A 56586-nucleotide genomic window follows, 5' to 3' on the forward strand; every position below is an offset into this window, starting at 1 on the left:
GTCGCGAGCGTGTGGGCCCCGTAGCGGCTTGCGGTGAGCAGGTAGAAGCGGGGCTTTTTTGGCACTGGTCGGTGGGTCGGGTGCTGGGCCTCCGTGCCCTTGGAGGCGAAATAAAGGAGGAGGCCGCCCTGCGGCCGGGGGCGTCGCCGGAAAGGGCAGGGAGGCCCGGCGCCCGATCCACCGACCACCGCTTTGAAGAGGATCAAAGGACGCTTCTACTTGCCACGCATAGCGGCGAAGAACTCTTTTCTCAGGCGATCGACCGGCCAAGCGCATGGGCCGTGTCCAGGTGCGGTGCCGGATCGTTGGTGTCCACCTCCAGCAGCAGCGTGGAGGACACCACCGGCGCGCCGCAGTAGTCGAAGATGCCGGTGTCGATCTGGGTTTTCATCGCGCCGGTATAGCCGCGCTTGGTCCAGGTGCGCTCGTCGGCACCGCCGAGCCCCACCAGGTGCACCTTCAGATGGCCGAGCTTCTTGACCACCCGGCCGCCGGCGTCGTCGTAGGCCCAGCCATTGGAGAATACCCGGTCGATCCAGCCCTTCAGCTGTGCCGGCATCGCCCACCAATAGACCGGGAACACCAGCACCAGCGCATCGGCTCGGTCCAGGCGGGCCTGTTCGGCGAGTACATCCTGCGGAAAGGGCCGCAGGCGATGGTGGCCGTCAAGATCGGCCTGGGTGAAGCGGGGGTCGAACCCTTCGGCGCTCAGGTCGGCGCGTTCGACCGTGGCGTCGGGGGTGGCGTCGGGGGTGGCGTCGGGGGTGGCGGCGGGGGTGGCGGCGGTGATGCCGCTGGCGATCCGGGCGGCAACGGCGTGGGTCAGCGAATCCGGGTTGGGGTGTGAGGCGACAATCAGGGTGTGCATGGGGGGCGATCCGGGGAGGCGGGCAGGTGTGTATACTTTCAGTAAGTTACGACTCGTAAGTTACGATTGGTATATAGCCATGTCAAGTGCCGTTGCTGATTCGTCCCTGGGCGCCCCGCGTCGCAGGTTGACCCGCGCCGACCGCCACACGCAGCTGCTGGCCGAAGCCTGGAGGCTGGTGCGCGAAGAGGGCACCGAGGCGCTGACGCTGGGGCGCCTGGCCGAACAGGCCGGGGTGACCAAGCCGGTGGTCTACGACCACTTCGGCACCCGGGCTGGGTTGTTGGCCGCGCTGTACCGGGATTTCGACCAGCGTCAGGGCGCGGTGATGGACGCGGCGTTGGCAGCCAGTGGGCCGGCCCTGCAAGACAAGGCGCGGGTCATCGCGCAGTCCTACGTGGCCTGTGTGCAAACCCAGGGCCGCGAGATACCCGGGGTGATCGCCGCGCTCGCCGGTTCGCCGGAACTGGCGCGGATCAAGCGCGAGTACGAGGCGCTCTTCATCGAGCAATGCCGCAACCTGCTCGCACCGTTCGCGCGCGGTGGCGTGCTGCCATCGGCCGGCTTGTGGGGCATGCTCGGTGCGGCGGAAGGATTGTCGGTTGCGGCGATCACTGGCGACATTACGCCGCTGCAGGCACAGCAGGAGTTGGCGGCGACGATCATGTCGATGGTGGAGCGCGCGTGATGGAGACTGCAGCGGGTGGGCGTTGGTAGCGCGTTCCCGCGTCATGACCAATGCATCTTTGCTTATTGCCTGGACGCGCTCACAGCGCTCGAAACAGCCCTGTTTCGGGTAATGAATGAGACAGCGGCATGGCAGCTGCGTGCCGTGTCATGAATTGTTTAGCCACATGTCGATGGCGTCTACGCATCTGCGCCCCGCACGCACGCGACGGTAACCTTGGCGCGGCTACGGTGCATCCACCGGCATCATTTCGTTGCCGAATTCCGGAGATGCACAGATGGGTACCAACCAGAACCCGCAGCAGAACCAGCAGAATCCGCAGGAACAAAAGAACAATCCGCCGGGCCAGCAGGGCCAGCAACAGCAGCAGCGCGATCCGCAGCGTCAGGGCCAGCAGCAACAGCAGGACCAGGACCAGGACCAGAAGCGCGAGCGCAATGCCCAGCAGGGTAGCCAGGACGAAGAAGAATAAGCCGTCCGCTGTACCGCATTCCGCAAAGGCCCGGCCCTCTGGTCGGGCCTTTGCATGTGTGGGGAGCTGAAGGTCGCTCGCGTATCATGCACGGCCATTCCGCATCGACGTCGTCGGTGCCTCTGCACAGGATTGTCTGCATGTCTGTTGTCTTCCCGCGGTGCACGTTGCTCGCGCTTGCCGTTATCGCTGGCGGCACCGCCAATGCGTCCCCTGCTGGCCGCGCGGCCATCGAGCCCCTGCTCGAACAGAGCCCGGGGGTGACCTTCAGTCAAGGCGTGCAGGAGGGCAAAGCGCAGTTCCGTGGTCGGCTGCAGCAGTTTGCCAACGGCGACACCCTGCTGCGCGTGGGGGACGGCGAGGGCGAACCGGTGATGCTGATCGTGTGCTCGCAATCGGGCTGGATCAATCCGGTTGGCGAGACCGGCAGCGCCACGCCGTTGAGCGGTGAGCAGCTCAAGGCGGTGCGGATGATGCAGTACATGGGCACGCTGACCGGCGTGGCGATGGTGCAGGGCGTGATCGGCGAGGGCTGGCAGCTGCCGGCGTCCGCCGCGCCGGTGTCCTCGACCGGCAGCAACGCCTGGGCCTATGGCCGCGAACAGTTCGACATCACCACCCGTCAGGTGGCGGGACAGGGGCTGCAGGTGCGGACGGTCAAAACCTCGAACGGTGCCACGCCGCACACCCCGGACCCGGCGGCAACCTTCAGCACCGACGACGATCGCGCGGCGCGCCTGGCCGAGCTCGAACCGGTGGGCGCCTGGCGTGAACTGGTGATCGCCGACGGCGAGCGCCCGGCGTCCTTGCCGGCGGACATGTCGCTGAAGGGCTGGTTTTCCAGTAGTGCGCAGGGCGCGGTGGCGACGGTCGGCGACGCGCGGCGCAACTGCAAGGAATGAAGCGGCCTCGACGGCGCCTGCCCATTGATCTATGTGATAAGCATTCGCATTTAGGGTAGACTGCGTCGTCCCCCTGTGAAGCGGGCTGTGCGGCGCCACGCCGCTGCCCCTGAGTACCCATGACGTTGTCCTTCGCGGCCCGCCGCCGATCGTCCGCCCTGCTGCCGCTGGCCGGCCTGATGCTCAGCCTGGCCTGCGCGATGCCGAGTGCGTCGGCGCAGCAGCGCAATCCGCAGCAGCGGGTAGGCGAGACGATCTTCGTGCAGAAGGCCGAGCGCTACCGCTTCGAGCGATTTACCCTGGACAGCCCGGACGGGCAGCGCCGCTGGCAGGTCAACGTCGGTATTCCCGTGCGAAGCGGCAAGGTGCCGGCACCGGTGCTGTACATGCTCGATGGCAACGCGGCGGCGATGGTGATGGACCAGCCGCTGCTTGCCGAACTCGCGGCCAAGGCCGCGCCGGTGCTGGTGTTCATCGGTTATGACAACGACCTGCGCATCGATTCGCCGGCGCGCACCACCGATTACACCGCATGGATCGACCGCGCCGACGATGAGGATGGCACGCCGACGGTGGTCGGCGGGGGCGCGTTCGCGTTCCAGGACCTGATCGAACGGCGGATCAAGCCGGAGGTGGAGAGGCGCGCCAACATCGACCGCCAGCAGCAGGCGCTGTGGGGCCATTCGTTGGGTGGGCTGTTCGTGCTGAGCAGCCTGTACACCCGGCCCGCCGCGTTCCAGTACTACCTCTCGGCGAGCCCGTCGCTGTGGTGGAACCGGGGCGCGCCGCTGGGCGACATGGAGCAGCAGTTCCTGGAGAACCAGCACGGCCAGCCTGCGAAGGTGTGGGTGATGCTGGGCGGCGCAGAGCGCATCGGTGACCGCGGCAACCGCGATATGAACAACCCGCGTGTGGTCGCGCATCTGCGCCGCATTGGCGGCGCCACGCCGGATGCGGCGATGCAGTTGTCGCAGCGCCTGGCCAAGGTGCCCGGGCTGGACGTGCACTACCGCGAGTTCGATGGCCTGGGCCACGGCCCGATGCTGTCCGCGTCGTTGCAGGCGACGTTGAGCGTGCTGTACGGCGTGACCGACCGCAGCCTGACCGCTGCTGCTGCGCAGCCCTGATCGTTTCTCGACATTCCGCACGCCACGCGCGTGCAACCCGCTACCCAGGCTTCTTGTGCGGCATCGCACCGGCCCAGGCAACCGATGATCCACCGCGCACCGCGCGGTACCCGTGCAAGGAGCCTGTCATGTCGTTCCGTTCTTCATTCCGTCTCACCACCCTGGCCGCTGGTCTGCTGCTGGCCGTCGCCGGCCACGCGCAGCCGGTGTTCGACCAGCCCGCCAGTGTGTTCAAGGGTAGCGTCGTCTCGCGGGGTGAGAATGTCGTCCCCGGCAGCACGGCCGAGGTGGTCGGCCGCGGCTTCGTGCCGGGCCAGCAGGTCAGCCTGGTGCGCGGTGAAACCGTGCTCAACGGCCAGCCGTTGATTGTCGATGCGGACGGCAACTTCACCACCCGGTTGCAGATCCCCGCCGACGCGGTGCCGGGCACGCATCCGGTGGTGGTACGCGCCAGCCAGCCGGCGGCCGCTGCGGTGCTCAATCTGCGCGTGTCGCCACAGCTGCCGCTGTCGGGGCAGGAGCGTTTCTCCACCCAGTCCAACAAGCTCGTGCAGGGCCTCTATCAGTCGGCTTACAGCCCCAAGAGCAACGCGGTATTTGTGACTTCTGCAGTGGGCCGCCCACCGGTGACCCAGTCGCAGCTGCTCAAGGTCGACCCGAAGACGCTGAAGGTAATCCAGGCGATCACGCCGGCGCCGGTGCCCGATGCCAAGGGGGGCAGTGTGTTCGCGGTGTACGGCGTGGGTGTGGACGATGCCAACGGCAACGTGTGGGTGAGCAACACCCGCCAGGACACGCTGGCGGTGTATCGCCAGTCGGATCTGTCGCTGGTGCACCAGTTCCCGGTCGGCGCCGTGCCGCACGCGCGTGACGTGGTGGTGGATGCCAGACACGGCAAGGTGTTTGCCTCGGCCACGGGTGAGGACCATCTGTCGGTGTTCGACGCGAAGACGCTCAAGCCGCTCGAACCGATCGCGCTGGCCTCGGGCGTGGACGACGAAAAATTCGTCCCGATGAGCCTGGTGCTGGATGACGCCAGCGGCAAGCTGTTCACGGTGAGCATTGGCACCCCGGAAGCGGCGGTGATCGATGTGGCCACGGGCAAGGTGGACAAGGTCATCGACCTGGGCAATTCGATCAGTGCCTCGGGCGTGGCCTTCGATGCGCAGCAGAACCAGTTGTATGTGGCCTCGCAGGGCACCGACAACCTGTTGATCGTGGATGTCGCCAGCGGCAAGGTGCTGCACGATGTGCCTGTCGGGGCCGGTGCGCTCAACGTCGCGTTCGATCCGAAGGCGGGGCTGGCGTATGTCACCAGCCGCGGTGCCGGCACTGTCTCCGTGGTCGACCGCAGCGGCAAGGTGGTGGGCAATCTGGACGGCGGCACGTTCCCCAACCATGTGCGCGCCGATGGCAAGGGCAACGTGTTCGCGGTGAACAAGTCGCGCGGCACCGACGATGCCAAGGGCGACCGGATCACCCGTATCGCGCCGCGCCAGCCGTAATCCACCGGGCAGGGCGGCCGCCGGTCGTCCTGCCGAAGGAGCAATGAATGAAAACGAGGGTATCCCTGCGGCTCTTGCCGCTCGCGATGACAATGGCCTTGGCAGCGTGCAGTGGCCCGGCTACCCCGCCGGCCGGTGAAGCGAACGCACCGACGGCGGCAACGGACGCTGCAACGCCGTCGGTCGGTACGCTGCCGGCCGGGTGGACCCGCGTGGATGGCGGCGCACTGCCGCGCCTGGTCGGGCAGTCCGCTGTGTTGCCGGCGACCGTGCGCTCCGATGACGGTGCCGAGGTCGAGGTGGACGACACCGGTCGCATCATCGTCGGTGGCGATGACGTGATCGCGGTGATCGATGCGTTGGGGCTGGGCAGGCAGGTGTTCGCCGCGCCCAAGAACACCACCACCGATTCCGGCCGCGCCGCACCACATCAGTTCCTGTTCAACCGCACCACCGGCGTGGAAGGCGTACTGAGCCTGCAGGGCTCGCTGTTCCTGGGCAACAGCCTGCGCCGGCATACCGAACTGGCGCAGAAACTGCGCGCGGTGGGCGAGCCGGCGGTGGTGGTCGATGACCTGCAACCGGCCCCGGACAAGGTGCGCAAGATCGCTGCCGCACTCGGCCTGGCCGCCGCCGGCGAGCAACTGGGCACGCAGGTGCAGCAGCAGCTGGATGAGGCTGCCGCGATCGGCAAGAGCATCGGTCGTGCGCCGCGCGTGATCCATGTGTCGGCCACCGGCGCTGGCGGCGCGCCGACCGTGGCCGGCGCGGACAGTGCATCCGCCAAGCTGATCGCCCTGGCGGGTGGTCTGAACATCGGCACCGAAGCCGGCGTGGCGAACTATTCGGCGCTGAGCAACGAGGGCGTGGTGGCGGCGGCACCGGAGGTGATCCTGGTGACCGAGCACGACCTGGCGCTGTTTGGCGGCGCCGAGGGCCTGTGGAAGGCCTATCCCACCCTGAAGCAGACCCCGGCCGGCCAGGCCAACCGGGTCTGGGTGATGCCGGACGTGCAGCTCAAGTACGCCAGCGTCGGCTCCGGCGTGGGCGCGCTGGCGCTGGCCAAGGCGTTGGCGGCGCTGCCGCCGGCATGAGTCCGGCCGATCGCCGCCGTCGACGTGGTCGCGGGATGCTGCTGCTGGCTGCCGCAGTGCTGCTGCTGGCGGTGCTGGCCTCGTTCGCGGTCGGGCCGTTGCGGCTGCCACCGTTGGAGGTGCTGCAGGCCATCGGAGTGAAGCTGGGACTGGTGGAGCCGCATGCAGTCAGCCGCCGTGATCTGGCGGTGGTCTGGCAGCTGCGCATTCCGCGCGCGTTGCTGGGAGCGATGGTGGGTGCGGCGCTGGCGATGGCCGGCGCCAGCCTGCAGGGGTTGTTCGGCAATCCGCTGGCCGATCCGGGCATCGTTGGCGTCAGCCAGGGCGCAGCACTGGGTGCAGTGGCGGCGATCGTCTTGGGCGCGGCCGGTGCCGCCGGCTGGATCGTGCCGGTGGCGGCCTTCGCAGGGGCAACGCTGGCGATCAGCCTGACCTACGCGTTGGCCAGGCCTGGCAAGGGCAGTGGCAATGCCACCCTGCTGCTGGTCGGCATCGCGATGGCGGCGTTCTGCTCGGCGTTGATCGGCTTTCTTACCTATATCGCCAGCGAGAGTGAACTGCAGTCGCTGGTGTTCTGGCAGATGGGCTCGCTGGCACGCGCGAGCTGGTCGGATGTGATCGCGGTGGCGCCGCTGTTCGCGATCGGGGTATTCGCGTTGCGGCGGCTGGCCACGCCGCTGGACATGCTGGCGCTGGGCGAGCGCCAGGCGCAGCACCTGGGCCTGGACGTGGCGCGCACGCGGCGCCGGCTGGTCGCCTTCAGCGCGCTGCTGGTGGGTGCGGCGGTGGCGTTCGCAGGTTCGGTGAGCTTTGTCGGGTTGGTGGTGCCGCACGTGGCACGCATGCTGGTCGGCCCCGGGCACCGCTGGCTGCTGCCGGTGTCGGGGGTGCTGGGGGCGGTGCTTATCGTGATCGCCGATACCGCCGCACGTACGCTGGATCCGCCTGCGGAAATCCCGCTGGGTCTGTTCTCGGCGGCGCTGGGGGCGCCGTTCTTCCTGTGGCTGGTGCTGCAGCAGCGCCGCAAGGACACGCCATGAGCGTGTTGCTGCGCCTGCGCGGGGTAGTCGTGCGCCGCCAGCAGCGCGAGATCCTGCATGGCATCGCGCTGGATTTCGTGCCGGGCACGGTCACCGCGCTGGTCGGCCCGAACGGGGCGGGCAAGTCGACCCTGTTGGCGGTGGCGGCGGGCGACCTGCCTGCCGATGAAGGCGAGGTGCTGCTGCAGGGCAAGCCGTTGGCTGGCTACCGGGCCGGGCCGCTGGCACGCGAACGCGCGGTGATGCCGCAGGAACACGGCGTGCGCTTTGCCTTCAGCGTGGAAGAGGTGGTGGCGATGGGGCGGCTGCCGCATCCGCCGGATCCGGTGCTGGATGATCTCCAGGTGGAGCGCGCGATCGATGCGGCAGAACTGCAGGCGCTGCGTCAGCGCGAGGTGCAGCAGCTGTCCGGCGGTGAGTCGGCGCGTACCACGTTCGCGCGCGTGCTCGCCCAGCAGACGCCACTTGTGTTGTTGGACGAACCCACCGCCGCGCTGGACCTGCGCCACCAGGAACGCACGCTGCGCAGCGTGCGCGCCCTGGCAGATGCCGGTGCCTGCGTGATCGTGGTGCTGCACGATCTGAATCTGGCGGCCGGGCATGCCGACCGCATCGTGCTGCTGGAACAGGGCAGGGTAGCGGCGGACGGCACCCCGGCGCAGGTGCTGACCGAAGCCCACTTGGGTCGCGTCTACCAGCAGCCGGTGATCGTGCTGCAGCACCCGCAGCGCGGCGTGCCGTTGGTAGTGGTCGCCGACCCACCGTAGAGCCGACCGTTGGTCGGCTGCGCGGCATCCCCGATCAACGCCACCGTCCGGCGATGGACTGTTTCGCCGGGCGTTGGCCCGCACCCCCGGCGACCCGCCGACGCCTCATTACCAGCCGAACGTCGCCGTCGCCATGACCGTGCGGCCGCTGCCGTAGTAGCACGAGGACACGCCGGTGCAGGTGGACACAAAACGCTTGTCGGCCAGGTTGCTGGCGTTGAGCGCGAGCTGCACATGGGTGCTGCCGATCTGGCCGAGGTCATAGCGCAGCGCCGCATCGAACAGCGTGTAGGACCGAATGCGGTACAGGTTGGCGCTGTCGCCATAACTGACGCCGTTGTAGCGCGCACCCGCCGCCAGGCTCAGCCCGCGCAGCGCACCGTCCTGGAAGGTGTAGTCCGCCCAGAACGAGGCGCTGTAGTCGGGCACCATCGCCAGCGCTTTGCCTGCGTATGCGGCCGAGCGGGTCATCTCCGAGTCCATGCGCGAGGCCGCGCCGATCAGGCTGAAGCCGTCGATCGGGGTGATCCGGGCTTCCAGTTCGATGCCGCGCACGCGGCCTTCGTCACCCTGGATCGAACAGGTGGCGGTGCCGGTCGCGCCGCAGTTGCGATGGCTGGCCACCGGGTCGTCGACGATCATGTTCTGCTGGCGCAGGTCGTACACGGCCAGGGTGACCAACCCATCCACCGAGGCCGGCTGGTACTTCAGGCCCGCTTCCCACTGCGACCCGGTAACCGGTTCGAGGGCGGTGAGGGTGAAGCTGTCCAGCGGCGACTTGGTCGACGGCTGGAACGATTCGGCGTAGCTCACATACGGGGTGAGGCCGTTGTCGAACACATACAACAGTCCGGCACGGCCGGTGAAGGCTTCGCTCTTGATCACGCTGTGGCCGCCGGGGGTGGAGATGCCGGTGGCGATGTTGCGGTTGGCGCTGGTGCTGTCGTCCTTGGTCCAGTCGTAGCGGCCGCCCAGGGTCAGCCGCCAGTTGGCCAGTGCGATCTGATCCTGCAGGTACACGCCGCTCTGGCGGTTGACCCCGGCCGTCGGCGTTTCAGTGCTGACCGTGGGTGCGTAGGTGGAATACACCGGGTTGAAGATGTCGATCGGGCGCGGACTGCTCATCGCGCTGCGTACCCCTTCCCAGTCGGCGCGCTGCCAGTCCCAGCCGAGCAGCACGGTGTGCTCGGCCGCACCGATGGCAAAGCGTGCCTGCAGCCGGGTGTCGAAGGTGTCCCCCTCCGAATCGCCGGTGCCCATGACGCCGCGACGGTTCTGCGTGCGGCCATCGGCGTTGAGTGCACCGAAGGTCACCACGCCGCGGTACAGCGAATCCACGTGGGTGCGGCGCGCGTTCTGCGTGAGCGTGAGGTGGTCGTTGAACTGGTGTTCGAACATCCAGCCGGCCGTCCACAGGGTGCGGTCGAAGGTGTTCCAGCCGGGCTCGCCGATGAAGGTGCTGTTTTTCATGTAGCCGTAGCGCGTCGGGGTGAGCGTGCCCGCTGCCGGCAGGAACTGGTAAGTGGAGCCGCCGTCGTCCTTCTGGTACATGCCCAGCAGGGTCATTCGGGTGCGCTCGGCGATCTGCCAGGTGTAGCTGGGCGCCAGGAACCCGTGCTTCTGTTGCGTGTGCTGAATCTGGGTATCGCCATCGCGGTACAGGCCGACCAGGCGAAACAGGTGGTCGTTTCCAGAGGTGCCCGCACCCACATCGACGGCGGCGCTGTATTGACCATGGGCGTCCAGACCCAAACGCAGCTGTTGCCGCTGGTCAGGCGTGGGCGTCTTGCTGACCTGGTTGACCATGCCGCCCGGGGCGATCTGGCCGTACAGCACCGCAGACGGCCCCTTGAGCACTTCCACCCGCTCCAGGTTCCAGCTGTCGAACATGCTGCGGTTCCACTGGCTGCCCTGCGGTGCGCGCATGCCATCGAGGGTCACGTTGTTGGACCAGCTGCCGGCATCGAAACCGCGGATACGGAAGTCGTCCACGCGGTTGTCGATGCCGCTGCTCTCCAGGCTCACCCCGGCCACGTAGCGCATCGCATCATTGAGCGACTGCACGCCGCGCGCATCCAGTTCGGCGCGCTCGATCACCGACACGGACTGCGGCGTCTCGGTAATGCTGGTGCTGGTCTTGGTTGCACCGCTGGCGCTGTTGGCCGCACGGTAGGCGTTGACCCGTACCGCATCCAGATCGGTGGCGGTCTGCGCGTGTACGGGGAGCGCGCCTGCGGCAGACAGTGCGCAGGCGAGGGCGAGCAGGTTGGGGCGCAACCGGCGGGAGGTTTCAGTGGGGAAGGGCATGACGGAACGCTCGAAGACACGGAAGGTGTGCGCGCGCTGGCCTTTCGCACGCGGCCCGTAGCCGCCACCAGCGCCGTTGCGTCGCCGGCGGCGACGTTGCCCGCTGCATTCTAGGGAATCTGGCAATTTATGCAATTGCGACACATTCGCATATGGGGTGCGAAGCCCACGATGTTGGATGCCGTTGGCGCGTTGAATGTTGCGCAGAGCCATTCATCGTTCTACCGGTGCCGCCAATAACCGCTTGCGCATCCCGCCGCGAGGTCTAGAATGCGCCCATCACCTGACCACCGCCGCCATGACTTCGATGCCGCTCCTGACGTTTTTTACCCAGACCCGCGAAAGCGCGGGACGGGCGCGTCTGCCCTGCGGCTCATCAGGCGGCTGACCGGTATCCGGTCACCCTGGAAGACCCCAGACAGAGCGCCCCACCGGGCGCTCTTTTCGTTTCAGCGCTTCACAAACCCACGCAAAGGAGAACGTGCCATGCACCAGATCGCCGAGCCCCAAGCCTGGCCGCACGCCCGTTAGCCAACGGCGGCGTGCGGCTCCTCGATGTTGGCGACGAGAGCAATCACCATGAACACCACAACCCACACCCTTTCGCACTGGCGCAACCTGGGCATCATCGCCCACATCGACGCCGGCAAAACCACCCTCACCGAACGCCTGCTGTGGAAAACCGGCGAGATCCGCCGCGTCGGCGAAGTCCATGATGGCGCGGCCACCACCGACTTCTCGGCGATCGAGCGCGAGCGCGGCATCACCATCGGCGCGGCGGCCGTGCAGGCGCATTGGGCGCCGCGCGGTGGCGACGACCATCGGCTGACCCTGATCGACACCCCCGGCCACATCGATTTCGCCATCGAAGTGGAGCGCTCCCTGCGCGTGCTCGACGGCGCGGTCGCGGTGTTCTCCGCGGTCGATGGCGTGCAGCCGCAGTCCGAGACCGTCTGGCACCAGGCCCGTCGGCACGGCGTGCCGTTGATCGCCTACGTCAACAAAATGGACCGCGTCGGCGCGTCGTTCGAGCGCGTGCTGGGCCAACTGGAGGACAAGCTGCAGGCGCGTCCGTGGGCAATCGGCTGGCCGCTTGGCGACGAAAACCATTTCCATGGCTGGGTCGATTTCATCGCCCGCCAGACGGTGGAATGGGACGACGCCGGCAACCCGACCCGCAGCGACTGGAGCACCGATGAGCAGGCGCAGTGGCAGCCGTATCGCCYGCGCCTGATCGAGGCGGTGGCCAACCACGACGACACGCTGGCCGAAACCTGGCTGGCGGGCGACAACGTGGACGATGCGCTGCTGCGCGCTGCGCTGCGCCGGGCCACGCTGGCCGGCGCGGGCGTACCGGTGCTGGCCGGTGCTGCGTTCAAGAGCAAGGGCATCGACACGTTGCTGGATGCGATCGTCGACTTCCTGCCGTCGCCGTTGGACCGACCTGCCGTGGTTGCGATGCGGGGTGAGAGCGAGGTGTTGTTGCCGCCGGACCCGAAAGGGCCGCTGGCCGCGCTGCTGTTCAAGATCACCCACCAGGCCCATGCCGCCCTCAGTTTCGTGCGGGTGTACTCGGGCACGTTGAAGGTGGGCGACCAGGTGGCCAGCTCGCAGCACGCACAGGGCCGACGCATCAGCCGGCTGGTGCGGGTGCAGGCCGACCAGACCCACGAGATCACCGAGGCGGTTGCCGGTGACATCGTGGCGGTGATCGGCTGGAAGGATGCGGTGAGYGGTGAAACCCTCAGCGCGCCCTCCGCGCCGCTGCTGCTGGACACCATCCATGCCCAGCACGCGGTGCTGGCGTGGCGGTTGAACGCCGACAAGGCGTCCGACCTGATCCGGATGAGCCAGGGCCTGTCGAGCCTGGCGCAGGAAGATCCCTCGTTCCGCGTCGCCACCGATGCGGTCACCGGGGAGACCCTGATCTGGGGCATGGGCGAACTGCACCTGGAAGTGATGGTCGAGCGCCTGCGCAGCGAGTGGAACGTGCCGGTCAAGGTGGGCGCGCCCCGTGTCGCCTATCAGGAGACGCCGTCGCGGGCGGTGCAGGACGTGGAGGGCAAGGTCGTCAAGCAGACCGGTGGCCAGGGCCAGTTCGCCCGGGTGCTGATCGAGGTGGTGCCCACCGGTGACGAGGCGGTGCGTTTCGTCGACCGCACGGTCGGCGGCGTGATCCCGAAGTCGTTCGTGGCGGCCGTGGAAAAGGGCGTACGCGCGGCGCTGGAAGAAGGGCCGCGTGGACATCCGGTGGTCGGGATCGAGGTGACCCTGACCGATGGGCAGACCCATGCCAAGGACTCCTCGGAGATGGCCTTCCACCGCGCTGGTAGCGAAGCGGTCAAGGCGGCACTGGCCACGACCGGTACACGCCTGCTGGAGCCGGTGATGGAAGTGGCCATCCACGCGCCGTCGGCCAATGTTGGCGACGTGGTGGGCGACCTCAACCGCCGCAGCGGGCGGGTGGCCTCGATCGAGGATCACGGCGCGCAGGTGGAAGTGGTGGGCTATGCGCCGCTGGCGCGGCTGGTCGGCTACACCACCTCGCTGCGCTCGTTGACCCAGGGAAGGGCGACCAGCGACATGCGCTTCAATGGCTATGAGGAAGTGCAGGCGGCTTGATGGGGCGGGTCGGTACGCCTGCCAGCGCGGACATCGTCGTCCGCTGATGAAGAAGCGAAGGGGGCCGGGAAACCGGCCCCCTTTTCCGTGGGCCGTTGCGCAAAGAGAACCACGCGGCCCAGGTCATGTCAGCCGTATGGGGCGTGGTTGCGGACAATGCACCGCACGAGAGGTCGGGCGCGACATGCCACCGCACCGGTTTCCGGTCATCGCCACGCGAAGGCGTCGCTGGGGCTTGCGCGCCAACTGCTGAAGCGTCGGTCCTTGGCTGTACCGCCTCGGCAAAGCGGCGCCGGACGCACCGCTATAGAATAAGCCGCTAGACCGTCGCCCTGCCGCTTTCACGGCGCGGCGACCACCGCATTTCGACCTCTGGAGCCRCTTCATGACCACTGCGCATTTCTACCCGATCGGCACCCCCGGCCAGCCCTGGGGCGACGCCGAGCGCGCGCAGTGGCGGGCCGCCCAGCAGCGCCAGCGCAGCTATCACGATGACGTGGTGGCCGCGCTTGAACGCCTGGGCGAACGCTTCGAGGTGGTCCAGTACGGCCAGCTCGACTACGCGCCGGATCATTACCCGCTGTTTGCCGTGGTCAACCAGGATTGGGATGCCGGGCTGCCGACCGCGCTGATCACCGGCGGCGTGCACGGCTATGAAACCAGCGGCGTGCATGGCGCGCTGCAGTTTCTCGACGAAAACGCTGAAGCCTACGCGGGCCGCATCAACCTGATCGTGGCGCCGTGCGTGAGCCCGTGGGGCTATGAGCGCATCCAGCGCTGGAATCCCGATGCGATCGATCCCAATCGAAGCTTCCGCGACGGTGGTCAGATCGAAGAGGCGCGCGCGCTGATGCAGTGGGTGGCCGCGCGCGGCGACACCCTGCTGGTGCACCTGGACCTGCATGAAACCACCGACAGTGACCTGCAGGAGTTCGACCCGGCACGCTGCGCGCGCGACGGCAAGGCCCTGGTGCCGGACATCATCCCCGATGGCTTCTACGTGATCGGCAACAGCGAAGATCCGCAGCCAGCGTTCCAGCAAGCGCTGATCGCAGCGGTGGAGAAGGTCACCCATATCGCCCCGGCCGATGCCAAGGGCGAACTGATCGGCATGCCGCTGCAATCCAATGGCGTGGTCTGGGGCGAGTCGCGTTCGATTGGCGCCTGCGCCGGCTTCACCGACGCGCGCTTTGCCACCACCACCGAGGTCTACCCGGACAGCCCGCGTACCAGCCCGCAGGAATGCAACGACGCGCAGGTGGCGGCGGTGCGTGCGGGGCTGGATTTCGCACTGGCCCAGCGTTGAGCGGTATCTGACGCGTTAGCCATTCGGGCCGGGCCGCCGCGGTGACACGCGGCGCTTCCGCCGGTCCGATGCGATCTCGATGCATCGGAACCTGTGGCCAGGTGCGGCGTTTACGCGTTGGCTGTGGCGGATTTCGGTGGATTCCTAGTGCATTTCCGGTCGCAGATCGCATCGGCGGTGGCGCCGGCATGGGTAACCTGCCCGGGCAGCAATGTCGCTGCCAGAGGAGCCACCGCATGCGCACCTGCATCGCAACGTTGTTGCTGGCATTGGGTCTGGCATCGCCAGCATCGGCTGACGACGCCACCATCGTGCTTCGCGATTTCATGCCGCTGGAGTTGGCGGCGGGGCGACTGGATCGAAACACAGCGGGTGCCCTGGTGGCCCAGGCGCTGACCGCGCCGCGCGCGCCGGCACCCCCGATCAGCCAGGTCGCAGTCCTCGCCGTGGGCTCTACGCAGGCGGGAGGCTGGGAATACATGACATCACCCGGGCAGTTGAGCACCACGCTTGATCATGGCGGCAGCGAGTTACGGGTTGTCGTTCGTCAGATCGGTTACGGCGGGGCCCCCATCGGCAGCCTCTGGGGCTCAGCGCTCCCACGCGGCGCGCAGTACATGACCGAGCGGCTGTGCGTCGACGGCAGCGGCTACACGCAACAGTGCCAACCGGGCCAGACCATCGTCGGCTGGTTGTACTACTTCAGCCTGGACGGTGCCCAGGATGGCGAATTCGGCTTCCAGAACACCTCGCTCAATGCCCCCTTCAACACCGCGTATACCGCAATCCATATCCGCTGACGAAAGCGCGGCGCCGTGGGGAAGGGGGCGCACGGTACGCGAGCGGCGGCCAGGGGCGGCCGCCGCATGTCGTCACTGCGCGAGGCAGGTGCTTACTGGATATCGCCGTACGAGCAGCCCACCGTCACCCAGCCGGGCGAATAGCTCAGGTCCACCAGCACGCGCACGTTGCGGTTGTCGCTGAGCACCTTGCGGTAATCCATGCCCTTCCAGCCGTACGTTTCTTCCATGGCGGCCTGGTCCGGGCGCGGCGACATGCCGCCGATGCGATCGACGATGGCCTTGCCACGGGTCAGTTCCTGGCCGGGTGCCACCTTGAAGGCCAGGTGCATTTCGGTGGTGCTGGACAGGTTGACCAGGTTGGAGGTCTCACCCCAGGCGGTGATCGGTGCATCGCTCTTCCACAGGCTCAGGGCCGCATCGCCGGACGCGTCTGATCCGGCATGGGCGAAGTCCTGCACTTCCTCGGCATTGATGCGGCCGGTGAACGCGGCAACCTCGGCGGCGGTGAGCTTGCATTCGAGCAGCCGCGACAGCGTGGATGCGGTGCTGTCCTGGGCCATTGCCGCGGCAGGAGCGAGCAGGCCGAGCAGGGCGCACAGGGTGGTGGACTTGATGGACATGGAGCCTCGATGGGTTGGGTATTCGTGCTGGGTGGGGCCGGGCGCACGTTCCGTGTGAGCACGTCGCCGCGGCGAACGAATTCTGCCCGATTCCTCATGGCGTTTGCATGCGTGCGCGCACGCCGGCTTGAAGATGTGAAGATGTAGCAAAGATCACATTTTCGATGTGTAGTATCATGCCGCGCTTGATCATTGCCTCGGGCCATTGCCCGTCTCTCGGTCATCCTTCCTGCAGTACCGTGGAATTCCACGCGGCCGTCCGGGATCGCCTGTTGCCACCCCTCTTCGCGCATCTTGCCGCGTTCTTCCGGAGGCGGTTTTTTCCTGTGCCGTGCGCGGGACCTCGGGCGTGGTGATGGCCATGCTTCCAGGAGAAAGCACCCATGCAGGACCGCCACGCCGCACATGCCCATTTCGGCTGGTTCAAACGCCGTCGCCAGGTACAGGTGGACGAAGTCACCGTGGTCGATTGACCGATGCTGAAAAAGGCCGTCGGTGCCGCCGCACTCGGCAACGCGATGGAGTGGTTCGACTTCGGGGTCTACGGCTATATTGCGGTCACCCTGGGGCAGGTGTTTTTTCCCTCCAGCAATCCCACCGCACAACTGATCGCCACCTTCGCCACGTTCACCGTCGCCTTTCTGGTGCGTCCGCTGGGCGGCTTGGTATTCGGTCCGTTGGGCGACAAGTACGGGCGGCAGAAAGTACTGGCGTTCACCATGATCCTGATGGCGCTGGGCACCTTCAGCATCGGCCTGATTCCGTCCTATGACCGCATCGGGTTGTGGGCGCCGGCGTTGCTGCTGCTGGCGCGGCTGGTGCAGGGTTTCTCCACCGTTGGCGAGTACGGCGGTGCGGCGACCTTCATCGCCGAATACGCCACCGACCGCAACCGCGGGCTGATGGGCAGCTGGCTGGAGTTCGGCACGCTCGGCGGCTGCATCGCCGGCGCGGGCACCGTGACGGCGCTGCACATGGCCTTGAGCAGCGCGCAGATGCTGGACTGGGGCTGGCGCATTCCGTTCCTCGTGGCCGGCCCGCTCGGCCTGCTGGGGTTGTACATGCGGATGAAGCTCGAAGAAACCCCGGCCTTCCGTGCCTATGCTGAAGATGCCGAGAAGCGTGACCACGAACGCCCCGGTCTGGGTGCGCTGTTCCGCGTGCATTGGCCGCAGCTGCTCAAGTGCGTGGGCCTGGTGCTGGTGTTCAACGTCACCGACTACATGCTGCTGACCTACATGCCCAGCTACCTGAGCGTCACGATGGGGTATGCCGAAAGCAAGGGCCTGCTGCTGATCATCATCGTGATGCTGGTGATGATGCCGCTCAACGTGGTCGGCGGGCTTTTCAGCGACAAGCTGGGCCGCCGTCCGATGATCATCGGCGCCTGTATCGCTCTGTTCGCGCTCGCCATCCCGTGCCTGAAGCTGATCGGCACCGGCAACGACTGGCTGATCTTCCTGGGGCTGATGCTGCTGGGGCTGGCGCTGGTGTGTTTCACCAGCTCGATGCCCTCCACGCTGCCGGCGCTGTTCTACACCCCGGTGCGTTACAGCGCGCTGTCCATCGCCTTCAACGTATCGGTGTCGTTGTTCGGCGGCACCACGCCGCTGGTCACCGCCTGGCTGGTGGAGCGCACCGGCGACCCGCTGGTACCGGCGTACTACCTGATGGGTGCGGCGGTGATCGGGGTGATCACCATGCTGTTCGTCAACGAGACCGCGCGCATGCCGCTGCGTGGCTCGCCACCTGCGGTGGCCAGCGAGGCCGAGGCGCGTGCGCTGCTGCGCAGCGATGCACCGATGACCGTGGACAGTGCCCAGCCGACGCTGCCCGAGGCAGTGGCGCCGGACGAGGCGCGGCCGGCGTAAACAGGGGCCGGGACGACAGGATGACGGCGGTCGCCTGCGCGCGCCCGCCGCTGCGGCATACTGGGCCCAGTTCATAAGGAGCTGGACCATGACACGGACGATGATGGGGCGGGTTCTGCTGCTGTTGGCGGTCTTTACCGCGATGGGGGCTGTGATGGCCGGTGATCGGCTGACGTTGGACGCGGCACGGCGTGCCGTCGCGGCGACACTCGATATGCTACCGCCCGACGACATCGTTTTCGATTATCGACCGGTCGACATTCGCGTGGCCGACATCGACGGCGCGGGCACGCGCGGCATCGTGTACACCTACACCGCCACTACCTCCGGCTCGACCGGCAATCGACCCAACGAACTGGTGGTGATGACCGCGCTGCGGCCGGGGGATCGGCGGGGACAGTCGGCGTATCCCGGCAACGTGTCGTCCGATGACGTGGCGTTCGCGATCCTCCGCGAGGTGGGGTACGCCAACGAGGTGTCGGTCCACATCCCGGGCGAACTCACGGGTCTTGAGGTGGTGGGTGGGGAAATCCAGGTGCGCTTCGAAAGTCGGCTTGAATCGCCCACCTGCCAACGCGCAGCCGTCACCGCCGGTGGTGAGGCGCGCGCCAACGACTGCCCGCCACCGGGGCCGCACCGCTGGCGCTATCGCTGGACGCCGGGGCATCTGACCCGCGTTGCAGGCGATTAGTCCGTCCGGCATGGCGCCACCCCAGGTGCGGACGAGGGTGACGATGCGGCAGGCCTTGCACCGGTCGCACTCGCACCGTCCTCACGATGATTCCACGCGTTGCTGCTTGCCTGGCCCCTAAGCTGGAACTCCCGTCGCGACGTTCTCTTCCCATGACCACAGCACTGCGTGATCTCGACGCGCTTGAACCCATCGATATCGATGGGCTGAAAGCGCAGGGCGTGCCACCGGTCGCCCAGTATCTGGTGGACCAGGAAAAATTCGTTCTGCTCGGTGGTAAACGCGGTATCTACCGCCTGGCCGGTGCGGACACGGCGTGCTACTTCACCAGCCTGGATCAGATCCGCCTGCACCTGCTGGGACAGGCGATGACCCGGTTGACCGTGGAGCTGGCCTAGCGGTTCAGAGCCCGCCGTGCCGCGGCAGCGGTGCAGGCACGTTCAACTGACCGCCTGCGGCCACGTACGCCGCCAACGCCTTGCCCTGGCTGAGCAGATGCCGGTTCATCATCTGCTCGGCCGCTTCCGGCTCGCGGTTGCGGATGCATTCCATCAGGGCGCGATGCTCGGCCAAGGACTGCGCCATGCGGCCGGGGGTCAGCAACTGCCGGCCGCGATGCATCTTCAGGATGCGGTGCAGGTCGTGGGTGACGCGTATCAGCCACGGGTTCCCGGCATGGGTCTGCAGGCTCTCGTGAATCAGGTAGTTGTTGCGGTAATACTCGGCCAGGTCGCCCGCAGCGGCGGCGGCCTCCATCGCGTCATGCAGCGCTTGCAGCTGGACCACGCCCTCCTCATCGATGCGCTTGACCGCCTCGTGCACGCAGCGGCCTTCCAGCATCGCCATCACCGGGAACAGCTGGTTGAGGTCTTCCAGGGTGAGCCGGGTAACGCGGCTGCCGCGACCGGCATCGAGCTGCACCAACCCTTCGGCGGCCAGCAGCTTCAGACTCTCGCGCAGCGGGGTGCGGCTGATGCCCAGTTCCTCGGCGAGCATCGGCTCGTCGATCCATTCGCCCGGTGGCAACGCATAGTCGTAGATCTTCTGGCGCAGCCGCTCGGCCACTTCTTCATACAGCGGCACGCGTTTCTTCGACAGGCGGGGACCAGGGGCCAACGGCATGGCAGCGCTTCATGGAGGGGTGTGCAGCATTCTACCGGGTCATGGCGGGCCTGACGGGCAGGCCCGCCGTGGGCTCACATCCAGCCCGGCACGACGAACAGCAGCCATGCCAGCAGCGGGCCGAAGGCCACCACCAGGCCGCTGTAGACCAGGAAGCGGCGGAACAGGGCTTCGCGCTCTTCCTTCGCGGCCGAGGCCACCACCAGTGCGCCGTTGGTCGAGAACGGGCTGACATCCACCACGGTGGAGGAGATTGCCAACGCGCAGATGACGCCGGCGGCGCTCAGATGCCCCTGCATCAGGAACGGCACCGCCAGCGGAATCGTGGCGCCGAGCACGGCCGCCGACGACGCGAACGCCGAAACGATGCCACCGACATAGCAGACCAGCAGCGCGCCCAGCAGCGGAATGCCGATCGCACCCACGCCATGCCCGATGTAATCCACCGCGCCGGCTTGCTGCAGGACGGCCACGTAGGTGACCACGCCGCTGATCAGCAGCACGGTCGACCAGCTGATGCCATCCACCGCGCCCTTCTGCGAGTTGGGCGAGAGCAGCGCCAACACCACCGCGACGGTGATCGAGACCAGACCGACGTTGAGGTTGTAGAACAGGGCGGCGATGCCCAGGCCCAGCAGGCCGATCAGGGTGAACACGCGCTCGCGGTTGATGCGCACGTCATCCAGTGCGTCCGGATCATTGGAGAGCGTGCCGCCACCGGCCGACACCAGCGCGCCATGGCCTTCGATCGCGAACTGACGCGAGGAAGCCTGGCTGCCCGCCACCAGCGGCGCGGTCGCCGTGGGCGCGCGGCGCATCAACGCCAGCCCACCGAAGGCGAAGAAGCAGATGATGCCCATCAGCAGGTTGAAGCCCAGACTGGTCAGGAACACGGCCATTTCCGTGACTTCCAGCCCCGCCTTCTGCACGACCTGGTTGGTGATGCCGCCATACACGCTGATCGGCGAGAAGCCGCCGGCCTGCGCGCCATGGATCACCAGCAGGCCCATCATCAGCGGGTTGATCCGGTACTGCTTGGCAAAGCGCAGCGCCACCGGGCCGATGATCGCCACGGCCGCAGGGCCGAGCGCACCGAAGGCGGTCAGCACCGCAGTGACCACGAACATCACCCACGGAATGGCGACGATGTGGCCGCGTACGGCCTTGACCGCCCAATGCACGAGCAGATCGATGGTGCCGTTCTTCTGCGCGATGGCGAACAGGTAGGTGATGCCGACCAGGGTCAGGAACAGGTCACCCGGGAAGCCGGCCAGGACCTCCTTGCCCTCCATCCCGACGAACAGGCCGCCGATGATGAAGGCCAGCGCGAAGGCGACGGCACCCATGTTGATGGGCAGGGCCGTGGCCACGATGAACATGATCACCAAGCCGATGATCGTTGCGATTTGCGGACTCATGCGCCCTCCCGAGACACTTGATACGCGTGCAGCATGATGGCGACCCGCCACCTGGGAACTGCCGGTGTTACACCTTCGGGTGGCCGCTCATGCGCGTGCGCATGCGGCGCCCACCCATTCCCGCACGCCCTCCAGCGTGCGGAAATCCTCCACCGAGCGTGCCTGCAGCTGCGGATGCAGCTCGCGCACCCGGCGGCTCAGCGCCGAGCCCGGGCCCAGCTCGAGAAATACCTTGCCGCCGCGTTCGACCGCCTGTTCCAGCACCTGCTGCCACTGCACGGTCTGTCCGATCTGCGCGGCCAGCGTGTGCACCACGCGCGCGACATCGCCCACGCTGCGTCCGTCGATGCCCGCCAGCAGGCGCAGTCGCGGTGCCTGCAGGGGGGTGTCACGCAGCACCCCCTCGAACGCCTGCGCGGCGCTTGCCAGCAGCGGCGTATGTGCAGCGACATCCACCGGCAGAGACACCGTGCGCGCGCCTTGACGGGCGGCAGCGGCGGCGACGGCCTCCAGTCCGGTGCGCAGGCCGCCCAGCACCACGTGGTCCGGGCCGTTGACGATGGCAACATGCACCGCTTGCCCGGCGCACAGTGCTGTGATCTGGGGGGCGTCCAGGCCGATCACCGCGATCAGGCCGGCATCGGCCGGCGAGGCGGCGTCCATCAGTGCGGCGCGGCGTGCGGCCAGGTGCAGGCAGGTCGCGCTGTCGATGCTGCCGACCACCGCATGCGCGGCCAGCTCACCGGCGCTGTAACCGGCAACCGCGGTAATCGTCGGCAACCGGTCACGCAACGCGGCCCAGTGCGCCAGCGCTGCGGCGCAGACCAAGGGTTGGGCGAACGTGTTGCGGAAGCGCACGTCCTCGGCGGCAAGTGCTTCCACCGGCGTGCCCAGTACGTCGCTGGCCTGCGCGAGGATGGGGCGTACCCGCGCGTCGTCCCGAACGCGCGCGAACATCGCCGGGTGTTGGCCGCCCTGGCCCGGGCAGAGCAGGACCAGGCTCATGCGCGCGCCTGCAGGTGCAGGAACCAGGTGCAGGCCAGCAGGTCGGCGCTGCCGCCCGGGCTGAGCCGACGTTGCTCGAAGGCGTGGCCGATGGCGCTGACGCGGTCGCGCCAAGCCGGGTGCTGGACACCGCCCTCCGCGAGAAAGCTGCGCGCCTGGTGCTGCGCGTACGCCAGCCCGGCTTCACCGCCACGGTGCAGCAGGTTCAGATCGACCACGTGGGCGATCAACGTCATCAGGGTTTCCACCTGCGCCGCCTCGGCGTCCCGGGTGGTGCGCAGCACACGCTGCAGGGTCGGCAGGGCCAGTTCCCGCAGCAGCGGGTAACCGGCGGCGGCCTGTTCGCGGACACCGGGTACGGCATGCCGGCGGCGGGCACGCTGGCCGGGACTCTCGGGGTTCAGCGGGGCGTCCAGCAGCGCCGATCGCCATTGGGCAACACCGCGACACACCGCATCGCCCGAGGGCGCGCGCACGCCGTTGGCGTGCAGGCGGGCAGACTTGGCGTGCAGGCGGGCAGACTGCGCGACCAGCAGCCCGAGGCTGAAGATCGCCCCGCGATGCGTGTTGATGCCGCCGGTGGCGCGCAGCATCGTGGCTTCGGCGGCGATGCCGAGCGAACGCAGGGCCTCGAACGGCGCATCGTTGCCGCCGGCCTGCGCGATGGCGACGAAGTAACCGCGCAGCGCGAACAGACTGCGCAGGAACGTGCCGGCATCCATGTCACTGTGGCTGCCGCGACTGAAGGGGGTGACCAGGCCGGGCTTGGGCGCGCAGGCGAGCTCGGCGTGCAGGCTCGCGATGGCCAAGCGGCCGAGACGACGCGCGTCGGCGGAGCAGGGTGCTGCGGTAGCAGGCACGGGCTGGCGAACGGCGTTCATGCGGCGACCTTCCAGGCGGCCAGCGCCTCGCGCGGCACCAGCCAGCACGCATCGTCACCCTTCACCATCAGGCGCCTTGCGCCGCTGGCGTACTCGCGCCAGTTGACCGCGCGATCGCCCGGGAAGCGCAGCTCACCGTCCAGGCGCGTGGGATGCTGCCGCTCACGCGGGTGCAGCACGGCGACGATCTCATCGGCCTGCCGGGTGTCGGCTACCTCCCAGAGCAGATCCAGATCGGATCCGTCGTGCAGGTAGGGCAGGCCGGTCAGGTGCTGCCATGCCGCGCTGCCGAACACGCGGGGGGCTGCGGGCAGGGTGGCCGTATCGGAGACAAGGCCGTGGAGTCGTTCACGCCATGCCGGGCCGATATCCGCGGCAACCTCGGCCAGCAGCGGCGGGGGTGCGCTGCGCAGGACGGCGGACGGATCAACGCGCAGCGACAGCCGCTGGCGCTGCTCGGCCAGTGGCAGCGGCACGCCCAGCCGCAGCTGGTCACCCTCACTGGCCGGGTCGCGCCGCGCCACCACGAACGGCAGTCGCGCCTGGGCCCACGCCCGCAGGCGCACCTCCGCGCCCGCGGTCAGCACCTGCCACGGTGCCTGCGGATCGAGCCAGACCAGGTCGTGCCGGCGCATGGTTCAGGCCTCGCCTGCGGCCACGGCAGCGGCGACATCGTCAGCCAACCGGCGGCCGCCGCGCTCGGCGCCACGTGCGCGGCGTTGATCGCCGGTGATGGGTGCCTTGAGCGCGTCCACCAGCGCCTGCGCGAGGTCGCCCTCCCAGACGGCCTCCACCGCGCCCATGCTGACGTAGTTCTCCACGCCCGGTGCGAACACCGGGGAGCTTTGGCTCAGTGCCTGCAATTTCTCCAGCGGTTGTTTGGTGACGCGGGCCATCGCGCGCAGGTCCATCACGCGCACCTGCGCTTCGGGCAGGGCGAAAATGCGGTCGGCCATCAACCCGAACGACAGGAAGCCGCCGCTCACGGACTCGCCATAGACCAGGCTGACCAGGGGAGCGCCGCGGCGGCGGGCCAGATCCAGCGTGCGGGCCAGATGCGCGAAGTAGCTGTTGATGCCGAGCATTTCATCGCGTCGCGCCAGCCGCTGGCCAGCGGTATCGACCAGCATCACGATCGGCCGTTGCGGATGCTCGCGGGTACTGGCGAGCACGGTAGCGGCCAGCGTCAGTGCGTGATCGACACCGACTTCCAGCTTGTTGGCGGTACCGATCACGGTGACCTCGCCCGCTGCAGTGGTGGCGGTGCCGCCCAGCACATCGTCGTTGCGGGTGATCGCGTGGCCGAGCGGGAACAGCGCGTCGAGCAGGGGGGTCAGTTCCATGGCAGGCTCCGGTCCTTGACCGCATCGAGGAAATCAGCGGTCTCCAGCAACGGCAGCTGTTCGGGATCGGCGATGCCCTGCAGGCGCCAGACGTCCAGGCCATCGCGGCAACTGCCGTAGGCGTCGATCCGCGCACCAAGCCGGGCGTGCGCCTGCTCGAGGGCCTGCAACGGGTCGTCGGCCTCGGTGTGGGCAGCCATCAGTGACGTTGCAGCGTCGCCGAACGCCTCGATGCGATCCGGCACCAGCTGCACGGCATCGCCGATCAGGTAGCGGTGTTTGCCACCGGTCACGCGCCACACCAGGGCGCGGTCGCGCGCATCGAACTCCTCCACCCCGCGCACGGTCTCGATCACTTCCGGGCCGGACAGCGACAGCCGGCCTTCCTCGGACATCACCACCGCCGTGCAGCACCGGGCGACGATGCCCATGCCACCGAACGCGCCGTTGCCGCTGCCGATCAGCGCGAACACCGGAATCCCGGCCGCGCGCGTGGCCAACACCGCGCGCATGATCTCGGAGATCGCGATCAGGCCGGCGTTGGCCTCATGCAGGCGCACGCCACCACTGTCGAGCAGCAGCAGCACCGCGTCCGGGCGCACCGCAACGGCACGTTCGAGCAGGCCGGTGAGCTTGGCGCCGTGCACTTCGCCCACGCCGCCGCCCATGAACTGGCCTTGCTGCGCGGCAATCAGGACACTGCGGCCGTTCAAACTGCCCGCGCCGACCACGATGCCGTCATCGAACGCGCCGGGCTGGTCGAGCTGGGCCAGGTGCGGACTGATGATGCGCCGGCCGGGGCCGACGAATTCGGTGAAGCTGCCGGTATCCAGCAAGCCGTGGATGCGCTCGCGGGCATCGGCCTCGTAGAAACTGTGACTGCTCACGACGGGTCTCCCTCCTGCAGCGTTTCCAGTGCCTGCTGCAGACGCAGGCTGACCACCGCCGGGGTGGCGCCGGCATCGTTGATCGACAGCCGCACGTTGCGCAGCGGATGGCGCGCGGCAAAATCGGCCAGCACGGCCTGCCAGATGGTGTCGAACCCGGTGGCCGAGGTGATCACCTCGATCTCCATCGCACCGTCCAGCGGGGTGGGTTCGATCAGCACTTCCAGATTGCCCGAGGCGACCACGCCGACCAGCGCGTGGTGATCGCGCTCGGAGAGATCATGCTGCCCGGGGAAGCGATAACGCAGGGTTTCCATGGCGTGCCCCTTACCAGTTGCGGAAGCGTTTGGGCGGGTTGTACAACCCGCCGGACCAGCGCACGAGATCCTTGACCGAGCGCGCCGCCAGCAGGTCGCGGCTGGCATCGCGGGTGCGGATGCCGAGGTCTTCGGGGCGGCGGATGATGCCGCGGTCGCGCAGGTTCTCGACCATGGCACGGTCGCGCCCCAGGCCGACCGCCGTGTAGCCGGCCACGCCGCGGATCGCCTGCTCGCGTTCCTCCGGGCTGCGGCACAGCAGCAGATTGGCGATGCCTTCTTCGGTCAGCACGTGGGTGACGTCATCGCCGTAGATCATCACCGGCGGCAGCGGCATGTTCGCGCGCTCGGCCAGGTCCCAGGCATCCAGACGGTCGACGAAGGCCGGCGCCATGTGCTCGCGGAAGGTCTCTACCATCTGCACCACCAGCTTGCGCCCGCGCGGCATCTGCCCGGGCAGGGCCGCTTCCTGGCCGGCCTTGAGCCAGGCCGGGCTGGCATGGCGACGGCCACGTGCATCCGAGCCCATGTTGGGCGCCCCACCGAAGCCGGCGATGCGGTCGCGGGTGGCGGTGGAACTGTTGCCCTGCAGATCGATCTGCAGCGTGGAGCCGATGAACATGTCGCACGCGTACAGGCCGGCGGTCTGCGAGAACGCGCGGTTGGAGCGCATGCTGCCGTCGCTGCCGGTGAAGAACACATCCGAGCGCGCCTGGATGTAGCGCTCCATGCCCAGCTCGGAGCCGAACGAATGCACCGACTGCACGAAGCCGGACTCGATCGCCGGGATCAGCGCCGGGTGCGGGTTGAGCGCCCAGTGCGTACCGATCTTGCCTTTCAACCCCAGCGATTCGGCATACGTGGGGAGCAACAGCTCGATCGCGGCGGTATCGAAGCCGATGCCGTGGTTGAGGCGCTGCACGCCGTACTCGGCGTAGATGCCCTTGATGGCCATCATCGCCATCAGCACCTGGATCTCGGAAATCTGGGCCGGGTCGCGGGTGAACAGCGGCTCGATGTAATTCGGGCGCGGCGCCTCGGTGACGAAGTTGACCCAATCGGCCGGGATATCCACGCGGGGGAGGGTGTCGACGATCTCGTTGACCTGGGCGATCACGATGCCCCCACGGAATGCGGTGGCTTCGACGATCACGGGGGTGTCTTCGGTGTTGGGGCCGGTGTAGAGGTTGCCGTGGCGGTCAGCGGCCTGGGCGGCGATCAACGCGACCTGCGGGGTGAGGTCGATGAAGTAGCGGCCGAAAAGTTCCAGATAGGTGTGGATCGCCCCGATCTCGATCCGGCCCTCGGCGACCAGGTTGGCCAGTCGTCCGCTCTGCGGACCGGAGAAGGAGAAGTCCAGGCGCTGTGCGATGCCGCGCTCGAAGACATCCAGATGCGAGGGCAGGGACAACACGGACTGGACCATGTGCAGGCCGTGGATCTCGGCCGGGTCGAGCTGGGCCAGGCACTCGGCGAGGAAATCAGCCTGCTTCTGGTTGTTGCCCTCCAGGCAGACCCGGTCGCTGGGTTCCAGCACGGTGTGCAGGAGTCGGGTGACCTCGGCATGGGGCACCTGGCGCCCAAGCCCGGCATCGGTGGCCCGCTGCAATCTTGCCTGGCGGCGATCCGCAAGCGTGTTCCAGTCTCGAGCCATAGGGCGCCTCTTCATAATTACGCTGTAATTACAAAGCTACCACCGCTATTTGGTGGGGGCAAGAGGGGCGCTGGCCCACCCCCAGCCCCCAGGATCCATGCATTGACCCAAAAATAGAGCCGCCCAAGGGCGGCTCCATTCCAGCACCAGCTCTAACTCATCCCATCACCAGCTGTAACTCATCCCCAGCTGGGCACTGGTCTGGTGGTACCCACTGGCCTGCTGCCGGGCCAACCCCGCCCAGGCTCCGAGCCCGTTGGCAAACTTCAGCGACGCACCGGCACTCACTTCCGCGCGGCTGCGCGGAATGCGCGCGTCCACGCGCTCGTCGTCCATCCACACCTGCGACTCGGCGCGGGTGTGCAGCCAATTGGCGGCGACGTACGGCTGCACATCGGCCGCGCCGTCGCCCCAACGCGTCACCCCGGACAAACGCAGACCCACGCGGCCATACAAGCCATCGGCATCCTGCGTGGTCACCACCGTGCCATTGGCCTCGGTGTGGCGCAGGTCGTCCCAGCGGTTGTAGCCCACCTGCAACTGCGGCTCCAGGAAGATCCCGCCGGCCTGTGCACCGCCCACGCGGAACGCGTAGCCGGTTTCAATCGCGCCCTGCCAGCCGCGGCTGTCGTAGCGTTCGGCGTCCAGCCCGACGCCTTCCACGCGGTTACGGAACTGCGCACGCTGCACCGAACCATCCACGTAGAAGCCGGCATACGGATCGACGTCATTGCCCGCCCGCCACGTACCGTACACCCCCAGCGCTTCGCCCTTGACCTTGCCGCGGGCGTAGTAGCCGGTAAGCGCATTGGTCGAGGTGCTGGTGGCATTGCCACTGGACAGCATCACGCCTACGCCGCTGCCCGCATCGTTGCGCCACACATCGGCGCCGACGCTGAGCGACTGGCTGTTGCCCTGCACATCCAGCTGCTGGCTCACCGCATCAAAGCCGGTACGCGAGCCATCCACCCGCGCCCAGGCGCGGCCGCTGTTCTGGCCGGCATGGCGGTCGTGGTAGCCCAGTCGGAACATGGATTGGGTGGCCTGCAGGTTGGCCAGGTAAGCCCCACCTTCCGGACGCAGCACCGGCACCGGCGGGTCGACCGGCGGATCCACCGGCGGGTCAACGGGGCCGCCGCAGCCGGGCAGGGTGGGATCGGTATCGCAGGGGTCCGGCGCCGTCGGCAGCTGCGAGCGCAGGTACCAGTTGCCTGCGTTCTTGAACAGGAAATATTCGTACTGCCCGCCCACGGCACGTCCGGCCAAGTCGAACTGGCCGTTGGAGGCACCGGCCACGGTGATCAGCTCGATGCCGTTGACCGTCTGCGCCCCGGCACCACCCACGTTGTTGACCCGCACGTTGGTCTGGCCACTGCTGTCGCCGCCGATGACCAGCTTGTCCGAGGCGGCATCGTCGCCGGCCAGCACGGTGTTGAACAGCAGCGTGCCGCCGTTGCCGGTGTAGTTGCCGCTCACGGTCAGGGTGTTGAACGCGGTGCCGTTGCCCAGCGCGACTACACCGCCGGTCGCCGCGGTCAGCGTGTTGACGCTACTGTTGCCCGTGAGCTGCCAATAGCCGCCCTGATCGATGGTAGCGGCGTTGACGCCAGTGAAGCTGCCGTTGATACGACCGCCGTTGGAAAGGGTAACGTTGCCAACGCTGCCATCGGCGGCGACCAGGACGTTGCCATCCAGCACGCTGCCTTCCACGAAGAGGTTGGCCGTGGTGATGCGGTCGGTGGCAGACCCTTGCTCGACGGTGAGGATGTTGCCGTCACCGCCGCTGAGCGAGGCGCCGTTACGGACGAAAATGTCGGTGCTGGCGAGCAGGCCGGTCCCGTCGGAGCGGACGTTGATCGCGCTGCCCGCGGTGCCGACCACCGACGATCCGTCGATGATGACCGTGCCGTCGCCAGGCCTGGCGACGGCGAGTGAACTGGCGTGCAGAATGCTCAGGCCGTGCGCCTCTCCGCGGATGACCGAGCCGTTGAGCGCAGTCACCGCGCCGCCGAACGTGGTGATCGCACCGTCAAACTCAGTGCCCCCCGTCGCGGTGATGCTGGAATTGGAGAGCGTGATGGCGCTGCCGCTGCTCACGTTGGCCGCGCTCGCTATGCCGCTTATGGTGCTGTCAGTAAACGCGGCACTCGAACCCACGAGCGAACCTGTGTCCACGAGCAGTGAAAGCGCCGTGCCGCCCGTATTGGAAAGCGTCCCGCGGTTGAATACGGCACTTGACTGCCCGCCTGCCGTCAACGCGCTGACCGTAGTGTTGGCAGCAATGGAACCCCCTGTAACGCTGACGGTTGCGCCGTTGCCCGCGGTCGTGCTTCCTGCGGTCGCACCATCACTCAAGGTGATGGCGGCGTTATCCACCTGGATGTCGGCGGCGGCGGCGCCCGGTGCCACAGTCAGGGCCGCACCATCAGTCACCGACCAGGATTCCAGCGGATCGCCGGGGTTGACGGTGTACGTCGTGCCGGGGCCGGTGACAGTGCCTGCGATGGCGGACAATGGGCCGAGAAAAAGCGCGGCAGCGACGGCGCTGGCGAGGACATGGCGGGAGGTCAGATACATGGGAGGCGTCCGTTAGGGAGGGAGTGCTGCCAGTCACCGAGAGCATTAAATGACGGAGAAAACGTGATGCGCTCGTGATACGCGTCTCATGCTCTCGCAAGATGAATGGCGCGGAGAGAGCGAAAGTGCTGCCGTCTCGGGGGTAGGGGAAGTCTGGGGCCAGCTGAAACTGTGATCCATGCAACTAATTGCAATTGCGCCCCAAGGCTGAATGGCCGTTACGGATCGATGGCGTCAATAGGGAGCGAAACGGTGCAGCGCATGTCTTCGCTGGCTCAACGCGCTGCAACATGCGGTCGCACATCGCCGGTGCTAGGATCGGCCACACCTTGAATCGATCTAAATCCAAGCACATGACCAGAACGGGGACGTCAGGATGGGTGGGGCTCGCAATGGGCGCCCTGTTGATAGCCGGTGCCGCCAACGCGGCGCCCATGGCAGTGGGTGAACGTGCCTACGCCGCCGTCGACCCCTTCATCGGCACCGGCGGGGAAGGGCATACCTATCCCGGCGCCACGGTGCCGTTCGGCATGGTCCAGCTCAGTCCGGACACCCGCATCCAGCCGCGCGAAAAGGCCTACGGCTGGGCAGCCGGTTATCGCCATGACGACAGCAGCATCGTCGGCTTCTCGCACACGCATTTCTCCGGCAGCGGCCATTCGGACCTGGGCGACGTGCTGGTGATGCCGTTCACCGGCGATCCGGGGCTGGAGCGCGGTGACCCGGACACGCCAAAAAGTGGCTATGCCTCGCGCTTCCACCATGACAATGAGAAGGCCGAGCCGGGTTACTACGCGGTCACGCTGGACGACTACAAGGTACGCGCCGAGCTCACTACCAGCGCGCGCACCGGCGTACACCGTTACACCTATCCAAAGGGCGAGAAGGCGCGCGTGCTGCTCGACCTGCGCACCAGCCTGTATGACTATCCGGGCAAGATCCTGTGGTCGCGGCTGCGCCTGCAGCCCGATGGCACGGTCACCGGCTTCCGCGAAACCCGCGGTTGGGCGCCGGGCCGGCAGCTGTATTTCGCGATGCGTTTCTCGCGCCCGCTGACCGGCCACGCCTTGCACAACACCGAAACCGACATTGCCTACAAGGGCTTCCCGCCGCCGGGCCAGAACGATCCCACCCAGCGCCCGCAGATCGAGGGGCGGCAGCTGCTGGGGACGTTCGATTTCGGCACGCTGGATGCCCCGCTGGTGGTCACCGTGGCCATCTCCTCGGTGAGCGAGCAGGGCGCGATCGCCAACCTGGACGCCGAAGCGAAAGACCAGAACTTCGACCGCGTGCGCGCCGAAGCGAAGCAGCAGTGGCGCCAGGCGTTGTCCGCGGTGGAGATCGAGGCGCCCGTGCATGACCTGCGCAGCGCCTACACCGCGCTGTACCACAGCATGCTGGGCCCAACCCTGTTCATGGATGCCGATGGCCAGTACCGCGGTTCGGACAATGCCGTGCACCGCGCCGAGGGCTACACCAACTACTCCACGTTCTCGTTGTGGGACACCTACCGTGCGCTGCATCCGTTGCTGACCCTGGTGCAGCCGGAAAAGCGCAACAGTGATTTCATCAATTCGCTGATCGTCCACCAGCAGCACAGTGCGTACGGCATGCTGCCGGTGTGGGCGTTCCACGGCCAGGAGACGTGGTGCATGATCGGTTACCACGCCGTGCCGGTGATCGCCGATGCCTACCTCAAGGGCATTCGCGGTTTCGATGCGGACAAGGCGCTGGATGCCATGGTGGCCACCGCCAACTACGGCCCGTATGACGGCATCGCGCAGTACCGCGAACTGGGCTGGGTGCCGATCGACGAGGAAGGCGAAGCGGCGAGCAAGACGCTCGAATACGCCTTCGACGACTGGACCATCGCACGCATGGCCGAAGCGATGGGCCGCAAGGACGTGCAGGCCACCTTCGACAAGCGCGCCGGCAACTGGCGCCATGCCTATGACGCCGGCACCGGCTTCATGCGCGCACGCAAGCGCGATGGCAGCTTCCGCGAGCCCTTCGATCCATCGGCCAGCGGGTACGGCACCGACTACACCGAAGGCAACGCCTGGCAGTACTCGTGGTATGTGCCGCAGGACGTGGCCGGGCTGGCGCAGGCCCATGGTGGCAGCGACACGCTTCTGGCGCGCCTGGACCAGGTGTTCGAGGCCAAGGTCGACCCGTCGATCTTCGAGCATATGGAAGACATTACCGGCCTGATCGGCTGGTACGCGCACGGCAATGAGCCCAGCCACCACGTGGCCTACCTGTACGCGCATGCCGGTCAGCCGTGGCGCACGCAGGCCCGCCTGAAGCAGATCATGGACACCCAGTACGCCGACCGTCCCGATGGCCTGGCCGGGAATGACGACCTGGGCCAGATGTCGGCCTGGTACGTGTTCACCGCGCTGGGCTTCTATCCGGTGGCGCCGGGCAGTGGCGAGTACATCATCGGCCGCCCGTTCGTGCCCAAGGCCACGTTGAACCTGCCCAACGGCAAGCAGTTCCGCATCGTTACGCAGGGGATGGACAAGGGGCACCAGTACGTGGGCTCGGTTACCCTCAACGGGCAGCCGCTGCAGCGCACCTTCCTGCGCCATGCGGAGATCCTGGCCGGCGGCGAGCTGCGCTTCACCCTGCAGGCCGAACCGAACAAGGCGTGGCCGGGGCAGGGCGCGCAGGCGCCGTACTCGATGTCGCGCTGAGCATTGGGCGAAACCCGTCAACCCTTGCAGGGCAAGGGCTGTCCCGACGTGGGACAGCCGGGTCGGGCCAAAATGGGATTTATGTCCAATTTGGCCAAAAGGCGTATGATGGCCCCATATCCCGCGCTGGAGCCTGCCATGACGTTGCCCCTGGATCTGCCCGGCCTTGAAAAGGCTACTGCATCATCGGTAAAGACCCGTGGCTGGCCGAGCCTGATGCGCACTGTGCGTGAAAAGCAGGCGCTGGTGATTACCAACCACAACCACCCCGAAGCGGTGATCGTCGATATCAAGGCCTACCAGGAACTGCTGGCCAAGGCCGCCGGCGCCGGTGGCGACGCGCGCGGCGGTGAGCTGGAACGCCTGCGTGCGCAGTTCGATACGCAGTTGGCCGGGCTCAACCGCGACGGCGGGCTTGGCAAGGTGCTGGGCAAGCCGATCCATCGCGGCAAGATCACCCCCGGCAAGTCGCTCTGACCGGTGGGGCGGATCCTGGTGCTGGCCGGCGTCAACGGCGCCGGCAAAAGCTCGCTATTGGGCATGTTGCTGGAGGCGAAGGGGCTGTCCTGGTACAACCCCGACGCGTTCACCCGCGCCCTGGTCGAGGCCGGCTGGGTGGAGGCCGAGGCCAACGCAATGGCCTGGCACGAAGGCACGCGGCGGCTGCGCCAGGCCATGCTCGATGGCAGCGATTTCGCCTTCGAAAGCACGCTCGGCGGCAATACCATCCCACGCCTGCTGCGTGAGGCCTGCGCCTCGCACGAGGTCGCGATCTGGTTCTGCGGCCTGGACAGCGTGGCCCTGCATATCGAGCGCGTGGCGGCCCGGGTGAGCCGCGGTGGCCACGACATTCCGCAGGACAAAATCCACGCCCGCTACGATGCCTCCCGCGAAAACCTGATCGAGCTGCTCCCGTACCTGGCCGAGGTGCATGTCTACGACAACAGCGCCCCGCTGGACGAACAGGGCCGCGCCGACCCGCGGCCCTTGCTGCAACTGGACCGCACTGGCCTGCATTACCCGGTTTCGGTCGCCGAACTGCTGCACACCCCGGACTGGGCCAAGCCGATCGTGATGCGGGCGATGGAGCTGCACGCCGGCGCTGCCTGACGCTGCGGCGGGCGGCGGTGCACACGCGGCACACACATCCGTATGCGCGGTGCTTACATCCACCTGCCTACCTTGGACCTCGGGCGCAATGGCGACCCGTTTTCCCAAGGAGTCCACGATGCAGCAGCACATTCCCGCAGGCACCCTCGTCGTCGTCGCAGACGGCGGCTCGGCCCGTGTGTTCACCAATGTCGGCGATGGCCGCACCCTGCAGCTCAAGCAGCACGATGAGCTGAAGGTCCAGGACATCAGCGCGCAGGGTGTCTCCGGCCAGGGACCGTCGGGCTCGATGCCGCAGGACATGAGCATCTCGCAGATGAACGAGGCTACCTTCGCCAAGCAGTTGGCCGGGCAGTTGAACGAGGACGCCCTCAACAACCGCTATGCCCACCTGGTGCTGATCGCCGATCCGCAGACGCTGGGGCGGATCCGCCCGCAGCTGCACAAGGAGGTCCAGTCGCGGTTGCTCGCCGATCTGGCCAAGGATCTCACCAACGCCCCGCTCGAAGACATTCAACGGGCGCTTGAGCAGGCGCGATGAGCTACAGCCGCGACTACGCCAGCCAGGAGCCGTCACGCGCCGAGATCGATGCGGGCACCGGCTGGCAGCTGGTTGAGTTCGGTGCCCCGTGGTGCCCGCATTGCAGTGCCGCCCAGTTGGCCCTCAAGGACTGGCTGGATGCGCACGAGATGCCGCATTTGAAGATCGAAGACGGTAAAGGGCGGCCTGCGGGCCGCTCGTTCAAGGTCACGCTGTGGCCGACCGTGATCCTGCTGCGTGATGGGCAGGAAGTGGCACGGGTGGTGCGACCGCGTGGCGATAACGATCTGGCCGTGTTCGATCACGCGCTGCAGGGCTAGAATCCCGGCGTTGGTTGTTTGCCGGGATCTGCGCGTGCCTTACCGAAAAAAGCACATCACCGCCGTCGATGGGCAAGGCCGCAGCATGCCGTTCGCGCCGGATGCGCCGGTGCTGTGCCGCGCGCGCGACTACACGCCGGGCACGGTGATTCCGCTTCACCACCATCCCGACCGCCATCAACTGGTGTACGCCGAGACCGGCGTGCTGGTGGTGCAGGCGGGCACCGGGCGCTGGGTGGTGCCGAGCACGCGCGCGATCTGGATGCCGGCCGGCATGGGGCACAAGGTGAGCTGCATCGGCGCGGTCGGCATGCGCAGCCTGTACATCCTGCCGTCGGCCATGGCACATGCGCCAGACACCGCGTCGACCGTATCGGTCACGCCGCTGTTGGCGGCCTTGATCCGCGCCGCCGTCGAGGTGCAGCCGCCGTATCGGCAGGACTCCCGCGACGGTCGGGTCATGCAGCTGATCCTGGACGAACTGGAGACGCTGCCGGTGTTGCCGCTGCACCTGCCGCAACCGCTGGATCCACGACTGCAGGCCATCGCGCGCCGGCTCGAATCCRCCCCGGATGATCCCTCCACGCTGCAGGACTGGGCGCGTCGGCTTTCGGTGGACGTCAAGACGATCCAACGCTTGTGTGCGCGCGAAGTGGGCATGACCTTCGGCCAATGGCGGCAGCAGGCGCGGTTGCTGCGCGCCCTGGAGCGTCTGGCGCACGGCGACAAGATCATCGATGTGGCGCTGTCGCTGGGGTATGCCAGCCCCAGCGCGTTCACCGCGATGTTCAAGAAGCGCTTCGGGCAACGGCCGAGCCAGTTCTTCCAGTAGCGCCGCGCACCTGCCGCGCGTAGCGTCGCGTCAGTGCGGCCTGGTTTTGGGCAGGAACGCCGTTGCCAGGCCCAGCAGGGGCAGGTACGAGGTGAAGTGGTAGACCCACACGATGCCGTGGATGTCGGCCAGCTTGCCCAGGCCCGCCGCGCCGATGCCGCCGATCCCGAACATCAGGCCGAACATCAGCCCCGATACCATGCCGACGCGGCCGGGTACCGCTTCCTGCGCATACACCACCAGCGCGGCGAAGGCCGAGGACATCACCAGGCCGACCGCGATCGCCAGCACCGCCGTGCCCATCAGGTTGGCGTAGGGCAGGGCGAGTGCGAACGGCGCCACGCCGAGGAACGAAATCCAGATCACCGCCTTGCGCCCGATCCGGTCGCCGACCGGGCCGCCGATGAAGGTGCCCAGCGCGATCGAGGCCAGGAAGATGAAGAGATACATCTGACTCTGCTGCACGCTCAGGTGGAAGCGCTCGATCAGGTAGAAGGTGAAGAAGTTGGTGAACGAGGCGATGTAGACGAACTTGGCGAACATCAGCACCGAGATCACCACAATGGCCTGCACCACTTTGCCGCGGCTGAGGCCGGTGCCGTGGCTGCGCGCCAGGCTGCTCATCTTGGCCTGGCCATGGCGCACGGTCCAGCCGGTCAGCCGGAACAGCACGAAGATGGCGACGGCGGCGATCAGCATGAACCAGCCAATGGCGCGTTGCCCGTGCGGAATGACCACCGCGGCGGCGAGCAGGGGGCCGATCGCCGAGCCGGTGTTGCCGCCGACCTGGAACGTGGACTGCGCGGTGCCGAAGCGCCCACCGGAGGCCATCCGTGCCACGCGCGAGGCTTCTGGATGGAACGTGGCCGAGCCCACGCCGACCACTGCGGCGGCCACCAGCAGCATTTCGTAACTGTTGGCCAGGGCCATCATCGCGATGCCGATGAAGGTGGCCACCATGCCCGACGGCAGCAGGTAAGGCAGCGGCCGTTTGTCGGTATACATGCCCACCCACGGCTGCAGCAGCGAGGCGGTGACCTGGTACACCAGCGCGATCACCCCGATCTGGCCGAAGCTGAGCTGGAACTCGCTCTTGAACATCGGATACACCGCCGGCAGCACGGCCTGGATCATGTCGTTGAGCAGGTGCGCGAACGCGGCGGCGCCGACGATGCGGATCGCAAAGCCCTGGTTGGCGGGTACGACGGGGGCGGCCGAGGGGATCGGTGCGGGTGCGGGGGAGGGCGTTTGTGGGGTCATGGACGGCATCGAAAGCAGGGCACGCTTGCCGGCACCATGCGGGGGCGTTGCAGCGCCGCGCGGTCCCGGACCCGTGGGGAGGGGAGGGGACGCCCAGAATAGGACCGTTGCCTTCTCCCGTCTCGCGCGATATGGGCGCGGGTCGTCGCAAATGGGGCATGGATCGCGCCGCGTTGCGTCGTGGACCTCATTTTAAGGCGTCCCCTCTACAATTGAGGGCTTCAAGCAATGAGGACACGGCAATGAATGCCGCAGCAGACAAGGACGATGCAGCCAGCATCGCGCAGCATCGAACCGCCGCCGAGGTCGCCTTCAATCCCGATTACGCGTCCGCCAACAGTGAGTACCGCGCCGCAGTGGGCAACGGCTCGATCACCTGGAATCCGGGCGATGGCGCGGTCAAGGGCGCCATCGAGCGGGACGTGGCCAAGGTGGGCTCCACGGCGCAGACGCAGGCTCAGGCGGTGACCTTCACGCACGCGAGCGCCGACGGCCTGGTGAACTATCAGGTGCAGATGGAGCGCTCGGCGGGCGCACGCGCGGAGGTGGGGGGTGGATCGAGCCGTGGCGCGGCCGCCGAGACGGCCACCACCGCCGGTGTACGCGGGCGCTACCTGGTCAGCCTGCCGGCCGGCAGCGATGCGGTCGATGCGGCGAAGGTGGACCCGTTCACGCCCACCACGATTCCCGTCGGTGGCCGCGTCACGCTCGATGCCCAGGCGTTCCAGGGCACTGCGCTGGACGCCAGCTTCCGCCACATCGCCACCCAGACCCAGCTCACCGAGGCCTCGGGCGCGAGCTATCGCGTGGACCGCCTCGATGCCGGGCATGTGCGCGTGACCATGGGGCCCAACCAGGCCGTGTCGGCATTCAACGGCCTGGGCGTATCGGCTGGCGGTGTCAATGCCATGCTCGGCCGCCAGGATGCGCTGGGGCAATCCACGCTGAAGACCGCAACGTTCGACCTTGGCCAGCCCGATGGCCAGGCCGCCTACGCGCACTTTGTCGGTACCGGCGAAATCGCCGCGCAGACGCCGGGCGTGGACGCGGTCGCCACCGTCGAACGGCTGGGCATGAGCTCGCAGACGCGGCTGAAGGTGGGCGTGGGTGAGAGCTTCAGTGCCGATCTGGGCGGTGCGCGCAACAGCGGCGACGTGGTGCGAACGCGCTTCGAGGATGGCAGCCATGTGGATGCGCGCCGCGTGGAATACAGTGACAACGTGCCCATGACCCGGCTCAGCGTGCATGCCGCCGACGGCCAGGAGAATGTCGACGCGCGCCGCTACGAGTTCCAGTTCGACCTGCGCAACGCGCCGCAGGCCCAACAGATCGCCGGCATGCTCAACACCGCGCTGACCGGCGACACCCGGCGCGCCGGGCCGGTGCAGGCCGGCGACACCCTCACCCTGGGCTTCAGCGAGGCGCAGATGCGCACGCTGATGCAGCAGACCCAGGCCATGGTGCAGGACCACCCCACCGCCGACCCGCGCTGGCGGTTGTTGGCCGAAGATGGCCACGGCCAGCCGCAGCAGGACGTGGACGCCTTCGCCACCACGCTGGCACGCCTGCAGGGCCAGTCCGCCTATGGCATGGCCGAACGCCTGTTCCATCTTTCCAACGCCGCCGACGGCGACCCGCGCAAGGGCTTCGAGCCGATCGCCGCCAGCGTGGACAGCCCGCGCCTGCGCGACCTGCCCGCACCGTCGCCGCTGCTGCCGCAGGATCCGCGCCATGCCGACAGCCCCGATCACGGGTTGATGCGGCAGAGCCAGAACGCAGTGGGGGCGCTGGATCAGGGCATGGGCCGTCAGCCCGATGCGATGAGCGAGCGTCTGTACATGGGATTGGTGGTGGCGGCACGCCGAGAAGGTCTGGAGCGGATCGACCAGGCGCAGCTCAGCGACGGCGGCCAGTACGCGTTCGCCGTGCAGGGCGAGCCGCATGCGGCGGACCGCAAGCTGGCCCGTGCCGAGACCAGCGAAGCGCTTGCCACGCCGGTGGGTGAGCATGTGCGCGCACTGCAGGAGGTGGCGCCCGCGCACGTACGCGACGCGCAGGCCGAACAGCAGCAGGTGGAAGAGCGTGTGCAGTCGCAGGCGCAGGGGATGTCGCGCTGATGACGCATCCGTGGGCCGCGCTGGCCGTTGCCCTGGCCAGCGCCGGCGCACCGGCTGCAGAACTGCTGCAGCCGGGCATCTATCGGCTGGACCCGGACGCGTGGTTGCAGGCTGCCCCGGCCACGCCAGCCCCAGGCGAGGCGTTCAAGCAGCGCTTCGCGCATGCGATTCCCGCCAGCGCCAAGGTGCGCGTTGCCTTCGTATCGCGCGATCCGCAGGGGCAGCGGAACACGCTGGTATTCGTCACCGACCCGGGCTATCGCTACGACATCAACGGCGAGAACAGGCTCTGCCCGGCCTATGCCTTCCCTGATTGGAACGACCGCTCCGACGCGCAGCCCTACTGTCGCACCAACATCAATGGCGATGGCAGCGAAGCCGCGTTCGACTGGAGCACCACCCAGTTCACTGTGCGCTGGAACGATCGCAAGCGTGCCACCGGCACCGAGCACATCCCGCCGCAGCGCAAACCCACCGCCGATGAGGTCGGGGCCTGCGCGATCAGCGACGTCTGTGCCCCCGAGGCTTACGGTCGCAGCGTCACCCATTACGAGGTGATCCATCCGCGTGATCGCTTCGTGCTACAGCAGGCGCGTGACTATTCCGATGTGTTGTATCTGCCTATCGACGTGGTTGCGCAGGCTGAGCCGTTGGCGACCCGTGCGGGCGAGCCGCTGAAAGCAGGCAGCTATCTCGCGGTGGTATCGCGCACGCCGGCATGGTTCCAGATCGAACGCATCGCATCGGACGGCAGCACTGCGTCAGGCTGGATCGACCGCGATGCGTTGTCTCGACCGGAGTGGGTCGCGCAGACGGCGGTGACGCCGGCGTTCCGGTTCCGGCTGGGCTTCGAGCGCAACGACAGCGATGACGACGACCCGCAACGGGTGCTGAGCGCCATCGACGTTCTGGACGCCACCACCGGCAAGCGCGTGCAGATCCTGCGCGATTTCGATGCCGATCCCATCGGTGGAGCAGGGGACGTGCTGCAACTGGTGGATGCCAACTTCGACGGCCACCCGGACATCCTGGTGCCGGGGATGTCCGGCGGCGCGGGACCAAACAGCACCGACAACGTGTTTCTGTTCGACCCGGCCTCGCAGAACTTTGTCTACGACTCCACCTTGTCAGGCATGCCACAGCTGTCCATCAATGCGGCGCAGCGCACCGTGACCTCTTCCGCGCGCAACGGCTGCTGCGCGCACGCCTCGGAAACCTACCGGTATCGTGACGGCAGCTTGGAATTGTTCGAGAGCTGGGAAGAGGCGCTGTCCGCCGATGGCGAGTCGGTCGACACCACGCGCGGCGTGCTTCGCAACGGCCGCATGACGTACAGCACGGTGCGCAGCCCGGCCGAGCATTGAGCCCGGCCCGGCCTGCCGCCCACCGCCACGATCACCAGTCGGTGGGGGCGTAGTCCTTCAGGAACTGGCCCCAGACGTGCTCGCCGCTGTTGAAGCCGTGGATGATCGGGTCGACGATGCGCGCGGCGCCATCGACGATGTCCAGCGGCGGATGGAAGCGCTCCTGTTCCACCTTCTTCGCGGCCAGATCGGCCGGATCCTCGTCGGTCACCCAGCCGGTGTCGACACTGTTCATGTGGATGCCGTCGTTCTGGTAATCGGCCGCCGAGGTGCGCGTCATCATGTTCAACGCGGCCTTGGCCATGTTGGTATGCGGATGCCGGGTGGTCTTGAAGTTGCGGTAGAACTGCCCCTCCATCGCCGACACGTTGACGATGTGCTTGTCGCGCTCGGGCGTGCGCAGCATCAGCGGCTTCAGCCGCGCATTGATGATGAACGGCGCAATGGCGTTGACCAGCTGGGTCTCCAGCAGTTCCACCGATGGCACTTCGTCCATCTGCATGCGCCACGAATTGCGGCCGCGCAGATCGATCTGCTGCAGGTCCTGGTCCAGGCGGCCATCGGGGAACAGGTGCTGCTGGCCGACCAGTTCGTCATCCAGCAACGGCACCTGCGACAGCTCGGCCGCGCGGGTCAGGCCGTTGGCACCGTTGAAGCCCTGGTCCTGTACCACCGGCAGCGCCGTGGCCGAGGTGGCGCCCAGCAGCTCGGCGCTGCGCAGGCCCTCGTAATCGCCGATCAGGCGGCGCAGCGTCTCGGGCACCTCATGCAGGGCCGCGGTTTCGCCGGCCATCATGTGCGCGTAGAACTGCGGCGGGCGGCGTACCGTCTGGCAGGCGTTGTTGATGATGAAATCCAGGCGCGTGCGCGTGGCCAGCAGTTCGCTGCAGAACGCTTCCACACTGGGCGTGTGGCGCAGGTCCAGCCCGTACACCTGCAGGCGGTGGCCCCACTCGGCGAAGTCGGGCTCTTCGGCGTAACGCGCCGCCGAATCGCGCGGGAAGCGCGTGGTCACGATCAGCTCGGCACCCGCACGCAGCAGCTTCAGCCCGGCCTGGTAGCCGATCTTGACCCGGCCGCCGGTCAGCAGCGCCACGCGGCCGCGCAGGTCGGCGGTCTCGGTGCGCTTGACGAAGTTCAGCTCGGCGCAGGTGGGGCACATCTGGTCGTAGAAATGATGCAGCTGGGTGAACTTCTGCTTGCACACATAGCAATGGCGCAGCTCGGGCGAATGCACCGGTTCAGGCGCTGCGCTGGCGTTCTCGCCGTTGTGCGCATCGTGCAGACCCGCCGCATGCGGCGGGAAGTAGTTCGGCGTGCTGAACACCGGCTTGCGCCGCAGGGCGCGGATGCCGGTTTGATCGAGCAGGGCCTCGGCCTTGCGCACCTTTTCCTGGTGGCGCTGCTTGGCCTGCTGCTTGAGCATCTGCCGGCGCGCCTTCGGCTCGGGGTGATAGACCTTGGCCACTACCTGATGCAGCCGCGCACGATCGGCGTCGGGCAGGGTGTCGAGCACGCTGCGATCGGCCTCGATCGCCTCCAGAAGGTCCAGTGCGGCGCGCAGGCGGTCGGTCAGGGGGAGGTCGTCGGCATCGACGGGAGTGGCAATGGTATTCAATTCAGATCCGGGAGCAGCGGCGGGGATACAGCGACAGACGGCAGAGCGATGACCGCCTCGATGCGGGTCCGTGCTGTAGCGGACCGGGGCGTCCGGTCGGCGGGTATTGTCCCCGATCCGGGGGTGTTGGCGCCAATGTGGTGTCGCGCGGGAGGCGTGTAGAAGCGGGAGCACGGCCGACGGCCGGGCCATGGGGAGGCTCTGAATGCGTTCAGGTCGCCATTTTCTGCCTGGCTGGCGCGCAGTGTGGGGGCGCGTTACGTGCAAGAGGGCGATGGGACTTTGACGGACTGCCCCCGGGCCTCCGTTGCCACGTGACCCATGCAGGGCGTTGAAACGCGCCAAAGTGAGATTCAATCCACATATTCACGTGAATATCGGGACATTCCACCGGCGACGTGTTGAGCGTCAAATATTTGGTGCTTCGGGTAGGCGATTTCGATCACGGATAGCTCACCTCGATTATGGCCCCGTCTGGAGATGATCGATGTTCGCCACGACCGCCCGGGGAGAGGGCGGCTGGCGCCGTGTCATGGCAACGCACCGCGCCCAGCAGGCGCGGCATGTGGCGTGGACATCGCAGCATCCCGCGATGGCGCCGCGTGGCACCTATCGTGCGATCGCCTGGTGTGCTCGCACCGGGTTGCCAATCCAGAGGGAGTTTCAATGCACAGGCAAGTCAGTGAAATGCTGCAGCGCGCATATCGTCCGTACCCCTCGTTGCCCGAACTGTTGGGTGCGTTCGTGGAGGAGTTTTCGCAGCACCAGGCATTGCGCGGCGGGCGCGTACGGTTGCGCGGAATGGCCGCAGACGGCCAGGCGACGACGCCGGCCACCGTCGGTGATCGTGAACTACCGGCGTCGCAGCGGCTACCCATCCGCTACGGCGACGAGGTGCTGGGAGAGCTCCACCTGGAAGGCAAGAGCGGGCTGCTGGACGACACCGCGCTCGCCTTGGGTGAATTGTTTGCCCACCGCTGCGCACAGCTGATAAAACGCTACGAAACCAAGACCTGGGCAGAAGCCGTCCTGAGCCGACCGCTGCTCCTGGTGGGTACGTGTGAAGCGATGAAGCAGATCGAGGGGTTTGTCGAACGCGCCGTGGCCAGCAGCCTGCCGGTGCTGGTACGCGGTGAATTCGGCACAGAAAAAGTAGAGCTTGCCGCGGCCCTGCACAGCTGTGGTCCGTCACGGTTGGGGCCGTTCGTCGAGGTCAACTGCGCCCATCCGCTGGGTGAGCCCGGCGAGTGGTTTGCACGTGCGCAGGGCGGCACGTTGTACTTCCATGAGGTCGATGAGTTGCCGGCAAGCCTGCAGGGGCAACTTCCGCACCGTATCCAGGGACTGAATGCCGCTGTGGCCGATGCCCGACCCGTGCAGCCCACCCGGGTGATCGCCTCCAGCAGCGTAGATCTGGAACAGCGTGTGCGTGACCGGCAGTTCTCGCGCGCGTTGCTGGCCGGCCTGGAGTTTCTCACCGTGGATATTCCCCCCTTGCGCGAACGCGTCGAAGACATCGGCGCACTGGCCGCCCGCGCTCTGGATCTGCACGGGTTCGATTCCCAGGTAATCCGTGGGGAATTGCTGGAGATACTGCGTCGCCATGATTGGCCGGGCAACCTGCTGGAGATGGAGCGGGTGGTGGTGCGGCTGGCGGTAATGACCGCGGGCCGTCCGATCCGCAGGGAGGATGTGATGCGGCACGCGCCGGGGCTGTCCTGGGCGATGGAGGCGACCGCCGCCGAGGCGCCCGCAGCGACGGCGACCGACCCCGGCGCCTTCCCGCTGGATGAGCTGGACGCGGGGGATGATCCCTCGGCCACAGACGCGCGCGAAGGCCGCGATCTGCCACGGTCCGCATATGATCGCCTGAACGACGGTCTGCATGACGGCCTCAAGCGTGCGCTTGCCTATCTCAAAGACCACGCGGCCGAACCGCTCACCCTGGGCGACCTCGCCAGGCAGGCACACGTCAGCCAGTCCCACCTCGGGTTCCTGTTTCGCAACGAGCTGGGTACCACGTTCAAGCCGCTGTTGCAGCAGTTGCGGATCGAACATGCCAAACAGTTGCTGCGCAGCGAACAACGCCTGCGCATCACCGATGTGGCCCTTCAGGTCGGCTTTGGCGACCTGAGCCATTTCGAGAAAAGCTTCCGGCGGGTGGTGGGGGTCAGTCCACGCAGCTACCGGCGCAGGCCCGCCGGATAATGCTCCTGGTCAAGCGGCCTAGCGGCGCTGTTCCCACTTTGCGTCGTCCTCGGCGGCGGCTTCGGTAGCGCGGCGAACAGCGTCTTCGGCGGCGGCATCTGCCCGGCGAGCCGCTTCGTTGGCGGCTTCGATCGCATGTTGGGAGGCTTCCATCGCCGCGCGAATGGACTGCTCGGTGGCCGCCATCGCCGCTTCAGCCAGTTCCTGTGCGATCTCCATCGGGCTTTTGTGGGGGGGGCGGCCACCGTCCGGTGGCGAAGGAAGCGGGGTCGGGAAGGTCATCGGGATGGCTCCGTCTGGGGAAGAGGAAGGGTGCCCGCCAGCGCGGGCACCCAGGAGATGGCGCAGCGCGGTCTGCGCGCTGGCCAGGATCTGATCGGCCTGTAGTCGCGCGGCTTGCCGGCCGGCGACAACCGCGTCACCGGCCGCCGCAGCCAACGACGTGCACGCGTGCTCCGGCCCGTGCGACGGCGCCACGATCGTCACGCCGAACTGGCCTGGTAACCGAGCATCGCTTCGGATGCGTCATCGCCGAGCAGCCGGTTGTACTGCGCCAGGGTGATGATGTTGTCTTCCACCTGCACCACCGCTCGCTGCCGCGAGGCCTCGATCGGGAACTGCACGCTGGCGCCGTCCTGGCCCAGCCGCCCACGATGGACCGGGTGTTCGTTGAGAAAGGCCTGGGCTTCGCGCATCTGCCGGCGCGCTGCCTCGCGGATGGTCTCGTGATCCAGGGGCATTCCATGCAGGGCTACCGCGACCTGCTGGGCGGCCAGGGAGATCCGTGCGAAGCCAACCGGTCGTCCTGCCTCCAGTGTCTCGGCGATGGCCTGGCGCACTTCTTCAGGCGCCGGCAGGCGCGGCAGCTGTGGCCCGTCCAGCGCACCGAACAGCATGGGCAGCAGGATCTGCAGCGCGTGCGTGGCGCGCTCCAGCCGCTGCTCGGCGGTTGCGGCGGTGTGCTGGGTGCGCAGGTAGAAGCGGTAGTAATCGCAGAACTCGATCGGTCGCCGTGCGTGCTGCAGTGCGAAGTCCGCTGCCTCCCCTCGGGTCGCTCCGCTGGGGAGCTGCGGCCCCTGTTCGGCGGCCAGCTGCCAAAGCGCAAGGCTTTCGCGGAAATCCAACTGCTGCAGCAGCGGCGCATCGGCGCCACCGACGGCTGCCAGGAAAGGACGGTAGGACTGCAGCGCAGCGTTGCTGACAAGGGAATGCCGCGACAGCAAGCGCTGCACGCTGTCGGCCAGAGCGCTGCCGTGTTCGCCATGCTCCACCCGGTACAGCGTGTCGATATCTTCCCCGCCCAGGCTGAGCAGTTTGATCGGACTCACCTGCAGGCCGGTCTGCGGCAGCCAGGCCAGACGAGAGCCGTGCAGGCCCTGCTGGATGCCATCCAGCAGCATGCTTTCGTCGGCGAAGTGATAGCGATGCTCGTGGGCATCGATGGCCCACTGCAACCAGGGCTGGCCGCCATCGACAAGGGTCAGCACCTGCCGGCACATACTGCTGAGCAGGCCGAGGTGGGGAATGGAACGACCAGCAACGAAAAGACTCATCTGCGGTTCTCCTTGGGGGCCTCAACCGGCCGGAAATCCTTTGAGTACGGATGCGGCGGCGGTACCGACGCGATTGAAATCCTCCGTCGCCCCCTGCATCATCGATTGCGCCTGATTGAGCACTTTTGCATATTTTTCGTCGCCCGTGGCCAGGTACTGGGCCATGGCCACGCCCGCCGCGGTGGTGGCGATGGTGGAGACGTTGCGCAGCGCATCGGCGGCGTCCTGCACGGCGATCGCCGCCGACTGGGCCACCGACTGGTAGGCCTTGCCCGCGCCGCTGGTGAGCACCACCTGGGGGCTCATGGTGGCGGTCTGCACCTGGTTGATGACGTCGATGACCTGGGCGTTGACGTTGCTCGGGTCCATAAGAACTCCTCCAAGGACATGCGCAGGGGTGCGCTGTTACCGGTGTTCAGGGGCGGGCATCCGCGTCGCCTGGATCGGCGTGGCGGGAGGGGGCAGGCGCGGAATCCGGGGCGGGACCCACGGCCGGGTCCGGACCGGGCGCAGGGTCGGGCACGGGACCGGGCGCGGACGCCGACGTACCTGCTGCAAGCACTTCGAGTGTATGCAGGTTGGCAGCGGCGGTCGCTGCATCGGCGCTGGCACCATGGGTCTGTGCCTGCAGGATGCCGATGGCGGTCATTCCTTCATTGGTGGCTGCCGCAATCACCGCCGCCGGCGAAGGCGGCGTGGGCTGCGGGCCGGGAAGCGGGAGGACATTGGGCGGCGTCGGCGGTGGCGGCGGCGGCGGGGGAGGCGGCGCGGGGAACGGGGCGTTGATCATTTTCGCACACGTGGCCGTGACCGCCGCGGCGCTGACCATGCCGCCGCCCTGCTGGCGGTTGACCGCGTTGTGCATGGCCGTACCCAGCGTCTCAAGCATCACTACATCCAGCATGCCAAACGCCTGCGAAGCGGCCTGGCCGGTGGTCAGGGCTGCCAGCGTGCTGACGCTGTCGACCATCTGGGTGTTGACCGTGTTGTCGTTGATCATGATGGAACCGCTCCCTTCTGGATGATCAGGGCCAGCACCTGGGCGAGGCTCGCGCCTGCCGTGACCTGGCCGCGCTGCTGGTTGGCCACGGCGTTCTGCATCGCCAGGCCGAGTGAGTCGGCCATCGCAAGATAGGTGGCCGACATCGCGAATGAAGGCGCCAACGCGATCGCCAGGGCCGACTCCGCGCTGGTGGCTTCCAGCAGGTAGGCAATGGCGGGCGAGGCGGCCATGGATCAGAGGTCCGACGTGACGCCACCCAGGCTCGGGGCGCCGCGGTGGGCGTCACGCCGGACCGACACGTCAGCGCAGACCCAGGATTTCGCGGGTGGCCACGCCGTTGGAGGCGGTGTCGATCGCATACAAGGTCGACACCCCCTGGGTGGTCGAGGCCTGCATGGTCACGTAGGACTGCTGTTGGTTGTTGGTCGCGTTGTGCGCGGCGTTGGACAACGCCTGGCTGGTGGCCACGAACAGGTTGCCCATTGCGATGGCCGGTGCATCACCAAGAACCTTGGTGTTGACCTGCGACACCGAGTCGGTGATCTGGCTGTTGACGGCGGTAGGGAATGCCATGGTGAAGACTCCTTGGGGTGGACGAAGCTACGGAAACGGAGACTGGCGGCCATCACTGCGATCAGCCGAACGTCTTCCGGGTGGCGGCGCCGGTGGCGCCGGTATCGACTGCATAGAGCAGTGAAACGCCCATCGTGGTCGCGGCCTGCGCCGTGACATACATCTGCTGCTGGGCGAGGGTTGCGTTGTGGGCGGCGTTGGCCAGTGCCTGCGCCGTGGCCTGGTAGAGGCTGCCCATGGCCGTGGCAGGGGCAACCCCCAGCACCTGGAGGTTGGCCTGGGTGACCGAGTCGGTGACCTGGTCATTCACAGCGGTTGGAAATGCCATGGGTCAGCTCCTTGCCCGGCGGCGCGTCAAGCGCCGAGGATCTGTTTGGTGGCCACGCCGGTGGTGGCCGTGTCGATCGAATACAGGGTGGCCACGCCCATCGTGGTGGCTGCCTGCGCCGTCACGTAGGACTGCTGCTGCGCGTTGGTGGCGTTGTGGGCGGCGTTGGCCAGCGCCTGCGCGGTAGCCTGGTAGAGGTTGCCCATTGCGATGGCCGGCGCATCGCCGAGCACTTTGGTGTTGGCCTGGGTGACCGAATCGGTGATCTGGTCGTTGACGGACGTCGGGAATGCCATGTCGTGCTCCTTGAGGGTGGCGGATCAACAGCAATCAAACCGGATCAGGAACCGAGCCCGCGCACGCGGGTGCTGAAGATTTCCTTGGTAGCCACAGCGGTGCTGGCGGTATCGATCGAGTACAGCGTGGCCACGCCCATGGTGGTGGCCGACTGCGCGGTCACATACGACTGTTGCTGGGCGTTGGTAGCGTTGTGGGCGGCGTTGGCCAACGCCTGCGAGGTGGCCTGGTAGAGGTTGCCCACCGCGATGGCGGGCGCGTCGCCCAGCACCTTGGTATTGACCTGGGTAACCGAATCGGTGATCTGGTCGTTTACCGCGGTTGGAAATGCCATGTTCTGCTCCTATGAAAGATGGAACTGCCTGGGGTCCAGTGTCACGGTGCATTGCGCCGAAGTGTCTGTGCGTCACCGTGTATGCAGAGTAGAAACATCGCGGCGGCGTGGATTGGTGGAATCGACGAAGAATACGGCGGATCTGGCGTGAAAGAGGGCGCCGCAACACGGGGAAAACGCGGGTGGGTGCAGGGCGCCCCGCAAGAGGCGCGGGACCTGAAACGCAGCGGGGCTGCGCCGGGGTGGAAAACCCGGGGCAGCCCCGCTGCGGGAGGTATGGCGATGCTGGGCTCAGGGAACGGGAAGCCCCGCGATGTAACGCGCGATCGCGGCATACCAGTCGATGGACTGCGACCCTGCTTGCGGGACCTGCGGCAGGACGACGCTCTGCTGGACCCCCAGGACGTTGCAGATGTCGGCCTGCTCGACCAACTGCAGTCGATCCAGTTCCCAGTCCGCCACGCTGGTCGCGGTGGGCCTGCCCATCATGGCAGGGCGTCCGGCCAGGTTGGCGTTGAGGGTCGCCAGGGTGCCAGCGTCCACTTCAAGGGGGGCGTCGAAGCAGACCAGCACGAATGAGACCCTGCCTGGCCGCGGCCCGAATTCGACGAGTGCGAACCTTGCAAATTCCGGGCCGAGTGGGGTGCCCGTCTCCTCGGCGAACTCGCGGCGGGCAGCCGGCTCGGCCGCCTCGCCCAGTCCCATGCGCCCGCCCGGCAGTGCCCATTGCCCGGCCTGGTTGACGAGCGTTTCCGGGCGCTGGGAAATCCAGGTTTCCAGCGCCAGCTGTGCCGCCGCGATGCGCCCGACCAGCCCGGCGTCGGGCCAAACGCTGATCGGCGGGGTCCCGAGCGGCGTCGCGGCAGCGAATCCGGCTGTCCTGGAGGCCCGGTCCGCCGCCGTCAGCACGGATGGAAGCGCAACCTGCAGCGCTTGAACCGTGTCGGCGCCGGCGGCCGTCGCGACCTGTGCCGAGGCATCCCTGACCGCATTGAGCGTGGTGGCGGCGGCCGGCGTGCTGCCCCAGGCCGATTGCGCTGCGGCAGCGGCATCGACCAGTAGCGTGCCCGCCTGGGCGGTCAGGTCCGCCCGGGCAGGCGAGGTGAGTGCAGCGGCCAGCAGGGCGGCAGCTTCCACCACCAATGCTGGCGTGGCAATGCTGCTCCACCAGCTATTGGTGACGCGTTTGCGCGCGATCAACCATTGCGTTCCGGAACGTACCGCAGCGTAGGCTTGTGTCATCACGACTCTCCTCGGGGTGGGCAGCATGGGCGCTCCGCCGGACCACCCGGCGGGCTGCATGGGCATGGCGCATTCAGTTGTTGCGGTGTTCAACCAGGTAACGGGCCGACTGCAGCGCGTTGCCGTCGGCGTCGGTGGTGATGGGGTCATACATCGTGTCGTAACGGGCTTCCCACGGCGGTACGCCGTCGCGTTCGAGGAAGCGCCGTTGGTTGCGGGGCGGCAGCGGATCAAGCACCCGGCCGTTCGGGTTCAGGCCGTCCAGATGGTTTGCGAGTGCTTCGGCCACCTGCTGCACGCGGTTGCACAATTCGGCGCGCTTGCTGTGGCGATTGAAAAAGTCCAGATCGTTCCACTCGAGATTTTTGCGAAGCGGCTCCAGCCGCTCCAGAATCGTCCAGTCTTCCAGCGCGTAGTCCCATATCCAACGTTCGCGCAATACGGTCGGCAGGTTCAGTACTGCCCACCGGTAGAGCGCCATGTCCTGGGTCTGCAACACGTCCATCAACGACGCCTTCAACCAGAGCCCGGTGAGGTCTTTAAGCGCGCTGTGGTAGGGCGCCCAGTCGCGCGCGTGGCCGCTCAACGTCTCGCCCTGATCGGCGTCGATGGCCTGGGTGGAACTGGCATTCCAGGCCTCGCGTTGCATCTGCAGCTGCAACGGCTCGCTCAGGCACGCCATGGCACCGGTCAGGACCTTGCTGGCCACCACGTGGAGCAGGGCGCACTTGGGCAACTGATCGGCATCCAGCGCATGGGCTCGGTCCAGGCCGCGCACGTTGAGGATGTAACTGCAGCAGGCACGCAGCAGCACGTGTCGCCAGTACCAAAGGCCCAGCTTGCGGTTGTGGCGCTCGCCTCGCAGTCGCCGGGTCTCATCGTTGCCGTCGAACAGCGCGTCGTAGTCGGGCATGCAGGTCTTGCGCAGCATGTAAAGGAAGTAGCCGCACAAGGTCATCGGCAGATTCATCTGCGAGGAGAAGCCGCTGGACCAGAACTTGCTGTACTTGGCGAGGATGACGGCAGGTGTGTAGCCGCCCCAGTCGTGCTGCCGCAGCTGATGGCGGTAACGGGCGGCAGGAATGTTGATGCCGTCATCAACGTTGTAGACGTTGATGGCATTGCCGACGTCGCCCCACGCTGCACAGGTGCAGGTGGCCGGTGCCAGCGGCACGCCATCGTCGGCACGGGGTGTAAGGCGCAGGTGCCCATCACGCACCGCCCGGATGAGAAGCCCGCGCAGCTGGGGGGTGAAGCGTTGCTGCCAGTCAGCGAACGTGGTGGCGACAATGGCGTCGTCCTCCTCCATGTCGCCGTCGTCCTGCGGTGCTCGAACGGCCACCGACTCGGTCAGGATCTTGGCCAGTTCGGCCTTGAACCGGTAGGCGTTCCGGAGGGTGTCAAAGCGCAGGGGAGGGCTGACCAGCTCGAAGGTGTGATCCGAATCGGACTCGATCCGCCAAGGGCCGGGCTCTGCGAGATCCACCTTGCGCAGATCGTTGCCGAGGGCGAGCGGGTCTGCATCGGTCCGCCACGGCTGCGCGTCGCCAGGCTGCAGCGTTGCGGCCACCACGTGAGTGAAGGCGAATATCGCACTGTCGTGCGTGCTGAACTCGATCTCCAGTCCGTAGGTGTTCCAAGGCAGCGCCTCGCCGCCGGCGCCGACCTGGATATTGTTCATGACCAGATCCGCGACCGGCGGGTCGATACGGACGGTCCATCCGATGATGTCGTCGGGAGTGATGGTCAGCATGCGGACACCCTGTGTTGGCGCTTGACCTGGGACGGTCAGCTTCAGGGCATGCTAGGAACGATGCGGCGGCAGGAATCGGCGCAAACGACGGGTAATGCGGCGGCGATGCGCCGATAGGCCCGAATGCGGTGGAATTGACGATATCGGGGCCGCGAATGGTGCGGCTGGCGGGCAGGCGGTGCTGGCCTTGGCTGCTGGCCGGCGTCCGTTCCGAGGCGGTCGCGGTTGCTTTGCGCCGGGCCGAGAGGCTGCGGCGGCGCCAGGACGGCGGCGATGCGATGATGACGAAGTGGATCAACCGTGCGCCATCAGAGGCGCGCCGTCCTGCAGGCGCGTGGCGAAGACATCCCAGCAAATGAGGCCATCTACATGAGGCGCGTGGCGCTACCGTTGAGGCTGGGAAAGGTACTGAGGGAGTGCGAATTTACTTCCCAATGGCCTCGATACGGACGCGCGCGTGATCAGCCGGTGCGCCAGCACATGGTTGACGGTGCCGCCTGCGGGGGAGGGTGGGCGGCGGATCTCGCGGAGCAGGATGTCGATGGCGGTGTCGGCCATCTCTGCTACCGGTTGATGGATGGTGGTGAGTTCGGGCCACACCATTGTCGACGCGAAGGTGTCGTCGAACCCCACCACCGAAAGATCACCCGGCACCTCCAGGCCGCGACGATGCGCCACTGAAACAACCGCCGAGGCCATGTCATCGTTGCTGGCGAAGATCGCGCTGGGCGGCTGGGACAGGGTCAACAACCGGTCGGCTGCCTCCAGTCCGGAGCGGTAGGTGAAGTACCCTGGCTGGACGAGTGCGTCGTCGTAGTGGAGGCCGGCGTCGGACAGCGCATCCCGGTAGCCCTGCCAGCGATGGGCACTGGCGGTCTGGTTCGGATCGCCCGTGATGTAGCCGATGCGGGTATGTCCGTGGGCGATCAGATGCGACACCATGTCGTGGCTTGCCTGGCGGTCATCGATGCGCACGCAGGAGATCCTGTCGCTGAAGTGGCTGGACGCGATGGACACCACGGCAACGCCGGCGGTGACGAATTCGTCGACGATGGCCTTCGATTCACACAGCGGTGGCGGAAGAATCACACCCGCCACGCTGCCGGAGAGCCGCCTTGCCGCCTCGCGACGTGCCTTGGCACCGAGCTCGTCCCACGCGGCGATCACCAGCTGCGCCGCTGCACGGGTGGAGCCACGCAGCGCGCCCACCAGCAGTTCGCGCAGGTAGCTGGAGCTGGGATTGGTGTAGATCAGCGCAATGCAGGTGTGTTGCGCCGCGGCCAGCGCGCTTGCGGCCAGGTTGGGCCGGTAGTCCAGGTCGCGCACGCTTCGCATGACGCGCGCGCGGTTGTCTTCGCGCACGCCTGCATGGCCGTGGATGACGCGGGAAACGGTCATGGCAGATACGCCGGCATGCGCCGCGACGTCATCCATGGTGATGGCGCTGGCCTTGCGGCGGACCACTTTATGGCTGCTTTTCAAGAAATGGGTTCCTTTGCTGCGCTGCATGATGACAAGCGCAACCCTGGATGATTAGTCTGCGCCCGTGACGTGATGGTAGCGCTACCACTGAGCCGGTGTAAGGCCAGCGGGTGCCCCCCCCTTTACCACGCGGCTGTTCTGGCAAGCCTGAAAGCGAGTTTGAGTCGCAGCAAGCGCACAGCGCGCTGCGATGTCGGTGTGGAAGACGGGCATCGCCCGTACGTGCCCCCAGGAGGGGCGGTACATCCATTCGATCGTATGTCAGAGGGGAGAGTCATGAGCGCTTCTACGTTCCGTCGTACGCCAGACCGGAGGGCTCGTTCATGAGCCGGACGCTGGCGAAGTTCACCTCCAGGGCCATGTTTACGTTTGTAGGCGGCGTTCTGGTCATCAATCCCGCATTCGCACAAGACGCGTCAACGCCGGCACCGGTCGTCCAACCCCAACGCCAGGCCCAGCCCAACCCGACCGAGCTGGATGCCGTGCAGGTCACTGGCATCCGCAACAGCCTCAGCCAGGCGATGGACATCAAACGGGACTCGGCCGGCGTAGTGGATGCGATCAGCGCCGAGGATATCGGCAAGTTCCCCGATACCAACCTGGCCGAATCGCTGCAACGCATCACCGGCATCTCCATCGAACGCCGTGATGGTGAAGGTGCGCAGGTCACGGCACGCGGCTTTGGCCCCCAGTTCAACATGGTGACGCTCAACGGCCGCCAGATGCCCGGCGCGGATGCGTTCGGTGCCTCCGGACRGGTCKCCATCGGCGGTGTCGATGGGGGTACGCGTGCCTTCAACTTCGCCCAGTTGGCCGCTGAAGCCATCAATGGCATCGAGGTCTACAAGACCAGCCAGGCCAATGTCCCCAGCGGGGGTATCGGTGCCACCATCAACATCCTCACCGCACGGCCGTTCGACCACGCGGGCACCGTGGCCAGTGCCGGTGCAAAGGTCGTCTCCGACGAGAGTCAGCCGTTCGGCAACGATCTGACACCGGAACTGTCCGGCATCTTCAGCTACAGCAACCCGGAGAAGACCTTCGGTGTCGGGGTGAGCGCAAGCTACCAGAAACGCAAGGGTGGCTCGGTGCAGGCCACCGACAACTACTGGAACGTGCAACCGTGGACCGGCACGATGCCCGGCAACCCGACCGTGGTCAACGCGCCGGCGATCGGTGCGCTGTACGGACGTCCCAACGACCTGCGCTATGCGTTCTCCGAGTTCGAACGTGAGCGCATCAATGGCCAGGCGGTGCTGCAGTTCGCGCCGACCGACGCGGTGACCCTGACCCTGGACTACACCTATTCGACCAACGAGATCACCGAGAATCGTGGCGAACAGGGCATGTGGCTGCAGAACAGCAACTACACCGATGTAACGTTCGACACCAGCGGTGCGGTGGCTACGCCGATCTATATCCGCGAAATCGCAGGGACCAAGGATTTCGGGCTTGAACAGCAGCGCAGCATGCAGAAGTACAAGCTGGGATCGCTCGGCTTCAATGCACTGTGGAACGTCACCGACCGCTTCAAGCTGACCTTCGACGCGCACGATTCAAAGAACGAAAGCCGGCCGAACGATCCGCTCACCGGGGGCGGATCCATCTTCAGCAGCATTGCCGGCACCAACAACTGCACCACCGGGCCGCATTGCGGTGGCTCGTGGGTGCAGGAAATGAACTTCAACAATGGTCTGCCGGTGGGTACCCAGGTCTGGTACCCGAGCACGGCCGATGCCATTGCCAAAACCAACGGTGTGGTCAATCCGGGCTTTGCGCCGGGCGAGATCGGTTCGCAGGTGCTGCGCATCAATTCGCAGACCCAGGTCAGCGAGATCAAGCAGGGTCGCATCGACGGTGAGTGGAGCTTTGACAAGGGGCGCTTCCAGTTTGGCGTGGACTCGAGCAAGCAGACCACCCACCGCATCCAGGCAGCGGAGAACTACAACACCCTGGGCGACTGGGGCGTGACCAACGTGGACGGGGATGTTGCCAACGGGCTGATGGACCTGCTGCAGCCGGTCAACATCGTCGGATTGTTCAACGACTACAACGCCAACAGCTTCACCGCCTGGCGCGGCGATGCTGGCCGCCTGGCGCAGTGGGCGGCGGACAACTATGGTGCCAACCTCGGCGTGAGCCCGCAGCGCGCCGCCGACAACCTCGTGGAGGAGAAGACCAAATCGGCCTATTTCCAGGTCGAGCTGGACGGCGAGCTGGGCGGCCTGCGCACCAATACCCGTCTGGGCGTGCGCTATGAAACAACCGATGTGGTGTCGACGTCGGTCATCGCCATCCCGGAGGCCATCGAGTGGCAGTCCAACAACGACTTCCGCGTGGTGTTGTCCGACGAGCAGCAGCCGTTCACCGAGAAGAACAGCTACAGCTACCTCCTGCCCAACCTCGACTTCAGCATCGACCTCATGGACGACCTGAAGGCGCGCGTCTCGTTCGGCAAGAGCATCGCGCGCGCGCCGATCGGCAACCTCTACGCAGGCCCGACCGCACAGCAACCGTCTGGCTCGGTGCTGATCGATCCCTCTTCGCGGGCCAGCGGCACCGCCCAGAACCCGCAGTTGAAGCCGCTGGAGTCGGACAACCTCGACCTGGCGCTGGAGTGGTACTTCGCTGATGCGAGCTATGTGTCGTTGACGTACTGGAACAAGTCGGTCAACAACTTCGTCGGCAACACCATCGTGCAGGAAAATCTCTACGGGTTGAGGGATCCCACCTCCGGTCCGGATGCGCAGGCGGCATTGGCATTCCTCAACAGCGGCGCCTGTATCACCCAGGTCGGTGCGGCCAATGCGGCGGCCTGCTCGGCCAATGACACGGCCCTGTTCACCGCGCTGGCGCTGCTGCGCAACAACCCGGCCGGGTTGGGCGCCTATACGGGTACCGACGCGCAGGTCCTGGCGACCGAAGCGGCCTACGATCTGTATGGGCAGGCCGGCGACCCGCTGTACCAGTTCAACGTCAACCGTCCCATCAATCAGAACCAGGCCAAGCTGCACGGCTGGGAGCTGGGCGGGCAGTACTTCTTCGGTGATACCGGGTTTGGCGTCCTCGCCAATTACACCCTGGTGAAGGGCGATGTGGGCTACAACAACGGGGGCGATCCGGGCATCGACCAGTTCGCGCTGACGGGCCTCAGTGACACCGCAAACGCCGTGCTAATGTACGAAAAATACGGTTGGTCGGTGCGGTTGGCGTGGAACTGGCGTGACCAGTACCTGATCCTCGCCAACCAGGGTGCCAGCCGCAATCCGTACTACGTGGAACCGTACGAACAGTGGGATCTCAGCGTGAACTACACCCTGGATGATCACTGGTCGTTCGGTCTGGAAGCGATCAACCTGACCGGTGAGGACGTCCGCTGGCGCTCGCGCACCTCGCAGATGATCGTGAAGCTGGCTGACCAGAGCCCGCGCTACATGCTCGGCGTTCGTTACAGGTTCTGATGTGTGGGGGTGCCGCTGCCCTGGCAGCGGCACCCGTTCAAAGGTCCTGATGGGGTTGGAAGAACACCATGCCGCGTTACGAAATGCTCAACAACATCGCCCACCGCGATCTGCGCGTGGCCACCGACTTCGGACCCGAGTTTGGTGACGCCGTCGGCATGGTGCCGGCCTATCCGAGCGAGTTCGCCGAACTGCAGCGGGAATATCCCATCTTCCTTCGCAGGGACGTCGCCACCGGCGAGTGGCAATCGGTGGCACTGCTCGGGTTCGAGCAGCACGAAAATCTGTTCCTGCAGGAAGGTCGCTGGAATGCCGCCTATCTGCCCGGGGCAGCGGCCAAGGGGCCGTTCCTCATCGGCTTCCAGGAGAGCCGGATCGATGGCGCACCCAGCCAGGAAGCGGTGCTGCACGTAGACCTGGACCATCCGCGCGTGAAGGCGATGCAGGGTGAGCCGGTGTTCCTGCCGCAAGGCGGCAACACGCCCTACCTGGACCACATCGCAGGCGTGCTGCGTGGCATCCACGACGGCCATGCCTTTGGCGCAGCGATGTTTGCCCGACTCGATGCACACCAACTGATTCAACCCATCACGCTCGACGTGCAGAT

Annotated in this window: 52 protein-coding genes and 1 pseudogene (1 of these 53 only partly in view); 26 read left to right on the top strand and 27 right to left on the bottom strand. The window is 67.0% G+C overall.

Annotated elements, in window-relative coordinates; genetic code table 11:
- Positions 1-250: 250 nt before the first annotated feature.
- The gene (locus tag AC1DR7_RS02725; RefSeq protein ID WP_457319713.1) at positions 251-868 is read right to left on the bottom strand and encodes an NAD(P)H-dependent oxidoreductase; all 618 of its coding nucleotides are present in this window, start codon (positions 866-868) and stop codon (positions 251-253) included.
- A gap of 79 nt (positions 869-947) precedes the next feature.
- On the opposite strand from AC1DR7_RS02725, the gene AC1DR7_RS02730 reads away from it, so the two are divergent.
- From AC1DR7_RS02730 to AC1DR7_RS02765, 8 genes are all read left to right on the top strand, one after another.
- A complete protein-coding gene (locus AC1DR7_RS02730) occupies positions 948-1556 on the top strand; it encodes a TetR/AcrR family transcriptional regulator (protein WP_457319710.1) in 609 nt (202 codons plus the stop codon).
- A gap of 277 nt (positions 1557-1833) precedes the next feature.
- Entirely contained in the window at positions 1834-2028 is a 195-nt protein-coding gene (locus AC1DR7_RS02735) for a hypothetical protein (RefSeq protein WP_478051315.1), read from the top strand.
- A gap of 140 nt (positions 2029-2168) precedes the next feature.
- Positions 2169-2930, top strand: coding sequence for a hypothetical protein (locus AC1DR7_RS02740; protein WP_478051314.1), 762 nt, complete (start codon positions 2169-2171; stop codon positions 2928-2930).
- 119 nt (positions 2931-3049) lie between these two features.
- Entirely contained in the window at positions 3050-4057 is a 1008-nt protein-coding gene (locus tag AC1DR7_RS02745; RefSeq protein ID WP_457319923.1) for an alpha/beta hydrolase, read from the top strand.
- Between the two features lie 128 nt (positions 4058-4185).
- A complete protein-coding gene (locus tag AC1DR7_RS02750; protein WP_457319921.1) occupies positions 4186-5562 on the top strand; it encodes a YncE family protein in 1377 nt (458 codons plus the stop codon).
- A gap of 47 nt (positions 5563-5609) precedes the next feature.
- Positions 5610-6656 carry a heme/hemin ABC transporter substrate-binding protein gene (locus AC1DR7_RS02755; RefSeq protein WP_457319919.1) on the top strand — a complete coding sequence of 349 codons (1047 nt, stop codon included), beginning with the start codon at positions 5610-5612 and terminating at the stop codon, positions 6654-6656.
- Positions 6653-7696, top strand: coding sequence for a FecCD family ABC transporter permease (locus AC1DR7_RS02760; RefSeq protein WP_256776733.1), 1044 nt, complete (start codon positions 6653-6655; stop codon positions 7694-7696). The genes AC1DR7_RS02755 and AC1DR7_RS02760 overlap by 4 nt, the downstream gene beginning before the upstream one ends.
- On the top strand, positions 7693-8463 hold the full coding sequence (locus tag AC1DR7_RS02765) for a heme ABC transporter ATP-binding protein (protein ID WP_256776734.1): 771 nt from the start codon (positions 7693-7695) through the stop codon (positions 8461-8463). Before AC1DR7_RS02760 ends, AC1DR7_RS02765 begins: the two co-directional genes overlap by 4 nt.
- Positions 8464-8571: 108 nt before the next feature.
- On the opposite strand, the gene AC1DR7_RS02770 is transcribed toward AC1DR7_RS02765, so the two are convergent.
- Positions 8572-10770 carry a TonB-dependent siderophore receptor gene (locus AC1DR7_RS02770; RefSeq protein WP_478052871.1) on the bottom strand — a complete coding sequence of 733 codons (2199 nt, stop codon included), beginning with the start codon at positions 10768-10770 and terminating at the stop codon, positions 8572-8574.
- A gap of 579 nt (positions 10771-11349) precedes the next feature.
- Here AC1DR7_RS02770 and fusA point away from each other — a divergent pair.
- The 3 genes from fusA (at position 11350) to AC1DR7_RS02785 (ending at position 15498) form a co-directional block, all read left to right on the top strand.
- Positions 11350-13392 carry an elongation factor G gene (fusA, locus tag AC1DR7_RS02775; RefSeq protein ID WP_478076386.1) on the top strand — a complete coding sequence of 681 codons (2043 nt, stop codon included), beginning with the start codon at positions 11350-11352 and terminating at the stop codon, positions 13390-13392.
- Positions 13393-13777: 385 nt separating this feature from the next.
- Positions 13778-14698: a M14 family metallopeptidase gene (locus tag AC1DR7_RS02780; RefSeq protein WP_457322025.1), complete on the top strand. Its 921-nt coding sequence runs from the start codon at positions 13778-13780 to the stop codon at positions 14696-14698.
- Between the two features lie 236 nt (positions 14699-14934).
- Complete coding sequence (locus AC1DR7_RS02785; protein WP_478052706.1) at positions 14935-15498, top strand: DUF4879 domain-containing protein; 564 nt, start codon at positions 14935-14937, stop codon at positions 15496-15498.
- Between the two features lie 92 nt (positions 15499-15590).
- On the opposite strand, the gene AC1DR7_RS02790 is transcribed toward AC1DR7_RS02785, so the two are convergent.
- Complete coding sequence (locus AC1DR7_RS02790; protein WP_478052707.1) at positions 15591-16121, bottom strand: hypothetical protein; 531 nt, start codon at positions 16119-16121, stop codon at positions 15591-15593.
- Positions 16122-16504: 383 nt separating this feature from the next.
- Here AC1DR7_RS02790 and proP point away from each other — a divergent pair.
- From proP to AC1DR7_RS02805, 3 genes and pseudogenes are all read left to right on the top strand, one after another.
- Positions 16505-17992: pseudogene (gene proP, locus AC1DR7_RS02795) on the top strand (glycine betaine/L-proline transporter ProP).
- Positions 17993-18080: 88 nt separating this feature from the next.
- Complete coding sequence (locus tag AC1DR7_RS02800; RefSeq protein WP_478052071.1) at positions 18081-18683, top strand: hypothetical protein; 603 nt, start codon at positions 18081-18083, stop codon at positions 18681-18683.
- Between the two features lie 152 nt (positions 18684-18835).
- The gene (locus AC1DR7_RS02805) at positions 18836-19081 is read left to right on the top strand and encodes a hypothetical protein (RefSeq protein WP_256776742.1); all 246 of its coding nucleotides are present in this window, start codon (positions 18836-18838) and stop codon (positions 19079-19081) included.
- A gap of 4 nt (positions 19082-19085) precedes the next feature.
- On the opposite strand, the gene AC1DR7_RS02810 is transcribed toward AC1DR7_RS02805, so the two are convergent.
- The 10 genes from AC1DR7_RS02810 to AC1DR7_RS02855 form a co-directional block, all read right to left on the bottom strand.
- On the bottom strand, positions 19086-19805 hold the full coding sequence (locus AC1DR7_RS02810) for a GntR family transcriptional regulator (RefSeq protein ID WP_478052072.1): 720 nt from the start codon (positions 19803-19805) through the stop codon (positions 19086-19088).
- Positions 19806-19879: 74 nt separating this feature from the next.
- Positions 19880-21223 (bottom strand): SLC13 family permease, encoded by a 1344-nt coding sequence (locus tag AC1DR7_RS02815; RefSeq protein ID WP_457319338.1) that lies wholly within the window; start codon positions 21221-21223, stop codon positions 19880-19882.
- Between the two features lie 87 nt (positions 21224-21310).
- On the bottom strand, positions 21311-22228 hold the full coding sequence (gene mdcH, locus AC1DR7_RS02820) for a malonate decarboxylase subunit epsilon (RefSeq protein ID WP_457319339.1): 918 nt from the start codon (positions 22226-22228) through the stop codon (positions 21311-21313).
- Positions 22225-23109, bottom strand: a complete 885-nt coding sequence (mdcB, locus tag AC1DR7_RS02825; protein WP_457319340.1) for a triphosphoribosyl-dephospho-CoA synthase MdcB — start codon at positions 23107-23109, stop codon at positions 22225-22227. The genes mdcH and mdcB overlap by 4 nt, the downstream gene beginning before the upstream one ends.
- Positions 23106-23744, bottom strand: a complete 639-nt coding sequence (gene mdcG, locus AC1DR7_RS02830) for a malonate decarboxylase holo-[acyl-carrier-protein] synthase (RefSeq protein ID WP_457319341.1) — start codon at positions 23742-23744, stop codon at positions 23106-23108. The genes mdcB and mdcG overlap by 4 nt, the downstream gene beginning before the upstream one ends.
- 3 nt (positions 23745-23747) lie before the next feature.
- The gene (gene mdcE / locus AC1DR7_RS02835) at positions 23748-24452 is read right to left on the bottom strand and encodes a biotin-independent malonate decarboxylase subunit gamma (RefSeq protein WP_457319342.1); all 705 of its coding nucleotides are present in this window, start codon (positions 24450-24452) and stop codon (positions 23748-23750) included.
- Positions 24443-25339 (bottom strand): biotin-independent malonate decarboxylase subunit beta, encoded by an 897-nt coding sequence (locus AC1DR7_RS02840; protein ID WP_256776749.1) that lies wholly within the window; start codon positions 25337-25339, stop codon positions 24443-24445. Before AC1DR7_RS02840 ends, mdcE begins: the two co-directional genes overlap by 10 nt.
- Entirely contained in the window at positions 25336-25656 is a 321-nt protein-coding gene (mdcC, locus tag AC1DR7_RS02845) for a malonate decarboxylase acyl carrier protein (RefSeq protein WP_457319344.1), read from the bottom strand. Before mdcC ends, AC1DR7_RS02840 begins: the two co-directional genes overlap by 4 nt.
- A gap of 10 nt (positions 25657-25666) precedes the next feature.
- Entirely contained in the window at positions 25667-27310 is a 1644-nt protein-coding gene (gene mdcA, locus AC1DR7_RS02850; RefSeq protein WP_457319345.1) for a malonate decarboxylase subunit alpha, read from the bottom strand.
- Between the two features lie 165 nt (positions 27311-27475).
- A complete protein-coding gene (locus tag AC1DR7_RS02855; RefSeq protein WP_478054646.1) occupies positions 27476-29311 on the bottom strand; it encodes an autotransporter family protein in 1836 nt (611 codons plus the stop codon).
- Between AC1DR7_RS02855 and AC1DR7_RS02860 the strand changes: the two genes are divergently transcribed.
- The 7 genes from AC1DR7_RS02860 (at position 29298) to AC1DR7_RS02890 (ending at position 35386) form a co-directional block, all read left to right on the top strand.
- The gene (locus tag AC1DR7_RS02860) at positions 29298-29903 is read left to right on the top strand and encodes a hypothetical protein (RefSeq protein WP_478052710.1); all 606 of its coding nucleotides are present in this window, start codon (positions 29298-29300) and stop codon (positions 29901-29903) included. The two genes, AC1DR7_RS02855 and AC1DR7_RS02860, sit on opposite strands and share 14 nt — an antisense overlap.
- A 337-nt stretch (positions 29904-30240) precedes the next feature.
- Positions 30241-32583, top strand: coding sequence for a GH92 family glycosyl hydrolase (locus tag AC1DR7_RS02865; protein WP_478054647.1), 2343 nt, complete (start codon positions 30241-30243; stop codon positions 32581-32583).
- 138 nt (positions 32584-32721) lie between these two features.
- Positions 32722-33060: a type II toxin-antitoxin system prevent-host-death family antitoxin gene (locus AC1DR7_RS02870; RefSeq protein ID WP_256774363.1), complete on the top strand. Its 339-nt coding sequence runs from the start codon at positions 32722-32724 to the stop codon at positions 33058-33060.
- 3 nt (positions 33061-33063) lie between these two features.
- Positions 33064-33693, top strand: a complete 630-nt coding sequence (locus AC1DR7_RS02875) for an ATPase (protein ID WP_457319494.1) — start codon at positions 33064-33066, stop codon at positions 33691-33693.
- Between the two features lie 118 nt (positions 33694-33811).
- Entirely contained in the window at positions 33812-34234 is a 423-nt protein-coding gene (locus tag AC1DR7_RS02880; RefSeq protein WP_256774361.1) for a host attachment family protein, read from the top strand.
- Positions 34231-34554, top strand: coding sequence for a thioredoxin family protein (locus AC1DR7_RS02885; protein ID WP_256774360.1), 324 nt, complete (start codon positions 34231-34233; stop codon positions 34552-34554). Before AC1DR7_RS02880 ends, AC1DR7_RS02885 begins: the two co-directional genes overlap by 4 nt.
- 34 nt (positions 34555-34588) lie before the next feature.
- Positions 34589-35386: an AraC family transcriptional regulator gene (locus AC1DR7_RS02890; protein ID WP_478076387.1), complete on the top strand. Its 798-nt coding sequence runs from the start codon at positions 34589-34591 to the stop codon at positions 35384-35386.
- Between the two features lie 30 nt (positions 35387-35416).
- Here the strand turns inward: AC1DR7_RS02890 and AC1DR7_RS02895 are convergent, their stop codons facing one another.
- Complete coding sequence (locus AC1DR7_RS02895) at positions 35417-36655, bottom strand: MFS transporter (RefSeq protein WP_457319498.1); 1239 nt, start codon at positions 36653-36655, stop codon at positions 35417-35419.
- Between the two features lie 233 nt (positions 36656-36888).
- On the opposite strand from AC1DR7_RS02895, the gene AC1DR7_RS02900 reads away from it, so the two are divergent.
- Both AC1DR7_RS02900 and AC1DR7_RS02905 read left to right on the top strand, forming a co-directional pair.
- Positions 36889-38763 (top strand): XVIPCD domain-containing protein, encoded by a 1875-nt coding sequence (locus AC1DR7_RS02900; protein ID WP_478052712.1) that lies wholly within the window; start codon positions 36889-36891, stop codon positions 38761-38763.
- Positions 38763-40127, top strand: a complete 1365-nt coding sequence (locus AC1DR7_RS02905) for an XAC2610-related protein (RefSeq protein ID WP_478052117.1) — start codon at positions 38763-38765, stop codon at positions 40125-40127. The genes AC1DR7_RS02900 and AC1DR7_RS02905 overlap by 1 nt, the downstream gene beginning before the upstream one ends.
- A gap of 31 nt (positions 40128-40158) precedes the next feature.
- On the opposite strand, the gene AC1DR7_RS02910 is transcribed toward AC1DR7_RS02905, so the two are convergent.
- Positions 40159-41745 (bottom strand): SDR family NAD(P)-dependent oxidoreductase, encoded by a 1587-nt coding sequence (locus AC1DR7_RS02910; protein ID WP_256774356.1) that lies wholly within the window; start codon positions 41743-41745, stop codon positions 40159-40161.
- A gap of 666 nt (positions 41746-42411) precedes the next feature.
- Between AC1DR7_RS02910 and AC1DR7_RS02915 the strand changes: the two genes are divergently transcribed.
- On the top strand, positions 42412-43953 hold the full coding sequence (locus tag AC1DR7_RS02915; RefSeq protein ID WP_457319726.1) for a helix-turn-helix domain-containing protein: 1542 nt from the start codon (positions 42412-42414) through the stop codon (positions 43951-43953).
- An 18-nt stretch (positions 43954-43971) separates the two neighbouring features.
- On the opposite strand, the gene AC1DR7_RS02920 is transcribed toward AC1DR7_RS02915, so the two are convergent.
- The 12 genes from AC1DR7_RS02920 to AC1DR7_RS02975 form a co-directional block, all read right to left on the bottom strand.
- Entirely contained in the window at positions 43972-44439 is a 468-nt protein-coding gene (locus AC1DR7_RS02920; RefSeq protein WP_457319724.1) for a hypothetical protein, read from the bottom strand.
- Complete coding sequence (locus AC1DR7_RS02925) at positions 44436-45506, bottom strand: hypothetical protein (protein ID WP_478051778.1); 1071 nt, start codon at positions 45504-45506, stop codon at positions 44436-44438. Before AC1DR7_RS02925 ends, AC1DR7_RS02920 begins: the two co-directional genes overlap by 4 nt.
- Positions 45507-45527: 21 nt before the next feature.
- Entirely contained in the window at positions 45528-45875 is a 348-nt protein-coding gene (locus AC1DR7_RS02930; protein WP_256774352.1) for a hypothetical protein, read from the bottom strand.
- Positions 45876-45921: 46 nt separating this feature from the next.
- Entirely contained in the window at positions 45922-46506 is a 585-nt protein-coding gene (locus AC1DR7_RS02935) for a RebB family R body protein (protein WP_457319351.1), read from the bottom strand.
- Positions 46503-46739 carry a RebB family R body protein gene (locus AC1DR7_RS02940; RefSeq protein WP_256774350.1) on the bottom strand — a complete coding sequence of 79 codons (237 nt, stop codon included), beginning with the start codon at positions 46737-46739 and terminating at the stop codon, positions 46503-46505. Before AC1DR7_RS02940 ends, AC1DR7_RS02935 begins: the two co-directional genes overlap by 4 nt.
- Before the next feature lie 70 nt (positions 46740-46809).
- Positions 46810-47082, bottom strand: coding sequence for a RebB family R body protein (locus AC1DR7_RS02945; RefSeq protein ID WP_005416651.1), 273 nt, complete (start codon positions 47080-47082; stop codon positions 46810-46812).
- A gap of 61 nt (positions 47083-47143) precedes the next feature.
- Positions 47144-47410 carry a RebB family R body protein gene (locus AC1DR7_RS02950; protein WP_256774349.1) on the bottom strand — a complete coding sequence of 89 codons (267 nt, stop codon included), beginning with the start codon at positions 47408-47410 and terminating at the stop codon, positions 47144-47146.
- Positions 47411-47436: 26 nt separating this feature from the next.
- Positions 47437-47706 (bottom strand): RebB family R body protein, encoded by a 270-nt coding sequence (locus AC1DR7_RS02955; protein ID WP_256774348.1) that lies wholly within the window; start codon positions 47704-47706, stop codon positions 47437-47439.
- A gap of 44 nt (positions 47707-47750) precedes the next feature.
- Positions 47751-48041 carry a RebB family R body protein gene (locus tag AC1DR7_RS02960; RefSeq protein WP_457319350.1) on the bottom strand — a complete coding sequence of 97 codons (291 nt, stop codon included), beginning with the start codon at positions 48039-48041 and terminating at the stop codon, positions 47751-47753.
- A 291-nt stretch (positions 48042-48332) separates the two neighbouring features.
- Positions 48333-49283, bottom strand: coding sequence for an NUDIX domain-containing protein (locus AC1DR7_RS02965; protein WP_457319349.1), 951 nt, complete (start codon positions 49281-49283; stop codon positions 48333-48335).
- A gap of 73 nt (positions 49284-49356) precedes the next feature.
- Positions 49357-51036, bottom strand: coding sequence for a hypothetical protein (locus AC1DR7_RS02970; protein WP_478051861.1), 1680 nt, complete (start codon positions 51034-51036; stop codon positions 49357-49359).
- Positions 51037-51420: 384 nt separating this feature from the next.
- A complete protein-coding gene (locus tag AC1DR7_RS02975; protein ID WP_478051862.1) occupies positions 51421-52470 on the bottom strand; it encodes a LacI family DNA-binding transcriptional regulator in 1050 nt (349 codons plus the stop codon).
- 371 nt (positions 52471-52841) lie between these two features.
- On the opposite strand from AC1DR7_RS02975, the gene AC1DR7_RS02980 reads away from it, so the two are divergent.
- Together AC1DR7_RS02980 and AC1DR7_RS02985 are read left to right on the top strand one after the other, a co-directional pair.
- Positions 52842-55979, top strand: a complete 3138-nt coding sequence (locus tag AC1DR7_RS02980; protein ID WP_478076388.1) for a TonB-dependent receptor — start codon at positions 52842-52844, stop codon at positions 55977-55979.
- Positions 55980-56047: 68 nt separating this feature from the next.
- A protein-coding gene (locus AC1DR7_RS02985; protein WP_478051600.1) for a SapC family protein crosses the window boundary here: on the top strand, positions 56048-56586 show its 5' portion. 220 nt of this gene lie beyond the right edge of the window; 539 of the gene's 759 nt are visible here — the first part of the coding sequence; the start codon lies at positions 56048-56050; the stop codon falls past the right edge of the window.

It is taken from the genome of Stenotrophomonas sp. P5_A9, assembly GCF_056400525.1.

Excerpts from the sequence above, each read along its gene's own strand:
- AC1DR7_RS02745 (WP_457319923.1), top strand. The coding sequence starts at position 3,050 with ATGACGTTGTCCTTCGCGGCCCGCCGCCGATCGTCCGCCCTGCTGCCG.
- AC1DR7_RS02900 (WP_478052712.1), top strand. The coding sequence starts at position 36,889 with ATGAATGCCGCAGCAGACAAGGACGATGCAGCCAGCATCGCGCAGCAT.
- mdcH (WP_457319339.1), bottom strand. The coding sequence starts at position 22,228 with ATGAGCCTGGTCCTGCTCTGCCCGGGCCAGGGCGGCCAACACCCGGCG.
- AC1DR7_RS02940 (WP_256774350.1), bottom strand. The coding sequence starts at position 46,739 with ATGGCCGCCTCGCCCGCCATTGCCTACCTGCTGGAAGCCACCAGCGCG.
- AC1DR7_RS02770 (WP_478052871.1), bottom strand. The coding sequence starts at position 10,770 with ATGCCCTTCCCCACTGAAACCTCCCGCCGGTTGCGCCCCAACCTGCTC.
- AC1DR7_RS02755 (WP_457319919.1), top strand. The coding sequence starts at position 5,610 with ATGAAAACGAGGGTATCCCTGCGGCTCTTGCCGCTCGCGATGACAATG.
- AC1DR7_RS02725 (WP_457319713.1), bottom strand. The coding sequence starts at position 868 with ATGCACACCCTGATTGTCGCCTCACACCCCAACCCGGATTCGCTGACC.
- AC1DR7_RS02815 (WP_457319338.1), bottom strand. The coding sequence starts at position 21,223 with ATGAGTCCGCAAATCGCAACGATCATCGGCTTGGTGATCATGTTCATC.
- AC1DR7_RS02880 (WP_256774361.1), top strand. The coding sequence starts at position 33,812 with ATGCAGCAGCACATTCCCGCAGGCACCCTCGTCGTCGTCGCAGACGGC.
- AC1DR7_RS02935 (WP_457319351.1), bottom strand. The coding sequence starts at position 46,506 with ATGATCAACGACAACACGGTCAACACCCAGATGGTCGACAGCGTCAGC.
- AC1DR7_RS02735 (WP_478051315.1), top strand. The coding sequence starts at position 1,834 with ATGGGTACCAACCAGAACCCGCAGCAGAACCAGCAGAATCCGCAGGAA.
- AC1DR7_RS02785 (WP_478052706.1), top strand. The coding sequence starts at position 14,935 with ATGCGCACCTGCATCGCAACGTTGTTGCTGGCATTGGGTCTGGCATCG.
- AC1DR7_RS02885 (WP_256774360.1), top strand. The coding sequence starts at position 34,231 with ATGAGCTACAGCCGCGACTACGCCAGCCAGGAGCCGTCACGCGCCGAG.
- mdcB (WP_457319340.1), bottom strand. The coding sequence starts at position 23,109 with ATGAACGCCGTTCGCCAGCCCGTGCCTGCTACCGCAGCACCCTGCTCC.
- AC1DR7_RS02790 (WP_478052707.1), bottom strand. The coding sequence starts at position 16,121 with ATGTCCATCAAGTCCACCACCCTGTGCGCCCTGCTCGGCCTGCTCGCT.
- mdcC (WP_457319344.1), bottom strand. The coding sequence starts at position 25,656 with ATGGAAACCCTGCGTTATCGCTTCCCCGGGCAGCATGATCTCTCCGAG.
- AC1DR7_RS02895 (WP_457319498.1), bottom strand. The coding sequence starts at position 36,655 with ATGCCGTCCATGACCCCACAAACGCCCTCCCCCGCACCCGCACCGATC.
- mdcE (WP_457319342.1), bottom strand. The coding sequence starts at position 24,452 with ATGGAACTGACCCCCCTGCTCGACGCGCTGTTCCCGCTCGGCCACGCG.
- AC1DR7_RS02810 (WP_478052072.1), bottom strand. The coding sequence starts at position 19,805 with ATGCCGTTGGCCCCTGGTCCCCGCCTGTCGAAGAAACGCGTGCCGCTG.
- AC1DR7_RS02945 (WP_005416651.1), bottom strand. The coding sequence starts at position 47,082 with ATGGCATTCCCTACCGCCGTCAACAGCCAGATCACCGACTCGGTGTCG.
- AC1DR7_RS02970 (WP_478051861.1), bottom strand. The coding sequence starts at position 51,036 with ATGCTGACCATCACTCCCGACGACATCATCGGATGGACCGTCCGTATC.
- AC1DR7_RS02800 (WP_478052071.1), top strand. The coding sequence starts at position 18,081 with ATGACACGGACGATGATGGGGCGGGTTCTGCTGCTGTTGGCGGTCTTT.
- AC1DR7_RS02740 (WP_478051314.1), top strand. The coding sequence starts at position 2,169 with ATGTCTGTTGTCTTCCCGCGGTGCACGTTGCTCGCGCTTGCCGTTATC.
- AC1DR7_RS02965 (WP_457319349.1), bottom strand. The coding sequence starts at position 49,283 with ATGACACAAGCCTACGCTGCGGTACGTTCCGGAACGCAATGGTTGATC.
- AC1DR7_RS02765 (WP_256776734.1), top strand. The coding sequence starts at position 7,693 with ATGAGCGTGTTGCTGCGCCTGCGCGGGGTAGTCGTGCGCCGCCAGCAG.
- AC1DR7_RS02760 (WP_256776733.1), top strand. The coding sequence starts at position 6,653 with ATGAGTCCGGCCGATCGCCGCCGTCGACGTGGTCGCGGGATGCTGCTG.
- mdcA (WP_457319345.1), bottom strand. The coding sequence starts at position 27,310 with ATGGCTCGAGACTGGAACACGCTTGCGGATCGCCGCCAGGCAAGATTG.
- AC1DR7_RS02955 (WP_256774348.1), bottom strand. The coding sequence starts at position 47,706 with ATGGCATTCCCGACGTCCGTCAACGACCAGATCACCGATTCGGTCACC.
- AC1DR7_RS02870 (WP_256774363.1), top strand. The coding sequence starts at position 32,722 with ATGACGTTGCCCCTGGATCTGCCCGGCCTTGAAAAGGCTACTGCATCA.
- AC1DR7_RS02975 (WP_478051862.1), bottom strand. The coding sequence starts at position 52,470 with ATGGATGACGTCGCGGCGCATGCCGGCGTATCTGCCATGACCGTTTCC.
- AC1DR7_RS02960 (WP_457319350.1), bottom strand. The coding sequence starts at position 48,041 with ATGGCATTTCCAACCGCGGTAAACGACCAGATCACCGATTCGGTTACC.
- AC1DR7_RS02730 (WP_457319710.1), top strand. The coding sequence starts at position 948 with ATGTCAAGTGCCGTTGCTGATTCGTCCCTGGGCGCCCCGCGTCGCAGG.
- AC1DR7_RS02925 (WP_478051778.1), bottom strand. The coding sequence starts at position 45,506 with ATGAGTCTTTTCGTTGCTGGTCGTTCCATTCCCCACCTCGGCCTGCTC.
- AC1DR7_RS02950 (WP_256774349.1), bottom strand. The coding sequence starts at position 47,410 with ATGGCATTTCCAACCGCTGTGAATGACCAGGTCACCGACTCGGTCACC.
- AC1DR7_RS02930 (WP_256774352.1), bottom strand. The coding sequence starts at position 45,875 with ATGGACCCGAGCAACGTCAACGCCCAGGTCATCGACGTCATCAACCAG.
- AC1DR7_RS02805 (WP_256776742.1), top strand. The coding sequence starts at position 18,836 with ATGACCACAGCACTGCGTGATCTCGACGCGCTTGAACCCATCGATATC.
- mdcG (WP_457319341.1), bottom strand. The coding sequence starts at position 23,744 with ATGCGCCGGCACGACCTGGTCTGGCTCGATCCGCAGGCACCGTGGCAG.
- AC1DR7_RS02750 (WP_457319921.1), top strand. The coding sequence starts at position 4,186 with ATGTCGTTCCGTTCTTCATTCCGTCTCACCACCCTGGCCGCTGGTCTG.
- AC1DR7_RS02780 (WP_457322025.1), top strand. The coding sequence starts at position 13,778 with ATGACCACTGCGCATTTCTACCCGATCGGCACCCCCGGCCAGCCCTGG.
- AC1DR7_RS02905 (WP_478052117.1), top strand. The coding sequence starts at position 38,763 with ATGACGCATCCGTGGGCCGCGCTGGCCGTTGCCCTGGCCAGCGCCGGC.
- AC1DR7_RS02915 (WP_457319726.1), top strand. The coding sequence starts at position 42,412 with ATGCACAGGCAAGTCAGTGAAATGCTGCAGCGCGCATATCGTCCGTAC.
- AC1DR7_RS02865 (WP_478054647.1), top strand. The coding sequence starts at position 30,241 with ATGACCAGAACGGGGACGTCAGGATGGGTGGGGCTCGCAATGGGCGCC.